At 39.4% G+C, this 57,671-nt stretch carries 53 protein-coding genes, 1 riboswitch and 1 other annotated feature (1 of these 55 running past the window's edge); of the genes, 45 read left to right on the top strand and 8 right to left on the bottom strand.

The genetic code is table 11. The annotated features are described in order from the left end of the window. Positions 1-288 precede the first annotated feature (288 nt). Entirely contained in the window at positions 289-780 is a 492-nt protein-coding gene (locus H0Z31_09760) for a hypothetical protein (GenBank protein ID MBO8177723.1), read from the bottom strand. Between the two features lie 184 nt (positions 781-964). Between H0Z31_09760 and H0Z31_09765 the strand changes: the two genes are divergently transcribed. The 23 genes from H0Z31_09765 to H0Z31_09875 all read left to right on the top strand — a co-directional run bounded on the left by H0Z31_09765 (position 965) and on the right by H0Z31_09875 (position 28,456). Then, the gene (locus tag H0Z31_09765; protein MBO8177724.1) at positions 965-2,164 is read left to right on the top strand and encodes an MFS transporter; all 1,200 of its coding nucleotides are present in this window, start codon (positions 965-967) and stop codon (positions 2,162-2,164) included. A 520-nt stretch (positions 2,165-2,684) separates the two neighbouring features. After that, a riboswitch (cyclic di-GMP riboswitch) is annotated at positions 2,685-2,775 on the top strand. 124 nt (positions 2,776-2,899) lie between these two features. Further along, entirely contained in the window at positions 2,900-3,469 is a 570-nt protein-coding gene (gene folE / locus H0Z31_09770; GenBank protein ID MBO8177725.1) for a GTP cyclohydrolase I FolE, read from the top strand. 14 nt (positions 3,470-3,483) lie between these two features. Then, positions 3,484-4,302: a 6-carboxytetrahydropterin synthase gene (locus tag H0Z31_09775; protein MBO8177726.1), complete on the top strand. Its 819-nt coding sequence runs from the start codon at positions 3,484-3,486 to the stop codon at positions 4,300-4,302. Between the two features lie 4 nt (positions 4,303-4,306). Further along, positions 4,307-5,008, top strand: a complete 702-nt coding sequence (locus H0Z31_09780; protein MBO8177727.1) for an SDR family oxidoreductase — start codon at positions 4,307-4,309, stop codon at positions 5,006-5,008. 12 nt (positions 5,009-5,020) lie between these two features. Then, positions 5,021-5,968, top strand: coding sequence for a sensor histidine kinase (locus H0Z31_09785; GenBank protein ID MBO8177728.1), 948 nt, complete (start codon positions 5,021-5,023; stop codon positions 5,966-5,968). Positions 5,969-6,046: 78 nt separating this feature from the next. Then, positions 6,047-7,132, top strand: a complete 1,086-nt coding sequence (locus H0Z31_09790; GenBank protein ID MBO8177729.1) for an alpha/beta hydrolase — start codon at positions 6,047-6,049, stop codon at positions 7,130-7,132. Then, entirely contained in the window at positions 7,129-8,703 is a 1,575-nt protein-coding gene (locus tag H0Z31_09795) for a methyl-accepting chemotaxis protein (GenBank protein ID MBO8177730.1), read from the top strand. The genes H0Z31_09790 and H0Z31_09795 overlap by 4 nt, the downstream gene beginning before the upstream one ends. A gap of 12 nt (positions 8,704-8,715) precedes the next feature. Continuing rightward, positions 8,716-9,033 (top strand): STAS domain-containing protein, encoded by a 318-nt coding sequence (locus H0Z31_09800; protein ID MBO8177731.1) that lies wholly within the window; start codon positions 8,716-8,718, stop codon positions 9,031-9,033. After that, the gene (locus H0Z31_09805) at positions 9,033-9,881 is read left to right on the top strand and encodes a serine/threonine-protein phosphatase (GenBank protein MBO8177732.1); all 849 of its coding nucleotides are present in this window, start codon (positions 9,033-9,035) and stop codon (positions 9,879-9,881) included. Before H0Z31_09800 ends, H0Z31_09805 begins: the two co-directional genes overlap by 1 nt. 15 nt (positions 9,882-9,896) lie before the next feature. Then, positions 9,897-11,984 (top strand): FapA family protein, encoded by a 2,088-nt coding sequence (locus tag H0Z31_09810; protein MBO8177733.1) that lies wholly within the window; start codon positions 9,897-9,899, stop codon positions 11,982-11,984. Between the two features lie 20 nt (positions 11,985-12,004). After that, positions 12,005-12,313 (top strand): STAS domain-containing protein, encoded by a 309-nt coding sequence (locus H0Z31_09815; GenBank protein MBO8177734.1) that lies wholly within the window; start codon positions 12,005-12,007, stop codon positions 12,311-12,313. Between the two features lie 465 nt (positions 12,314-12,778). Beyond that, a complete protein-coding gene (locus H0Z31_09820) occupies positions 12,779-13,669 on the top strand; it encodes an acyltransferase (protein ID MBO8177735.1) in 891 nt (296 codons plus the stop codon). Between the two features lie 74 nt (positions 13,670-13,743). After that, positions 13,744-15,105, top strand: coding sequence for an NAD(P)-dependent oxidoreductase (locus H0Z31_09825; protein ID MBO8177736.1), 1,362 nt, complete (start codon positions 13,744-13,746; stop codon positions 15,103-15,105). Between the two features lie 27 nt (positions 15,106-15,132). Beyond that, positions 15,133-16,416, top strand: a complete 1,284-nt coding sequence (gene preA, locus H0Z31_09830; GenBank protein ID MBO8177737.1) for an NAD-dependent dihydropyrimidine dehydrogenase subunit PreA — start codon at positions 15,133-15,135, stop codon at positions 16,414-16,416. A 23-nt stretch (positions 16,417-16,439) separates the two neighbouring features. Next, positions 16,440-17,852 (top strand): dihydropyrimidinase, encoded by a 1,413-nt coding sequence (hydA, locus tag H0Z31_09835; protein MBO8177738.1) that lies wholly within the window; start codon positions 16,440-16,442, stop codon positions 17,850-17,852. A gap of 81 nt (positions 17,853-17,933) precedes the next feature. Continuing rightward, positions 17,934-19,424 (top strand): cytosine permease, encoded by a 1,491-nt coding sequence (locus tag H0Z31_09840; GenBank protein ID MBO8177739.1) that lies wholly within the window; start codon positions 17,934-17,936, stop codon positions 19,422-19,424. A 13-nt stretch (positions 19,425-19,437) separates the two neighbouring features. Then, positions 19,438-19,665: a hypothetical protein gene (locus tag H0Z31_09845; GenBank protein MBO8177740.1), complete on the top strand. Its 228-nt coding sequence runs from the start codon at positions 19,438-19,440 to the stop codon at positions 19,663-19,665. A 399-nt stretch (positions 19,666-20,064) separates the two neighbouring features. Continuing rightward, positions 20,065-21,648: a PucR family transcriptional regulator ligand-binding domain-containing protein gene (locus tag H0Z31_09850; protein MBO8177741.1), complete on the top strand. Its 1,584-nt coding sequence runs from the start codon at positions 20,065-20,067 to the stop codon at positions 21,646-21,648. A gap of 123 nt (positions 21,649-21,771) precedes the next feature. Beyond that, positions 21,772-23,238 (top strand): CoA-acylating methylmalonate-semialdehyde dehydrogenase, encoded by a 1,467-nt coding sequence (locus tag H0Z31_09855; protein MBO8177742.1) that lies wholly within the window; start codon positions 21,772-21,774, stop codon positions 23,236-23,238. 37 nt (positions 23,239-23,275) lie between these two features. Continuing rightward, complete coding sequence (locus H0Z31_09860) at positions 23,276-24,628, top strand: aspartate aminotransferase family protein (protein MBO8177743.1); 1,353 nt, start codon at positions 23,276-23,278, stop codon at positions 24,626-24,628. Positions 24,629-24,767: 139 nt separating this feature from the next. Beyond that, positions 24,768-26,120 carry a sigma 54-interacting transcriptional regulator gene (locus tag H0Z31_09865; GenBank protein ID MBO8177744.1) on the top strand — a complete coding sequence of 451 codons (1,353 nt, stop codon included), beginning with the start codon at positions 24,768-24,770 and terminating at the stop codon, positions 26,118-26,120. A 218-nt stretch (positions 26,121-26,338) separates the two neighbouring features. Then, the gene (locus tag H0Z31_09870) at positions 26,339-27,658 is read left to right on the top strand and encodes a GntP family permease (GenBank protein MBO8177745.1); all 1,320 of its coding nucleotides are present in this window, start codon (positions 26,339-26,341) and stop codon (positions 27,656-27,658) included. Positions 27,659-27,679: 21 nt separating this feature from the next. Next, the gene (locus tag H0Z31_09875) at positions 27,680-28,456 is read left to right on the top strand and encodes a 3-hydroxybutyrate dehydrogenase (protein MBO8177746.1); all 777 of its coding nucleotides are present in this window, start codon (positions 27,680-27,682) and stop codon (positions 28,454-28,456) included. A gap of 105 nt (positions 28,457-28,561) precedes the next feature. Here H0Z31_09875 and H0Z31_09880 read toward each other — a convergent pair whose 3' ends face one another. Further along, complete coding sequence (locus H0Z31_09880; protein MBO8177747.1) at positions 28,562-29,467, bottom strand: MerR family transcriptional regulator; 906 nt, start codon at positions 29,465-29,467, stop codon at positions 28,562-28,564. Positions 29,468-29,834: 367 nt separating this feature from the next. Then, positions 29,835-30,056 (top strand) — a binding site (T-box leader). 67 nt (positions 30,057-30,123) lie between these two features. Between H0Z31_09880 and H0Z31_09885 the strand changes: the two genes are divergently transcribed. From H0Z31_09885 to H0Z31_09895, 3 genes are all read left to right on the top strand, one after another. Next, the gene (locus tag H0Z31_09885) at positions 30,124-32,538 is read left to right on the top strand and encodes a leucine--tRNA ligase (GenBank protein MBO8177748.1); all 2,415 of its coding nucleotides are present in this window, start codon (positions 30,124-30,126) and stop codon (positions 32,536-32,538) included. 18 nt (positions 32,539-32,556) lie between these two features. Further along, entirely contained in the window at positions 32,557-32,862 is a 306-nt protein-coding gene (locus H0Z31_09890; protein MBO8177749.1) for a rhodanese-like domain-containing protein, read from the top strand. Positions 32,863-32,994: 132 nt separating this feature from the next. Then, entirely contained in the window at positions 32,995-33,186 is a 192-nt protein-coding gene (locus H0Z31_09895; protein MBO8177750.1) for a sporulation protein Cse60, read from the top strand. Positions 33,187-33,411: 225 nt separating this feature from the next. On the opposite strand, the gene H0Z31_09900 is transcribed toward H0Z31_09895, so the two are convergent. Next, complete coding sequence (locus tag H0Z31_09900; protein ID MBO8177751.1) at positions 33,412-34,677, bottom strand: NAD(P)/FAD-dependent oxidoreductase; 1,266 nt, start codon at positions 34,675-34,677, stop codon at positions 33,412-33,414. Positions 34,678-34,855: 178 nt separating this feature from the next. Between H0Z31_09900 and H0Z31_09905 the strand changes: the two genes are divergently transcribed. Next, complete coding sequence (locus H0Z31_09905) at positions 34,856-36,478, top strand: polysaccharide biosynthesis protein (protein ID MBO8177752.1); 1,623 nt, start codon at positions 34,856-34,858, stop codon at positions 36,476-36,478. An 11-nt stretch (positions 36,479-36,489) separates the two neighbouring features. Continuing rightward, complete coding sequence (locus tag H0Z31_09910) at positions 36,490-37,212, top strand: rRNA pseudouridine synthase (protein MBO8177753.1); 723 nt, start codon at positions 36,490-36,492, stop codon at positions 37,210-37,212. Positions 37,213-37,337: 125 nt separating this feature from the next. Here H0Z31_09910 and H0Z31_09915 read toward each other — a convergent pair whose 3' ends face one another. Continuing rightward, positions 37,338-37,559: a DeoR/GlpR transcriptional regulator gene (locus H0Z31_09915; protein ID MBO8177754.1), complete on the bottom strand. Its 222-nt coding sequence runs from the start codon at positions 37,557-37,559 to the stop codon at positions 37,338-37,340. 363 nt (positions 37,560-37,922) lie between these two features. Between H0Z31_09915 and pepV the strand changes: the two genes are divergently transcribed. Then, complete coding sequence (gene pepV / locus H0Z31_09920; GenBank protein MBO8177755.1) at positions 37,923-39,344, top strand: dipeptidase PepV; 1,422 nt, start codon at positions 37,923-37,925, stop codon at positions 39,342-39,344. A gap of 31 nt (positions 39,345-39,375) precedes the next feature. Continuing rightward, positions 39,376-40,224, top strand: a complete 849-nt coding sequence (gene dat, locus H0Z31_09925; protein MBO8177756.1) for a D-amino-acid transaminase — start codon at positions 39,376-39,378, stop codon at positions 40,222-40,224. A 54-nt stretch (positions 40,225-40,278) separates the two neighbouring features. On the opposite strand, the gene cysK is transcribed toward dat, so the two are convergent. Further along, a complete protein-coding gene (gene cysK, locus H0Z31_09930; GenBank protein ID MBO8177757.1) occupies positions 40,279-41,214 on the bottom strand; it encodes a cysteine synthase A in 936 nt (311 codons plus the stop codon). 128 nt (positions 41,215-41,342) lie between these two features. On the opposite strand from cysK, the gene thpR reads away from it, so the two are divergent. From thpR to H0Z31_09955, 5 genes are all read left to right on the top strand, one after another. Next, entirely contained in the window at positions 41,343-41,912 is a 570-nt protein-coding gene (thpR, locus tag H0Z31_09935) for an RNA 2',3'-cyclic phosphodiesterase (GenBank protein MBO8177758.1), read from the top strand. Between the two features lie 58 nt (positions 41,913-41,970). Beyond that, positions 41,971-42,957 carry an NERD domain-containing protein gene (locus H0Z31_09940; protein MBO8177759.1) on the top strand — a complete coding sequence of 329 codons (987 nt, stop codon included), beginning with the start codon at positions 41,971-41,973 and terminating at the stop codon, positions 42,955-42,957. Then, complete coding sequence (locus H0Z31_09945; protein MBO8177760.1) at positions 42,954-43,883, top strand: diacylglycerol kinase family lipid kinase; 930 nt, start codon at positions 42,954-42,956, stop codon at positions 43,881-43,883. Before H0Z31_09940 ends, H0Z31_09945 begins: the two co-directional genes overlap by 4 nt. Before the next feature lie 18 nt (positions 43,884-43,901). Then, entirely contained in the window at positions 43,902-46,043 is a 2,142-nt protein-coding gene (pulA, locus tag H0Z31_09950; protein MBO8177761.1) for a type I pullulanase, read from the top strand. A 151-nt stretch (positions 46,044-46,194) separates the two neighbouring features. Beyond that, positions 46,195-46,968, top strand: a complete 774-nt coding sequence (locus H0Z31_09955) for a phosphotransferase family protein (protein ID MBO8177762.1) — start codon at positions 46,195-46,197, stop codon at positions 46,966-46,968. Here H0Z31_09955 and H0Z31_09960 read toward each other — a convergent pair. Then, positions 46,963-47,241, bottom strand: a complete 279-nt coding sequence (locus tag H0Z31_09960) for a YtzH-like family protein (protein ID MBO8177763.1) — start codon at positions 47,239-47,241, stop codon at positions 46,963-46,965. The genes H0Z31_09955 and H0Z31_09960 overlap by 6 nt on opposite strands. A 148-nt stretch (positions 47,242-47,389) precedes the next feature. Between H0Z31_09960 and trmB the strand changes: the two genes are divergently transcribed. Together trmB and H0Z31_09970 are read left to right on the top strand one after the other, a co-directional pair. Beyond that, the gene (gene trmB / locus H0Z31_09965; GenBank protein MBO8177764.1) at positions 47,390-48,034 is read left to right on the top strand and encodes a tRNA (guanosine(46)-N7)-methyltransferase TrmB; all 645 of its coding nucleotides are present in this window, start codon (positions 47,390-47,392) and stop codon (positions 48,032-48,034) included. Between the two features lie 100 nt (positions 48,035-48,134). Continuing rightward, a complete protein-coding gene (locus tag H0Z31_09970; protein ID MBO8177765.1) occupies positions 48,135-48,977 on the top strand; it encodes an MBL fold metallo-hydrolase in 843 nt (280 codons plus the stop codon). Between the two features lie 30 nt (positions 48,978-49,007). On the opposite strand, the gene H0Z31_09975 is transcribed toward H0Z31_09970, so the two are convergent. After that, the gene (locus H0Z31_09975) at positions 49,008-49,319 is read right to left on the bottom strand and encodes a hypothetical protein (protein ID MBO8177766.1); all 312 of its coding nucleotides are present in this window, start codon (positions 49,317-49,319) and stop codon (positions 49,008-49,010) included. 215 nt (positions 49,320-49,534) lie between these two features. Between H0Z31_09975 and H0Z31_09980 the strand changes: the two genes are divergently transcribed. Next, positions 49,535-50,599: a M42 family metallopeptidase gene (locus tag H0Z31_09980; GenBank protein MBO8177767.1), complete on the top strand. Its 1,065-nt coding sequence runs from the start codon at positions 49,535-49,537 to the stop codon at positions 50,597-50,599. A gap of 63 nt (positions 50,600-50,662) precedes the next feature. After that, positions 50,663-51,184 carry a DUF84 family protein gene (locus tag H0Z31_09985; protein MBO8177768.1) on the top strand — a complete coding sequence of 174 codons (522 nt, stop codon included), beginning with the start codon at positions 50,663-50,665 and terminating at the stop codon, positions 51,182-51,184. A gap of 23 nt (positions 51,185-51,207) precedes the next feature. On the opposite strand, the gene H0Z31_09990 is transcribed toward H0Z31_09985, so the two are convergent. Then, positions 51,208-51,651, bottom strand: a complete 444-nt coding sequence (locus H0Z31_09990) for a YtoQ family protein (GenBank protein MBO8177769.1) — start codon at positions 51,649-51,651, stop codon at positions 51,208-51,210. 142 nt (positions 51,652-51,793) lie between these two features. Here H0Z31_09990 and H0Z31_09995 point away from each other — a divergent pair, with 142 nt between their 5' ends. The 6 genes from H0Z31_09995 to H0Z31_10020 form a co-directional block, all read left to right on the top strand. Continuing rightward, positions 51,794-52,294: a hypothetical protein gene (locus tag H0Z31_09995; GenBank protein ID MBO8177770.1), complete on the top strand. Its 501-nt coding sequence runs from the start codon at positions 51,794-51,796 to the stop codon at positions 52,292-52,294. A 350-nt stretch (positions 52,295-52,644) separates the two neighbouring features. Further along, entirely contained in the window at positions 52,645-53,661 is a 1,017-nt protein-coding gene (locus H0Z31_10000) for a PTS sugar transporter subunit IIC (GenBank protein ID MBO8177771.1), read from the top strand. Between the two features lies 1 nt (position 53,662). Continuing rightward, positions 53,663-53,974, top strand: a complete 312-nt coding sequence (locus tag H0Z31_10005; protein ID MBO8177772.1) for a thioredoxin family protein — start codon at positions 53,663-53,665, stop codon at positions 53,972-53,974. A 110-nt stretch (positions 53,975-54,084) separates the two neighbouring features. Beyond that, on the top strand, positions 54,085-54,879 hold the full coding sequence (locus H0Z31_10010) for a DUF1444 domain-containing protein (GenBank protein ID MBO8177773.1): 795 nt from the start codon (positions 54,085-54,087) through the stop codon (positions 54,877-54,879). Positions 54,880-54,893: 14 nt separating this feature from the next. After that, complete coding sequence (locus tag H0Z31_10015) at positions 54,894-55,508, top strand: DUF4479 domain-containing protein (GenBank protein ID MBO8177774.1); 615 nt, start codon at positions 54,894-54,896, stop codon at positions 55,506-55,508. A 241-nt stretch (positions 55,509-55,749) separates the two neighbouring features. Beyond that, positions 55,750-57,671: the 5' portion of a DNA translocase FtsK gene (locus H0Z31_10020; protein MBO8177775.1), read on the top strand. It continues 397 nt past the right edge of the window; 1,922 of the gene's 2,319 nt are visible here — the first part of the coding sequence; the start codon lies at positions 55,750-55,752; its stop codon lies off the right edge, out of view.

The raw sequence follows: 57,671 nt of genomic DNA on the forward strand, positions 1-57,671 counted from the left end.
TTGACACCCTGTATCATACCAAGGGGACTTTTTTTGTTTCAAATCTCATTTTTCCTCATTACAGGAATGCTCCCTTTTGATTATTGTTATGAGAAATGATTTTTAAACCGTGCAAAGGTGATCCAACTTACTAGAACGATAATACCGCTTATCAAAGTGCTTCCGAGAAAAGGCTGCATTAAATGACCCAATGGGTAACAAGCCTGTAATAAGATCCAACAACCGCCTCCATTCTGCTAAGCTTATTATCTTTTAATATTCAACTGGTGGAGGCACTTCGATTCTTATTTAAATAGAATTGTTCCAATATTTTGATTCAGCAGTGACAGAGTACTTCGTTAATTCCGTGTGGATAATGATCCATACAGGAATGACCACAGCAGTAATAAGGGCTAAAATGGCAAAGGTAATTTGACTTTTTATGGCGATACCTTCTACGCCTTCATATTCATAGGTTTCTCGGAAGGTCGTCATATAAGGATGTTGATTAGCTTCTTCATTTGATAAAAATCGATTTTCGATAAGGTCGTAAGCTAAATAAGAATGACGGGTTAACTTTTTTAAGAATTGATCTCGTTCAATGATATATTCCACCGACAAAAAGACGATATCATCGACTGTTTCCATGTGTAAGATATTCGCAGAATTTTTTTCGTAGTTTGACACGGTTTTTGACAAATGCGTAGAGACAATTTCATCATAATATTCTTCGGACTTGGTAATAAAAGGTATCAACAACACAAATACCATGACGGAGTAGCTGATTAATTTTTTAAACATCGTGCCCCTCCTAGTTTTGAGATTATTTATACTTATTTTATTTTCCATTTGTACAAAAAGAACTGTCATCTTCTACAGTGCGTACTTCTCTTTCCAAAAGTTTTTTATGAGCATCCTCATTTACGATGAATCAAGAACCTCGTATAATTATTTCGGTTATCAAAATATTGAAAGGATGTTCGTCATGCCGAAACGGCTTTGGTATTTAATTATTGGAATGGTCGTTAACGTTACGGGCGCTTCATTTTTATGGCCATTAAATACAATTTATTTGCATGATTATTTAGGAAAATCGCTATCTGTCGCTGGTATGGTGTTAATGCTTAATTCGGCAGCGAGCGTTATTGGAAATTTAGTTGGAGGACATCTGTTTGATCGCTTAGGTGGTTACCGTGCTATATTGATTGGCATTATGATTACATTATCGGCACTCATCGGATTAACACATTGGCACGGTTGGCCGCACTATCTGTTTTTTCTTTTATTCATAGGATTAGGATCAGGTATTGTGTTTCCAGCGATGTATGCGATGGCTGGAACAACGTGGAAAGAAGGTGGCCGAAAAGCGTTTAACGCCATGTATGTTGCACAAAATATTGGCGTGGCTCTCGGCTCGGGGTTAGGTGGATTCATCGCTTCGATTTCGATTGACTATATTTTTATGGCAAACTTAAGTTTATATGTCGTGTTTTTGTTAGTAGCTGTTTTTTGTTATCGGGAAATAGGGAAAGCAGTGCAGTCTTCAACGAATGTCGTCAATGAAGCGAAGCCGATACGGAATCTTTCTCATATGTACGCGCTTCTCATTTTATGTGCCGGTTATTTACTATGTTGGGTCGGGTACGTTCAATGGCAAACGACGATCGCTACGTATACCCAACAGTTGCACATTTCGCTTCAAGAGTATAGCTTATTGTGGACCATTAACGGTGTGTTAATTGTCACACTGCAACCATTGTTATCGTATGTTTTAAAAAAATTAAGCCCATCGTTAAAAATGCAAATTATTGTAGGGATTTTCATTTTTATCGGCTCGTTTGTCATCACAGCTTATGCGAAAGAGTTTGCGATGTTTGCTTTAGCGATGGTCATCATTACGTTAGGAGAAATTTTAATTTGGCCAGCAGTACCTACCGTAGCAAACGGATTAGCTCCAGAAGGCCGAGAAGGATTTTATCAAGGTATTGTGAATAGTGCGGCTACAGGAGGGCGAATGCTCGGGCCGTTGTATGGAGGATTGATGGTAGACTTATTCGGCATGGCGGTTCTTTTTATTACCTTAATTGCCTTATGTATTTTCTCTATTGTTTTTACGTTGGTGTACGATCACCCGTTAAAACGAAGCCTACCTTCTCCTAGGAAAAAAAGTGTGATTTCTTCGTAAAGTTATAAGTATCCCTAATTAATGTGGGTTAAAGGATTGATTCATAATTAATACAAAGACAGCTAACTCTTCATTGTAGGGGAGCTTATTAAATTAAAAAAATCCCGTCCTTCATATTTTTAGAAGGAAGGATTTTTTTATAGAAAAAAACTTTTTAACAATCATCCTGTAATTGTTCTACAAGAATTTTGTCGAAAATAGGTGGATATTTAGGTAGATAAATAAAGAACAAATGTTATTATAGACTAGAAGGGATTAAGATTGGGTGTCTGTCACCTATAGAAAAATATGTTTCCAAGGGAATAAAGGATTTGAATTTTCTTGCTAAAAAAACAAGGGAGTTATAAGAATAACCTAAAATATCTGTTCAAAAAAAGGGGCGCCTCCTCTATTACTACAAAAAATTTCTTGACAGAATCCCAAATCGTATGGATAAATATAACTAGGACTTTTTGCTTAGTCGAAAAATCATACGTTTAAAAAAGGTTCTATAGTTTATCGATATGAGAAAGTGAAACATCCACGATAAAGGCAAACTCATCGAAAGATGGGGACGCAAAGCTACGGGCCTAAGGAGAAATAACATACTCTATGGTCGCCGGGTTGCCGAAAAGGATTGGTATTTCAGACATGTTTTTTACTTGTGTATTAGAACCTTTCTTTCAACATGTCCACCAATCTTTTTTGGTGGACTTTTTTTATTTTGTAAAAAAATAACATTTTGGAGGGATTATGATGACTGTTGAACTAAAAAAACAATTATTGGAAGAACATATTCGTGCGATTTTAGAATTGATTGGTGAAGATCCTAACCGGGAAGGGCTTCTAGACACACCTAAACGTGTAGCCAAAATGTATGAAGAAGTATTTTCAGGGGTTGGAATAAATCCCGAAACAGCTTTAACAACTACATTTGAAGAAAATTATGATGGTCTCGTTATCGTTAAGGATATTAATTATTACACATTCTGTGAACATCATTTGATTCCATTCTTTGGGAAAGCCCATATCGGCTATATTCCAAATAGACGAGTAGTTGGTTTAAGTAAGTTTGCACGTTTAGTAGAACTTGTCTCAAAAAGACCACAAGTACAAGAACGAATGACTCAACAAATTGCCGATGCTATCATGAATGTTCTTAAACCACAAGGCGTTATTGTTAGCGTGGAAGGTCAACACCTGTGTATGTGTGCAAGAGGAGTGAAAAAACCTGGTAGCTCCACAGTTACAACGGTAAAAAAAGGTATTTTTAACGAAAATGTTTCATTAGCAGAAGAATTTGAACGTGCTCTTTTAAGAGATTAAAAGGAGGGATTTCTATGTTGTACCTCTCTCGTAAAATGCGTTTTTCAGCTGCACATTTTTATCGTATCGATTCGTGGAGTGAGGAAAAAAACAAAAAAGTATTTGGCCCATGTAGTCACCCAAATGGGCATGGGCATGATTATACGTTAGAAGTCATGGTTAAAGGACAAGTAGACCATAAATCCGGAATCGTTGTAAATGTTACCGATATCGATAAGCTGGTTAAGTCTTTTGTCCAAAAGGAATTAGACGGGAAGTTTTTAAATATAGAAAATCCTTATTTTAAAGAAAAGATCCCTACAACTGAAAATATTGTAACGTATATTTGGGAATCGTTGGATGGGCGATTCGATAACTGTCAACTACATAAAATCCGTTTGCACGAAAATGATTTCTTGTATTCGGAGAAAGGGGAAAATTCGATGGTTCGATTAACTAGAAAATACCACTTTAGTACGGCACACCGTTTACATAGTGAACAACTAACGGATGAAGAAAATCTTGCTTTATTTGGAAAGTGCAACAATCCTTATGGCCATGGTCATAACTATTACTTAGAAGTAACAGTGAGCGGAAATCCTGACCCTATTACAGGAATGGTCGCAAATATTGCTGATATCGATCAAATTGTTGACCAAGAAGTGATACAAAAATTTGATCATAAACATTTAAATCTGGATACAGAGGAATTTAAATATTTAAACCCAACATCTGAAAATGTGGCGATTGTCATTTGGGATCTGTTATCCAAAAAACTCCCGAACCTCTACAAAATCGGATTATATGAGACAGAAAAGAATTACTTTGAATATTATGGGCCGGAAAAGGAGTAGAAGTATGGAAAAGCATTTGCCATTAGTAGGAAAAACGATAGCTATTACAGGTTCAAGTAAAGGAATTGGAAGAGCTACAGCATTATTACTTCAAAGCCTAGGAGCAAACCTAGTATTAGGAAGCCGTAGCAACAAAGAGCATCTGTCAGAAAATGTATTATCCTTACCTTTAGATGTAACGAATGAACAATCCGTAAAAAACTTTTATGAACGAGCGGTTCAACAGTTTGGCACGGTGGATGTATTAATTAATAGTGCAGGTGTCGGAACGTTTGAGTCAATTATTGATTCTTCTACAGATGACTTTGACCAAATGCTTTCCGTGAATTTGAAAGGAACTTATTTAACTTGTAAATATTTCGGAAAACATATGGCTGAGCAAGAGAAAGGGCAAATCATTAATGTTATCTCCATCGCTGGAACCATTGCGTTACCGGGATGTGGAGGTTATTCGGCGTCAAAATTTGGAGTATTGGGTTTAACGAAAGTGTTACAGGCAGAACTTCGTAAAAAAGGTGTTCAGGTAACAGCTATTCTACCCGGTGCAGTAAATAGCAGTTTTTGGGACCATATTGAGCCTAAACCGGACCTGTCCAATATGATCCCAACAGATACGGTTGCCAAACACTTACTTTATTTAATTACTCAACCACCAGGGGCATTTGTTGATGAAATTACCATCATGCCACCTCTAGGAATCTTATAGGGGGTTCTTTCGTTGAGGAGGCTATTCAATAAGATTTTCAAAGAAGAAACTAAACTTTTAGCCCCATCTCTTCCTTCCAACTTATCTTATTCAGATTTTAACTTTATGACAAAAAGAGGTTTTCTTGGGAAGAAACTAAGTCAATATCTCGGTTTACATAAAGAGGAAGCAGATTCATTATTTTATCTTTCGTTCTCAAAACGGTCGTTTACCAATCCAGAGAAAGAAAAAAGAAATGAATTGATTCTCTATTTGAGTGAACGAATGTTAAAGTGGAGTGAACAAAAACTAGATGTACCTTACCAAATTAAACGTTTAGATGTTCGACCTGATATACAGAATGCTATGTTAAAGGCCTATGATATATACAAAAATGACCTATTTTCTATACCTCATCTAGCTGAAAAACAACGATTGACTGGTTCATTTAATGATGAGAAATGGGAAGTATATCGGGATGTGATATTCGCTGCAACACAAGAGAAGTTTTTGCTTATTACAAAAGAAGAGGTGAACAAACATAAGGAAGGGATTGTGTTATGTGAAGGAACGATAAAAGAGCGTTCCGATATACCAATATGCCGTAATCTAGCCAAAGAGAGGCTGGAAGCAGAAGGGTTTAGCCATTCAACAATCATGAGTTGGTTATTAGTATTATCTGAAGCCATTACGAATACCATCAAGCATGCAGAAGAAGGAAAAATGACAATCATTAAAGATGAAAAGAACCATGAAATACGATTTATTATCGAGGACAAAGGACCTGGATTTGACTTGAAAGATTTACCTAAAAAGACTCTTTTGGCTGGATATTCAACCAAAAAATCTTTAGGCCAAGGCTTTACCCTTATGATGAAAATGGCGAAACGCGTGTTATTGTTTACTTCTTCAAAAGGTTCCATCATTATTTTGCTTTTTGATATTCGTAAGGAACATAAGGACAAATTGAACAATGGCTGAGAATTAAGCCTACCGTAAATTACATAAAGAGGTAGATTTTTAAACATCCTGAGATAAAACAAGAATGGGGATGAAAAAATGAAAACACTATTACAAGATTCTATTTCCAAAACGATTAGTAGAACACTAAAAACAGCCCACCTTATCGATGTTTTTTGGGAAAGATGGCTGGCTCATGGGCTTGATAAAGAGGATTTAGAGAAAGTTCGCGATGATATCAAATCCCTTGAGGGCTGGTTTCAATCTTGGGAAAGGTTAGCTGAAGAGAAACATAATAGAGCAAAAAAATTTGAAATCGAGGGACAATATAAGGAAGCGGAATATATGTACCGACAAACAGCCCTATATTATAACCTCAATTATTGGATCGATCCAACGTATTCAGAGAAAAAACAATATTGGTATAACAAGTGTTTACAGTTTTTCTTAAAAGCTGACTCTTTATCAGAAGTAAAAACAATATATAAAACCATTTCGATTGATGATTTTTCTGCTTCAGGAAGAATACGGATTCCTTCTGACGCAAAAGGGTGCATTGTGATTATTAACCCGATCGATTCATCAAAAGAAGAGTTATTCAAGTATGAAAAGGATTTCATTGAAGCGGGATTTGCAACAGTAAGTTTTGACGGACCTGGTCAAGGGGAGACGTTTATTTTAAACGGAGTAGTTGGAACACGAATAAGATGGGAAAAGTTCGTCAATCAGTTAATTAATGAAACTAGTGAAACCTTTTCAGAACTACCAATCTATTTATTTGGGACTAGTCTTGGTGCATCTTGGGTTTTATATGGAAATTCTCATCCAAAAGTAGCAAAGGCAGTTGCAGTAAGCCCTGCAGTAGAACTAGAAAAAATGAATCTACCAACCTATTTTATGGAACGTATTAAATGCTCATGTATTATAGAAGAAGGAGAAACACCAATTCCATTATTTAATAAGATAAAATATCGCTCTCCTGTTCTCGTTTTTCATGGAAAGAAAGATATGATGGTTCCAAATAATGAAATGTATCATTTATTTCGAAAATTACCGGTAGAAAAACAACTGATTGAATTCCAATATGAGGGTCATGTTTGTAATAACAGGCTTGATGAGATTAGAAAAATATCATTAATGTGGTTTTCTGGAAAATATGATTTTGAGAGAGGCTTATTGTTATGAAAATTAAAAATATAACATTACGCAGACAATTCCTAATAAGAATAGTTTCTGTGTTATTAATCATTGCTTTATTTTCTGGAGCGATTCAACTTTATTTTATGAAAGAACAAATTGTAAAACAGACAAATCAACAAGCTGAAGCTATAGCAAAAAATGTATTAAGAGGATTGGAACAAACAGATTTAGCTACACAAACTATTGAACATCAAATAGATTTAAAATTAATTTCATATGCAAAACATATTGCTACCTTATTACAAGGGAGATCAGTTAATCAAATTACTCAAGAAGAGTTATTAAAAATTCGTGATGATTTAGGTTTAGCTGGGATTACTATATTCCAAGAAACTAAATCAAAAGATGATATTGTAGGGGTAGTTGCAACAGAGCAACAAGAAATTGGCTTTAGTTTTAAGAAGTTTGGCTATTACGAAGTTGCAAAAGTCCTAATAAGTGGAGAAAAACCTTTCATGCCAAGTGCAAACTTTTCGGATAAAAACATAATAGTACTGCCCATTTCCCAGTCTGGTTCGAATACAGATGAACCTGCATTTTTTAAATATGCTTACTATCACCCCCCTTATACAGATTACTTTATTAATCCTTATATAGAAGCAAATGAAGTTTATAACTACACAGAGATCGTAGGACCAAAAGAAACAATAAATAAATTAGTTAAAGAAAACGATATTGTATTAGAAATTGCAGTTTTAAATCCTAAAGTCTTCGCTAATCCATCACTTGAAAAACAGTTATACCCTCCATTAAAAAAAATCGAAGCTGGAAGTTTTGATTTAGAATCTAGTAAAGATAGAGAGATTTTAACGAAACCTACTATTAAAAAAGAATCTTATGTTGAAAAGATTAATGGTAAAAAAGTATATAAAATGTTTCTTCCGCTCGATCAAAATAGGGTTATTTATCTGTCACTCGACTATGGAAAAATGAGTGCCCCGCTTTATCGTCATTCGATTATTTTAATTGTTTCAGGCTTACTTTCATTGGTCATCCTATTCTTATTGACTGCTCGTTTTTTTAATCGAATCTATGAAAATATACAAAAGATTAAAAGGCAGATTAAATTGCTAGAAGAAGGTGATTTAACGGCCAAAAGTGAGGTAAATGACGGGAGCGAGTTAGAACAATTATCTAAAAGCACCAACCGTATGGTAGATCAATTAAATAAACTTGTAAAGGATACACAAGACCAAGCAACTAAAACTCAACGACTATCCGTATTACTAGAAGCGGAAGCTTCCGAATCAGTGGAAAAAATGTATGAGTTATCAACGGAAGCTACGATGAAATCAAGGGAACAATTGTACGAAATCACAGAGCTTTTGGATGACATGGGAAATATTTTAAAACCATATAAGCAAAATGAAAATATAGGAAATATCATCGAAAAAATAGAATTGTTGAAACAAATTGTGAATGATCGTACAGCAGCAACCACAGACATGACCATCACTTTATCAGATTTACTTCAATCATTACATGGACAATCAAAAGAATTATCTGATATATCCAATACACTACTTGATTATATGGCCAAATTTAAACTTTCATGAGAGGGAGAGCATATGTCGTTAACAGTTGAAAAAGAAGTTCAAGAAAACACCTTAATCCTTCAAATTAAAGGAGTTTTAGATATTTCAACTGCACATGTCATTGAACCTTATTTAGAAGGGATTGATCGTATCGAAACTGTCATCTTAGATTTTTCGGATCTAGAATTGATCGATTCAACAGGCATTGGTGCGATTATAAATGCAATTTATTTATCTAAAGAAAAAAATTTTCAACTTAAACTTCAAGGAATGAACGAAATAACTCATCATGTCTTTGAAACAGTCGGTTTGTATCAGGTTTTAGATACTTTAAAAGGAGAGTTTGGTTGATGTATAAAGATTATCTCACTTTTATTAAAGGAGAAACAACCTCAGACAATCAAAAGATCGCGGATAAAACTTTAGAGCGGGAGATTAACTTAGCTAGAAAGATACAAACTCAGCTGTTAAATGGAAAAATTCCTACATTTGAAGGTGGGGAACTAGCCGGTTCCTCTCTTCCTGCCAGATTAATTGGAGGCGATTATTACGATTTTTATCCTTTAGTGAATGGGAAGATACGAATGGTAGTAGGGGATGTAATGGGAAAAGGAATTCCTGCAGCCATGCTTATGATCTTAACTCGAGGTGCTTTCAGAAGTGCAGCTGAAAGTACCAATTGTCCAGCTGAAACCCTTACATCTATGAACCAAGCATTATACGAAGATTTAAGAACATTAAAATCGTTTGTGACATTGTTTTGCGCAGATTACGATCCTAAAACTGGTATTTTTACGTATGCGAATGCAGGACATCTTCTTCCTCTTTATATGAACGGAAAAGATAAATCTATAGAAGAACTTCCAAAGGTAAGTGGAGTAATGTTAGGCGGAATTCCTAATCAAGTGTATAATGAGATTTCTATACAATTAAATGAACAAGATATCGTATTCTTTTATACAGATGGGATTGTGGAAGCACAAAATAAAAATGGGGAACAATATAAATTAGAACGGCTTATACAAACGTTATTAGAAAATCATGGAAATAGTGTGAATGAAATTGAAAAAAGTGTGATGGACTCGGTCCGTCAATTTACGCAAGGTGTCCCTCAAAAAGATGATATCACAATGGTCCTTTTAAAAGTGAGTAAACAAAAATCGGATATTAACATCAAAGATTCCCTTTTAATGAATTAAAGGGGGAGGGGTATCATGCAAAGTGTTGTTTCGAAAGGAAAAGATATTGAGGAAGCTATTGAATTGGGGTTAGAGTTATTAGAAACAAAAAAAGAAAATGTGAACATTGAAATCATTCAATTTCCGACAAAAGGTTTTCTAGGTATCGGTTCGAAACCAGCAATTGTAAAGCTTACGAAGTTAGAATCGGTTGATTCACTACAACAACCTAATAAAAAAGATTTTGAAAACCCTATTGGATTAATGGAACAAATGGTCTCTGAAATGAATGTTGATAAAATTGCCGAACAATCTGAATCGAATTTATTAGAGCAGGACAATCACATGGATACACTGGTATCGGACGTTCTTGTTGGTAAAGCATGGGTAAAAAATGGTATTTTATATTGTAAAGCATCTCCAACACATTTTCCAACCGTAACCATTGGCGAAGGAGTAAAATTATATCGAAATAATCAACTTGTGACAGAAAAAATGACGATTATTACAGACGATGATGTACTTGAAATAAAAGTTGAAAATGAAGAAAAGGAAACAAAATGGAAAATTTGGATAGATGAACCAAAATTAAAAGTTCTTTTATACGTTGAACCTGGTTATAAAATCACCCGAAAATTACCTGATATAGAACCCGACCAACATATTGAACTGGTTGTACAGGAAAATAAAGAGATTTATAATACACTAAGCTATTCTGATGTAATTCAAAAGTTAGAATCGCTACGAGTGAAACACGACTTAATTCATCAAGGTGAAATTTTGAAAGCTCTTGAAGCAAAAGAACCGAGTACTTATGAAATTGGAACTGGTATAAAGGCAAAAGAAGGTAAAGATGGTTGGATTGAACTGAAAATCGATATACAGGCTCACAATGGTGTCACAGTAAATGAAGATATGAAAGTCGATTATCGAGAAATCAAAACCATTCCAGCTGTCGAAAGAGGTCAAGTGATTGGACTCATTCATCCCCCTATTCCTGGTCAACCAGGGGTAACTGTAACAAATGAACCTCTTCCAGCTAAACAAACTTATCCAATAGTACTTCAGAAGGGAAAAGGGATCATGACAGTTGATAACAAGATTGTTGCAACGGAATCTGGCCGTCCTCAAATTGAGCAAAAGGGACGTTTGGTCAAAGCATCCATTATGCCAAAACTTACTCATAATGGGAATGTAGATTTATCATCTGGCAATATCCGCTTTAAGGGGGACGTTGAGATATTTGGTGACGTTGAGAAAAACATGATTGTTGAAGCGGAAGGAGATATTATTGTTCAGAAAACCGTAAATATGGCTTCTCTTATTGCTTCTGGAGCTATTATTACTTATGGTAATATCATCAGTTCTGAGCTTTCAGCAGGCAAAAACAATCTGTTGATAGCAGAATTAGGACATTTACTGGGAATCATCCATCAAAATGTAGAAAAAATGATAGCGGTCATTCAACAACTAACTCAATCTCCTGCTTTTAAATCTAGTGACTTTTCTAGGGGCGGATTACAACCATTAATTCAAATATTGTTAGAGAAAAAGTTTAAAAGTTTTCCGCCGTTAGTCAAAAAATACGTTGAGATTGTAGGTAAGGGAGAAGATTTTTTAGATGATAATGTGTGGAGGGAAATAGCCGTTTCCTTAACGAAACTTTTTTTATCTTTAACGAATGAAGTGATCTCTTTAGATTGGATTATTCAATTATCCCAAAAAATGAAAGAACTTCATGAAATTAGTAAATCTCCTGTTGAACCAAATTCTTATATCTTTATTCCAAGTGCTCTAAATAGCCGTATCTATAGTAGTGGCAATGTATTTGTTATAGGTCAGGGATGTATTAATACGAAGATTCATGCAGGTGGAGTGTTAAAAATTCATGGCATCATACGCGGTGGAGAAGTATACGGGAGATTAGGCGTTGAAATTAATGAAACAGGTTCGGAAAGAGGAATATCTACAGTCATTGCTGTTCCACATGATCAAAAAATTAAAATTAAGAAAGCGATGGAAGGTACCATCCTTAAAATCGGAAACGCGAAACATACATTAACAGATACTAAATATGATGTGATGGCGTATGTAGATAAGAATGATCGAATGGTTTTCAAATAAAAGAAGGAGAGGGAGAAATGATTGAATATTCTTTGTACGATAGTAATGATCATTTAGATGTTAAATTAATTGGAGATTTGGATATAGATGGAACAGAAGTAGTAGAAGAAGAAATTATTCCGAAGATGGAAAAATATAAAACTATCCATATTAACTTTGAAGGGATTCAGTTTGTGGATTCAACTGGAATGGGCTTACTAATGAATATGGTTCAAAACCTGCAAGAAAAGGGTGTAAAGGTAACCGTATCTAACGTTAGACAAGATATAATGGATGTTTTTAATATTCTTCAACTTCCAGAAATTTTAGGTGAAGAGATATTTGTATAAAAATAAGCATTGTCATTGTTATTGAAATTTACCGGAAAACCTCTGCAGCCGAAAGAAGGAGGGCTGTTGACAGATCAACAAAATCAGAGAACGATACCTTACCTACCTTTCCTAGTTAACCGTATCTAGTTATTTTTCCCAAAATTCCCACTTTTACCAAGAAGGGCTATATGTTTTAAAAACAAAAGCGTTGCGACAATGTCGTGACGCTATTTTATTGTGCAAAATGGTATTTATAATCGATGTGATACTCTAGGATATTAACAAAATGGTGAACCAAGAGGCTTAAACATTTGACACAATGTTAAATGATTCCCACAAAAAAAGGACGTAAAATATACTTAAGATTCAGAAAAAAAGAAGGGGAGTATCGCTGATTTCTACAGAAATATATTGAAAACGGTTACAATCAATAAGTTTCCTAGTTTATAAGCAATTATTCAAAATTTAAAGGGAGGTCTAAATATGGCGGACAAAGTGAAGATTGGGTTAATCCAAGCGTCCCATGATGTGGATGGGAACGAAGCAGTCGACGTTCACAAAAAGGCGGCAATTGAAAAACATGTGAAACTCGTGGAAGATGCAAAGAAAAAGGGTGCCCAAATTATTTGTCTTCAAGAAATTTTTTACGGTCCATACTTCTGTGCTGAACAAAATCCGAAGTGGTATGACTCTGCCGAAGAAATCCCAGATGGACCGACAACGAAGTTATTCCAGGAGCTAGCCCGAGATTTAGGTGTCGTTCTTGTCGTTCCAATGTATGAACGAGAAGGTATTGCTACTTACTATAACACAGCTGCTGTTATTGATGCGGATGGAACATATTTAGGGAAGTATCGAAAGCAGCATATTCCGCATGTCGGGGTAGGTAACGAAGGCTGTGGCTTTTGGGAAAAATATTACTTTAAACCTGGTAATCTAGGTTATCCGGTATTTGATACCGAGTATGCGAAAGTAGGGGTGTATATTTGCTACGATCGCCACTTCCCGGAAGGAGCGCGACTATTAGGATTAAAAGGAGCTGAAATCGTGCTGAATCCTTCCGCTACGGTGGCTGGTTTGTCCGAATACTTATGGAAATTGGAACAGCCGGCTCATGCAGTAGCGAATGGGTATTACGTTGGCGCCATTAATCGTGTTGGATATGAAAGCCCTTGGAACATGGGTGAATTTTACGGCCAATCTTATTTAGTCGATCCTCGTGGGAATTTTGTCGCCATGGGTAGTCGAGATAAGGATGAGGTTGTGATTGGTGAAATGGATAAAAAATTAATTCGAGAAGTGCGCGATACATGGCAATTTTATCGAGACAGACGTCCAGAAACGTACGGAGAAATGACGTCACTTGTTCCATAAAAATTGAAACGATCGATGGATGGTATATTCATCGGTCGTTTTAACTACTGAAAAGGGCGAAGGGGGTAAACGGAATGGCAAATGGGGTTGTAAAAGAAGATTTAAAGAAAAATTTTGAGGAAGTAAATCCGGGTTTAAACGACAGGGAAGCGTTAGAAGAAGCGTACCGATGTTTATATTGTTATGATGCCCCGTGCATTAAAGCATGTCCAACAGGAATCGATATTCCTGCATTTATTAAAAGAATAGCTACTGGAAACTTAAAAGGAGCCGCTAAAACGATTATGTCCGCCAATCCAGTCGGGGCGAGTTGTGCTCGCGTCTGTCCGACAGAAGAACTTTGTGAAGGTGCATGTGTGTTAAATCATTCCACGAAACCAATTATGATCGGTGACTTACAGCGATATGCGACCGATTGGGCGATAAAAAATGAGCAAGTTCTTTTCCAAGCTGGTAAGAAAAACGGTAAAAAAGTAGCCGTTGTTGGAGGGGGGCCAGCTGGCTTATCTGCTGCCAGAGAACTTGCTCTTTTTGGATATGAAGTCACCATTTTTGAAGCTGAAGCAGAGGCTGGGGGCTTAAATACGTATGGGATTGTATCGTTCCGCTTACCAAAGGCCATCTCCTATTGGGAAGTGCAACAAGTAAAAAGCTTAGATGTAAACATTCAAACAAACACGAAAGTTGGCGTAGACATCACAAAAGACGAGTTGCTTAACCAATTCGATGCCGTTGTTTTAGCCGTTGGGATGGGAAAAGTTCCTTCGTTACACATTGAAGGGGAACAATTAAAAGGGGTTTACGATGCTATCGAATTAGTGAAGGAAACAAAAACGAAAGAATTGACTGATGAGTTCATCGGAAAGCGGGTTGTGGTGATTGGTGCAGGGAACACCGCCATTGACGCTGCTACATGTTCCGTTCGATTAGGGGCTGAAAACGTCAAAATTTTATATCGCCGAACAAAGGAAGAAATGACAGCTTATGACTTTGAATATGAATTTGCGAAACAAGATGGTGTCGAGTTTCGTTGGCTGACCCAACCAAAACGAATCATTGGCGATGAGAACGGTCGAGTGGTGGCGATCGAATGTATCAAAATGAAGCTTGGCGAAAAAGGTGTAGATGGTAGAAGAAGACCAGTACCGATCGAAGGATCGGAATTCATCTTGCCTGTAGATGCCGTTATTAAGGCAATTGGTCAAATTAGACACATGCCACTTATTGAGCATTTTGGCTTAGCACATAATGACGGTGTCGTACAAGTCAATCCGAAAACATATGAAACATCGGTCCAAAACGTGTACGCCTGTGGGGACGTAATTTTTGGTAAAGGCCAAGGGGAAGCAATGGTAGTAACAGCGGCACAACAAGGGAAGGAAGCAGCGTATGCCTTGCATCAACAATTATCCGAGTCCGTAAATAAAAACGTGTAACTATTAGGCAAAAGGGGGAACAGTGAGATGGCCGATTTACGAACGAATTTAGCCGGAATTCAGTCGCCAAATCCATTTTGGCTCGCTTCAGCTCCGCCAACAAACTCTGGATATCAAGTCCAACGGGCGTTTGAAGCTGGGTGGGGCGGTGCGGTATGGAAAACGTTAGGAGATCCGATTTTAAACGTTTCTTCCCGCTTTGCTGCCTTAACGTTTAACGGGAACCGCGTCGCTGGTTTTAACAATATCGAACTCATTACTGATCGACCGCTTGATGTGAACTTACAAGAAATTTATGAGACGAAAAAGAAATTCCCGGACCGGGCGGTAGTCGCGTCGTTAATGGTGGAGCCGAAAAGAGAAAAATGGCATGAAATCGTCAAACGAGTGGAAGACGTAGGTGTGGATGGATTGGAACTAAACTTTGGCTGTCCGCACGGAATGGCAGAGCGAGGAATGGGGTCTGCTTCGGGACAAGTTCCGGAATTAGTTGAAAAGCAAACATATTGGGTAAAAGAAGTGGCTCAAACACCGGTGATTGTAAAGCTCACACCGAATATTACGGATATTACCGTTACAGCCGAGGCAGCGGTTCAAGGTGGAGCCGATGCCGTCAGTATGATCAATACTATTAATAGTTTAATGGGCGTTGATTTAGATACGTGGAACCCGATTCCACACGTAGGCGGGAGGGGAGCGCACGGGGGTTATTGTGGACCTGCTGTGAAACCGATCGCCCTCAACATGGTAGGCGAGTGTGCACGAAACCCACGTATTACCGTTCCGATTTCGGGAATGGGAGGGGTTTCTGATTGGCGAAATGCGGTGGAATTTATGTTAATGGGTGCTACCAACGTTCAAGTTTGTACCGCTGTTATGCACCACGGCTTCCGAATTGTCCAAGATTTGATTGATGGATTGAATAACTATTTAGATGAACGAGGAATTGCGTCAGTATCAGACATCGTCGGAAAATCCGTTGCAAAATATTCGGATTGGGGCGACTTAGACTTAAATTATAAAGTCGTAGCTCGCATTAACCCGGACGTTTGTATTAATTGCAATAAATGCCATATTGCTTGTGAAGATACCTCCCATCAATGTATTGACATCGTGACAGAAAACGGAAAAGAGATCTTAAAAGTTCGTGAAGAAGATTGTGTCGGCTGTAACTTATGTTCAATTGTTTGCCCAGTGGATGGAGCGATTGATATGGTCGAAATTCCGAGCGAATTTGAACCGATGACATGGAATGAACGTCAAGCGTTAATTGGATCAGGTGCTGATTGTAAACTCGACTTGACGAAATAAACGACAAAAGGGGAGGAGATTGGATGAAAAAATTAATTAAAAACGGAACCATTGTGACAGCTACGGATACTTTTGAAGCTGAAATCTTAATTGAAAATGGAAAAATTGTCGCCATGGGTCACCAATTAGATCCAGTAGGAGCCGAAGTCATCGATGCCAAAGGCTGCTACATTTTCCCTGGAGGAATTGATCCACACACTCATTTAGAAATGCCATTTGGGGGAACGGTATCAAAAGATGATTTTGAAACAGGGACAATTGCGGCTGCGTTTGGAGGGACGACGACGGTTATTGATTTTTGTTTAACTAACAAAGGGGAACCGTTAAAAAAAGCGATCAATACTTGGCATGCAAAATCAAAAGATAAAGCGGTTATCGATTATAGTTTCCATTTAATGATCGCTGAAATAAATGATGATGTGTTAAACGAATTACCGAAAGTGATAGACGAAGAAGGAATTACGTCGTTTAAAGTTTTTATGGCGTACAAAAATGTGTTCCAAGCGGATGATGAAACATTATTCCGGACATTGGTGGCTGCTAAAGAACTGGGCGCGCTCGTCATGGTTCATGCAGAAAACGGCGATGTTATTGATTATTTAACGAAGAAAGCATTAACTGAAGGAAAAACAGATCCGATTTACCATGCCCTCACTCGTCCACCAGAAGTAGAAGGAGAAGCGACAGGGAGAGCAGCTGAATTAACAGGATTAGCACAATCACAATTATATGTCGTTCATGTGTCGTGTGCTGAAGCAGTGGAAAAAATTACACAAGCTCGGAATCGTGGTTTTGATGTATGGGGCGAAACGTGTCCACAATATTTAGTACTGGATCGATCGTATTTAGAAAAGCCGAATTTTGAAGGAGCTAAATATGTGTGGTCACCTCCGTTAAGAGAAAAATGGCATCAAGACGTTCTGTGGAATGCGTTAAAGAACGGCCAACTCCAAACATTAGGATCTGACCAATGTTCCTTTGATTTTAAAGGTCAAAAAGAACTCGGTCGCGGCGACTTTACAAAAATTCCGAACGGTGGTCCGTTCATTGAAGATCGTGTCAGTGTGTTGTTCTCTGAAGGGGTGAAAAAAGGGCGTATTACCATTAATCAATTTGTGGATATTATGTCAACACGTATTGCAAAGTTGTTTGGTCTGTTCCCGAAAAAAGGCACAATTGCCGTTGGAGCTGATGCGGACCTCGTTATTTTTGACCCGAATGTGGAGCGTACGATTTCTGCTGCTACTCATCATATGGCAGTAGACTATAACGCCTTTGAAGGGTTGAAGGTGACAGGAGAGCCGGTTTCCGTATTGTGCCGTGGTGATTTTGTCGTCAGGGATAAGCAATTTGTTGGTAAGTTAGGATACGGAAAATATTTGAAACGTGCGAAATACGGTCAACTATTAAAAGAAGACGTTAAGCAAACGACATAAGGATATAAACTGTTGCTTGACCGAGCGACCGGTCAAGCAACGGTTTCGAAAAAAATGGGCATTCCAAAAGGGGAGATGCGTATGAAAAAAGAGATTAATTATTTAAAATCACCAGACTTGCTACCGATTCCACAGCATGAGCGAAAAATTACGACACTAGGTTTTGCTTTTATGTGGGTCGGAATGGTCGTTGTATTAGCGACATTTGCAATCGGTGGGGCTGGTGTTCAATCATTGCCACTACCTCTCGTTTTGTTAGGTACCATTATTGGTTCCCTTGCTATTGGCTTTTTTATTTCGCTGACCGCAGATATTGGGATTGAACATGGACTTTCGTTTCCTGTTTATATGCGTGCTCCATTTGGTACGATAGGCACGCACATTCCGTCTATCGTACGTGGATTAGCCGCTTCGATGTGGTTTGGGATTAACACGTATTTCGGGTCTACAGCGATGAACGGAATATTAAATTTGCTATGGGGATTTGACAATTGGTTTTTATGTTTTATTTTATTTGCTATCGTCCAATTACTCAATACAGCACTTGGAATTAAAGCTGTTGAACGATTCGCTGATTTAGCCGCACCGATTATTATCCTCATTTCTTGTTGGATGTATGTTTCATTATCTGACAAAGCGGCACTTCAAGGAAGAGATGTATGGAGCTGGGCCGAAAATCCAGTGACTGGCGCTGCCGCTTTCACCGCCTTTTTAGTCGTCATCTTCAGTAATATGGGCTTCTGGTCAACATTATCTGCCGATATTCCTTCCATTTCCCGTTACATTAAAGCACCGAAACACGAACGAAATTGGTTTAAACGAAACAAAGGAGCACTTATTGGAAGTTTAGTCGCTTTGCCATTAACGCAAGCCTTTATGGTGTTAATCGGTGGAGTGGCGTACGTTGCTGTAAAAAATTATGACCCTGTGATTGCGTTACAAGAAGCAGCTTCTGGATTAATTTTAGGAGTACTGCTACTCATGATTGTGTTAGCTCAATGGTCAACAAACATTTCTGCTAACATCGTACCGGCGGCAACCATTTTCTCCAACGTTGGTGGTCCGAAGTTTCCGTTTTGGGCAGGAGTCATTGCAGCAGGGATTGCGGGAACGATAGTCCAACCGTGGAACTTGTTTGGGGTCATTATTCCGATTCTTCTCTTTGTGGGAGGCATTCTTTCGGCCATTGTTGGCATCCTTGTCTCTGACTACTATTTCATTCGAAAGAGACGGGTAAACGTGCACGATTTGTATAAGCATAACGGGCAATTCCGCTATATGAACGGTATTAACTTAGCAGGTTTTATATCTTGGATTGTTGGAGGAGGCGTTTCTTATTTCTTCCCGAGTTATTCGTTCTTAGTCGGTTTTGTTGTCGGAGGTGGCTGTTATTATGTTCTAGGAAAGTACTGGTGGTTTAAAAAATATAAACAAGCTGAACTAGAAGATCCAAGTGATGAAAAATATTTAGGAATTACGGTTGGAAGAGATTGGGACATTCCTTTAGAGGATGAAGTCGTCATTGCAGGTTCTTCCGACGTATTTATTATCGATTCAAGTAAATCGACATAGGGAGGGATTTTCCATGAATGATTCTATTGTGTATGAAAAAGAACGTGCCGAAATGGATTATTTATTAAGTAAAGGTTATGTCATTACCAAAGTGAACGAACATTTAAACGGGGCGATTGTTGAGTTTGAAGACCCACAAGGTGAACTTCCGAAAGAAGTGTTAAACATCACAAATGCCGATGCCCGAAAGTACTTTTCGTGCATTATTCGGCGTCAAAAGTCCGTAAAAAACCAAACGTAAACCTAATAGAATGGGCTCTTCATAAGGGGTCCATTCTTTTTTGTGGTTCCGACATCTTAAATTTTGGCTATGTTATATGTGATTTGTTGATTTTTAGCAAGTTATTCACACGGCGGCGACTCCAGCGGGAACTAGAAGCCACAAGACCGTTCCTTGAGCGTAGCGAGGGAAGCGGCTTGCCCGCGGAAAGCGTCCGCCACAAGCGAAATGTATAAATTTCAACAGTATCGTTTATCAGAGCCTAAATTTTAAAAAATGTAAGTGGATATGAAATAGTGGTCCCTTCATGTCGAAAACTCCCACGTTTTCACTAGTATTGTATTGTTTTGTAGATTTCAAGACGCATGGACAAATCCACGATATAATGGAGTTAGACATTTTGTAAAAGGAGGCGACGCTATGCAAGATGTTGCCTGTCTCACTGTAAAGGATATATTAAAACGAAAGTATTTTGATAACGCAGAAGTGATTGCAGGAAAGTCGGGATTAATGCGAAAGGTTAAATGGGTTCATGTCGTAGAAGTTCCGAAAATTCAACAGTTGTTGAACGGCCAAGAGTTAATTTTATCAACAGGTGTGGGCTGGAAAGAAGACGAACAACTATTTCTCCACTTTTTAAACGACCTCATCCTTAGTCAAGCCTCTGGTTTATGCATTGAAATGGGGACCTATACAACTACTATTCCTTCGAGTGTGCTCTCCTTAGCTAATCAACATCATTTTCCTATCATTGTTTTCCGTGAAGAGGTCCCTTTTGTAAACATTACCCAAGATATTCATACTTACATAATCAATCAACAATATTCCATTTTACAAAAATTAGAAGCGTATTCCCAGCAATTAAATGCACGTCTTTTATCCGTTCATCATTTTAAAGAAATTCTCGGATTATTGCATTACTATACGGGTTACCACGTCGTTTTGACGCTAGCAAATAATGAAGTATATGTGTTGCCGGATGGACAAGAAGACATCATAAACGATCTTGAACAGAAATCCAGTCATATAGCGATGAAAGAAATTTATGTCATGAACAAGCCATACGGAACACTTTATATCATGGCTCAAAAGAAAGAAATAAGTGAAGTCGATGTGCTCATATTAAATCGTACAGCGACCGCATTAGCACAACATTTTTTACGAGAGATGTTTGTGGAAGAAAAAAAACGGGGCAAACAATCAGAGTGGATTCGTTCTTGGTTAGAAGGAGTCGATTCAATTAAAGGAGAACAATTGATCCATTCATATTTCAAGAAAGGGATTAAAGGTGGCGTGGTTTGTTTTGTACGGACGAAAGAAGTAGAAGGCTACCATGATGGAACGTATTTTCACCTTTTTGCCCGGTCTATTTTTGAACAATTAGGCTTTCATTTCCTTGCTGCCGAGCATGCAGGAGACCATATCTTTGTGTTGTTCAATCAAAGAGAACATCAACATTGGAAAGAGCGCGTTCAACGTGGATTAGAAAAAATCATGAAAATGCCAGAAACGTATAAAAGGAACATTCATATCTTGACAATCGGGATTGGTAAATATGCACATCAATTATCCGATTTCCCTACGAGCTTTCAAACTGCCAAAGAAGCCATTCGAATTCATAGAAACATTCGCCAAACAAGTGATCTATGCTTTTATGATGAGTTGCACATGTATCGCATTATCGGACTGTTGCAACAAAGTACGAATCTACAAGAAATCATAGCGGAATATTTGCAACCGCTTATTGACTATGACCGGAAACATCACGGGAAGCTGCTCGAAACATTGAAAGTATTTTTACAATGCAACTGTTCGAAAAAAGAAACAGCGAAAAAACTATATGTTGTTAGGCAGACACTGTATCATCGATTGTCAAAAATTGAACAATTGTTAGGCAAAGACTTTTTACATTCGGATAAACGGATAGCGATTGAATTAATGCTGTATGCCCATGACTTTTTACAACAAGAACAGACGACACAATCATCCATATCAATCGATTAAATAAGATATTCATAATGTGTAATAGGGTGTAAAGAACATTTGACATTATGTCTAATGAATGGATTTTAAACATAAGGGATAATGAACGTAGGAAAAGATTGCTAGAAAGGGAGGATGGGAGAAATGGAAACGACAAAGAAAAGTACGAAACTCGTTCAAAATTTTATTGGGGGAGAATGGGTGAAATCAAAAGGAACTACTGTCCTAGACGTTCCAAATCCAGCTACGGGGGAAGTGCTCGGTCAAGTACCACTATCCACTAAAGAAGATGTCGATCATGCGGTAAAGGTAGCGAAAGAAGCATTTCAAACGTGGAAAAAAACACCGGTACCGAAACGGGCACGTATTATGTTTAAATTTCATACATTACTTGTTGAGCATCACGAAGAACTAGCGAAGTTAGTCGTACAAGAAAACGGTAAAGCGTATAAAGAAGCGTACGGCGAAATTCAGCGAGGAATCGAATGTGTTGAATTTGCCGCAGGTGCTCCTACCTTATTAATGGGAGAATCGTTAAGTAATATTGCTGAGGATATCGATTCGGAAATGTTCCGTTATCCGCTCGGTGTCGTCGGTGGCATTACTCCATTTAACTTCCCGATGATGGTTCCACTATGGATGTTCCCGTTGGCGATTGTTTGTGGGAATACGTTTGTATTAAAACCTTCTGAGCGAACCCCGTTAATGGCCAATCGTCTGGCCGAACTGTTTACGGAAGCGGGGGCACCGAAAGGAGTTCTAAATGTCGTACACGGAGCACATGATGTAGTAAATGGTTTATTGGAACACCCAGATATTGCGGCTATCTCTTTCGTTGGTTCCCAACCGGTGGCTAAATACGTATATGAACGAGCAGCAGCGAATGGAAAGCGAGTACAAGCATTGTCTGGAGCGAAAAACCATCATATCGTTATGCCTGATGCTGATATGGATAAAGCGCTACAACATATCATGAGCTCGACGTTTGGTAGCGCAGGCCAACGTTGTATGGCGTGTAGCGCAGTCGTTTTAGTCGGGGATAACGACCAATTCATACGCGAATTGAAAAAACACGCCGACCAATTACCGATCGGAAATGGGATGGATGAAGAAGTTCTTTTAACCCCAGTTATTCGAGAGGCCCATCGGCAAAAAGTACTTGGCTATATTGAAAAAGGAATTGAAGAGGGGGCTGACCTTGTTCGAGATGGACGAAGAGAAATGGCGTTATTTGAAAAAGGAAATTTCTTAGGTCCAACGATTTTTGACCATGTGACCCCAGAGATGACGATCGCGAAAGAAGAAATTTTTGCCCCTGTGTTAAGTGTACTTCGTGCGAAAGATTTAGATGAAGCGCTTAACTATATTCGGAAATCACGCTATGGCAATGGGGCGACAATTTATACGAAAGATGCGAAAGCGATTCGAAAGTTCCGTGAAGAAGCTGATGCAGGCATGCTTGGTGTCAATGTCGGTGTGCCGGCGACGATGGCGTTTTTCCCGTTCTCGGGATGGAAAGATTCATTCTACGGTGATTTACACGTAAACGGAAAAGACGGGGTGAACTTTTATACGAAGAAGAAGATGATTACGTCGCGCTTTGATTTTTAATTCGTAGGGGAAATTTTTTGCGGAAGGGGAGTCAGTGATGCCAGTTAGTGAACGGCATGATTTATTGAAAAAAGACGATGCCTACATTTGGCATTCGATGAAGCCGTACAATCCGGATGCCACCATGGTGGTGGACCATGCAGAAGGTGTGTGGATTACAGATATTCACGGAAACAAATATTTAGATGCGATGTCTGGATTGTGGTGTGTAAACGTCGGATATGGTCGGAAAGAATTAGCGGAAGCGGCATATGAACAATTGAAACAACTCTCTTACGTTCCGTTAACGCAAAGTCATGTTCCAGCCATTGAGTTAGGAGAAAAATTAAACGAATGGCTCGGAGACGACTATGTCATCTTTTTCTCGAATAGTGGCTCCGAAGCGAACGAAACGGCTTTTAAAATCGCCCGCCAATATCATCAACAAAAAGGGGAACACAATCGATATAAAATCGTCTCCCGTTATCGTGCCTATCATGGAAACTCCATGGCGGCCTTAGCAGCAACCGGTCAAGCCCAACGAAAGTTTAAGTATGAACCACTAGCACCAGGGTTTATTCACGTATCTCCACCTGATACGTACCGGATGACGGATGCAGATGAAAAAGATCCACACAACATGGCGTGCGTGAAAGAAGTGGATCAAGTGATGACTTGGGAGTTAAGCGAAACGATTGCCGCGATGATTATGGAGCCCATTATTACAGGAGGAGGTATTCTCGTTCCTCCAGAAGGCTATATGAAAGCCGTAAAAGAGATTTGTGAAAAACACGGAGCGCTCTTAATCGTCGATGAAGTCATTTGTGGCTTTGGACGAACAGGAAAACCGTTTGGTTTTATGCATTATGGAGTAAAGCCGGATATTATCACGATGGCGAAAGGAATTACAAGCGCCTACTTACCGCTTTCAGCAACAGCGGTTCGAAAAGAAATTTATGAAGCGTTTAAAGGAAGCGAAGAATATGAATTCTTCCGCCATATCAATACGTTCGGTGGAAATCCAGCAGCCTGTGCACTCGCCTTAATAAATTTAGACATTATGGAAAACGAAAAGCTTTCGGATCGTTCAGCGGAAGTCGGCGAACGAATGATCAATGATTTACGAAATCTGTTACAAGACCATCCATATGTCGGGGATGTCCGTGGAAAAGGACTGTTAATCGGGATTGAACTTGTAAAAGACAAACAATCAAAAGATCCTCTTGAGAATGAAAAAGTGAATCAGGTGATTAGCAAGTGTAAAGAAGATGGAGTCATCATCGGGAAAAATGGATACACGGTAGCGGGGTATAACAATGTCCTCACATTAGCTCCACCGCTTATCATTGAAGATGAAGATGTTGCTCTATTAATTCAAACGTTGAAAAGAGCTTTATATTCTATCACATAAAAGGGTTTTGTGAGCTCGTAGTCAACCACGACTACGAGTTTTTTATAGTTGTAATTTTCGACTAAATGAGAATATTCTGATTATGATAAAATAATGGAAAAAGAAAGTAGGTGATGCAGTGAATACTTACTTATACCAAATGCCACTTTCTATGGTGGAATCGATATTAGAAAACGCCTTTGAATGGCTGGTCGTAGTCGATCGTGAAGGGCGAATTATTTACATTAACGAAAGTTATTGTAAATTTCTTGAAATTGATCGTGAAAAAGCGATTGGCAGACACGTCACCGAAGTGATTGAAAATACAAGAATGCATATTGTTACCCAAACCGGGAAAGAAGAACTAGCCGACTTACAATATATTAAAGGAAATTACATGATTGCCAACCGCATTCCGATTAAGTTAAACGGGGAAGTGATAGGTGCTATTGGTTCGGTCATTTTTCGGGACACGAGTGAATGGATGCAAATGAGTAGTCATGTAAAAAATATGATGACCAAGATTGAAAGCTATATTGAAGATATTAATAGTGGAGCGAAATATTCCTTAGAGCATATTTTAGCCACATCACCAAAAATGAAAGAATTAAAGGAACGGGTGAAATTAATTGCTTCCAGTGATATTTCGGTGCTTATTCGTGGTGAAAGTGGTACGGGAAAAGAATTGTTTGCCCATAGTATTCACCGATTGAGTCAACGAAGTGAACAACCCTTTATTAAAGTGAATTGTGCTGCCATTCCTGAGCATTTGTTAGAATCAGAGTTATTTGGATATGAAGAAGGAGCATTTACCGGTGCAAAAAAAGGAGGTAAAAAAGGAAAGTTTCAACTGGCCAACGGCGGAACCATTTTTCTAGACGAAATTGGGGACATGCCGCTTAATATGCAAGTAAAGCTACTAAGGGTTCTTCAAGACCAAGAGGTAGAACCAATTGGTGCCACGAAGCCTGTACAGCTAGATGTTCGCATCATCGCTGCCACGAATCGTCCGTTAGAAAAAATGATGGAAGAAAAACGTTTCCGAGAAGATTTGTATTATCGAATTAACGCGATTCCGTTTCATATTCCCCCATTAAGAGAACGGCCGGAAGATATTTTGGTACTTGCCAACCATTTTATCCAACAAGCAAGTAAAAAAGCAGGAAAACGGATTAAAGGAATGACAAGGGAAGTTGAACACTTGTTATGTACTTATTCATGGCCAGGAAACATTCGCGAGCTCCAAAATGCATTGGAGGCAGCCACTTATTTATCAAGTGGTGAGTGGATTATAAAAGAGGTATTACCCGATTACTTGCAAAAAGACGATTCCCTATATCCATTTGGGAACAAAACGTTAAAAGAAATGTTAGAAGAAACAGAGAAACGCATTATTCAACAAAGTTTACAAATGCACCAATACGACAAACTTCAAACAGCGAAAGCGCTCGGAATCAGTAAATCGAGCATGTATGAAAAGCTAAAAAAATATGAGATAGTCGACCGTCCATAAATCTGGAATTCATTCCATTTTTCTGGACGGTTATTTTTGTCATAAAATTGTCACAATTTTTAATATTTGTCCAGAAAATTGGAATCCAGCTTCGGAAAAGCGTTGTCCTTACGGAAGTAAAAATTGGCATGACTTTTGCATCTATTACATTTGGTAACGTTTTCATACGGTCTCAAGTGACCATCTATTTGTTTAAAAACAGGATAGGGGGAAATGGCATGTTAAGTATGATTGGTCTCATTGGGGGATTACTATTACTTATTTACTTAACGATGAGGGGAATGAACATTTTAGTCGTCGGTCCGTTAGCTGCCGTCTTTGTGGCAGTCCTTAGTGGAATGCCGCTTTTTCCACAGCTAGCAGCGGAAGGTGAGGCGAACCTTGTCACCAACTATATGGGAGGATTTGCTGGTTTTATTACGTCATGGTATCTCATGTTCTTACTTGGAGCGGTGTTTGGAAAAGTGATGGAAGATAGTGGGGCAGCAGATAGTGTTTCAAAGTTTGTGGTAGATAAATTTGGGATTAAGTATGCCGTGTTAGCTATTGTAGCCGCGTGTGCCATTTTAACGTACGGCGGGGTTAGTTTGTTTGTAGTGGCATTTTCCGTCTATCCGATGGCGGTAAGTTTATTTAAACAAGCCGATTTACCAAGACGATTTATTCCCGCTGCCTTAGCTTTTGGTTCCGTTACCTTTACGATGACTTCCGCTGGTTCACCGGAAATACAAAACTGGATTCCAATTGAGTACTTAAATACGGATCCGTATGCCGGATGGGAAGTGAGTTTAATCGTCGCGATTTTTATGGCGATATTCGGTTACTGGTGGTTAAAGCGCATGATTCAAAAAGCGGTGGAACGTGGCGAACGCTTTGAGGCGCGAGATGGAGATCCAGAAACATTAAATAAAGAACTACCCTCACCGATTCGAGGGTTAATTCCTCTGATAGTGGTGCTTGTCGTATCATATATTTTCCACGACTCTTTAAAACAATCCGCTTTAATTATCGCTTTATTAGGTGGTGTTATTGCCACGTATGTACTGAATCGAAAGTTTTTCCAATCTTTTTGGAATGCGGTGTCAGAAGGAACAGTCGGTGCCTTAATTGCGATTGGAAATACAGCAGCAGTCGTCGGCTTTGGTGGTGTTGCTAAAGCGGTACCAGCGTTTGAAACAGCGGTTGATTTTATGACGAGTATTCCAGGTTCACCGTTAATTGGAGGAGCTCTTGCGGTTAGTGTGATTGCTGGAATGACGGGTTCTGCTTCCGGTGGGCAAGCGATTGCTCTTCCTATTTTAGCTCCACATTACATGGAACTAGGTGTCAATCCTGAAGCGTTACATCGGGTCGTTTCGATTTCTTCAGGCGCATTAGATACGCTTCCGCATAACGGGTATGTAGTGACCACCATTCGATCAATTTGTGGTGAATCCCATCAAGATGCCTATGGTGCGGTCGGTGCTTTAACTGCTATTGTACCGCTATTAGGAGTCATATTAGCCATCATTTTATTCTCTTTAGGACTTGGAATTTAACGTTGAAGGAGCTGTTGGGACATGGTTCGTGAAAAAGTTGTCTTTATCACTGGTGCAGCACAAGGAATTGGGTACGAGATTGGTAAACGCTTTGCCGAACAAGGGGCAAAAGTTGTGTTAACCGATATTCAAGAAACACAAGTAAAAGAAGCTGCCGACCAACTGAAATCGGAAGGATACAAAGTCATCGGTCTTAAGTGTGATGTGACAAATGAAGAAGACATTCAACGAGCGATGGATGAGACGGTTGAGAAAATGGGATCGTTAGATGTTCTTATCAATAACGCCGGCATGCAATACATTTCCATGATTGAAGACTTTCCGACAGAAAAATTTGAACAACTCATTAAAGTGATGTTAATTAGCCCATTTATGGCTATCAAAAAAGCGTTGCCGATCATGAAAAAACAGCAGTTTGGCCGAATTATCAATATGGCGTCTATTAACGGTCTTGTCGGGTTCGCCGGTAAGTCGGCTTATAATAGCGCCAAACACGGGGTAATTGGGTTAACAAAAGTGGCAGCATTAGAAACGGCGACTGATGGTATTACCGTGAATGCCATTTGCCCAGGCTATGTGGATACTGAACTTGTTCGAAACCAATTACACGATTTAGCCAAAACGAGAAACGTTTCCGTTGAGAAAGTACTTGAGGAAGTGATCTATCCACTTGTTCCACAAAAACGTTTACTTTCCGTCGACGAAATTGCTCTCTATGCTTTGTTCCTCGCTAGCGAAGAAGCAAAAGGTATCACGGGGCAAACAGTTGTGATTGATGGAGGATATACGGTGCAGTAACCTTTATGGTAATTTCTAATATATTTCAACCGAAAAACAGGGTTGACTAGTAAACTGCTAGTTAACCCTTTTTCATAGCTTTCAAGCGGCCTCAAATCCTTCTGATTATTGGTGTAAAATAGCTGAAATTTGATCGGTTAATTTAATGTGTTGTAAGGTTGTTCCTTTTAAGTACATAAATGCACCAGGACCACCTAAGTAAAATTGAATATGCGGGTACTTTGAGGCAAATTCATCAAGCTCTTCAATCAACCGTTCGTTTCTTTCAAAAGGAAGTCTCGTTACCGCCGAGAGGACGACTTTTTTTGGATTTAACAGTTGGACGGTGGATTGAATAGCTGTAGGAGCAGGAGAAGGTCCGAGCATCACCGTTCGCCATCCTTGTAACATGAATTGGAGTAAAATCATGTGTAATGGAATTTCATGTCGTTCCTCCGGTAAACAAGCACCTAATACGAGGGGAGCTTTTTCACTAATAGGAAAATTCCGTCTTAGTTTTATTAGGAAATCACGAACTACTAAACTCGATAAAGCTTCTTGATATTCTCCCCACCGACCATCTTTCCAACGATTTCCCACTTCTTTTAAGAATGGGATTACAATAGAATCAAGAAATGATTGTAATCCAAATAAATGGTAGGCTTGGTCTAATAGACGGTTTAATTGTGCTTCATTACCGAGCGTTCCTTCCTGCAATAGAGAATGAACAAATTCATTGACGTTTCCCGTCGTTTCTTGATATTCCGCTGTTTGAAGTGTAAGGCGCGACGTTTCTATTTGTTGTTGTTTTATATACATGACCGCCTGCTTAGCAGTTTGACCCATTTCGATCAATGATTTCATCTTTAGTAAGATATTTAATTCATTCGCGCTATAGATGCGATAACCGTTGTCTAACCTTTGTGGTTGAATGACTTGGTAGCGTTCTTCCCATTTTCGGATCACTTGTTTGGAAAGACCGGTAATATTCGACACTTGTTGAATGTTATATATTTGGTTAGATTGATTCATCTTTATCCCCTCTCATCCAGCTGCGTATGAACCGGTAATCTTTTGATAAATGAAAGCGGAAATTAAAAAAGGCTATGTTAAATTTCATTGTTGATTTTTAGCTAGTTATTCACACGGCGGCGACTCCAGCGGGAACAAGAAGCCGCAAGACCCATACTTGAGCGTAGCGAGGGAAGCGGCTTACGGCTTGCCCACGGAAAGCGTCTGACTGGAGCGAAATGAATAAATATCAACAGTATCATTATACTAATGCAGCGTATAATATTCTTCAATCCATATCAGGATGTTTTTGTCTTACAAATTGTGTACGCAGGGGTTGAAAGGAAGTATAAATTTCTCTAAAATAGTGAATACAGTAAATAAAAATTGGAAAGCGAAGATAAGGAGTAGTAGTGGTTTACGGCTTGTTTTACAGAGAGTTGACGGTCGGTGCAAGTCAACCAAGCGAACCATGAACTCGCCTTGGAGCTACAAGCATGAACGGGAACCAAGTAATGCTTGTCGTGACTCTGCGTTAAGGAGCCTTAAGTGAGTGTATGTACACTAATTTGGGTGGTACCGCGGGAGAAAGATACCTCTCGTCCCATATCGGGATGAGAGGTTTTTTTATTTCCCAACTTATGGAAGAAAGATTGTAATTTAAAGGAGGTCTTGTGATGGCGTTTCCGCACAAAGAGATTGAGAAAAAGTGGCAAAAGTATTGGGAAGAGAACAAAACATTTAAAACAGTTGACGATGATTCCAAACCGAAATTTTATGCATTAGACATGTTCCCGTATCCGTCTGGTGCGGGCTTACACGTTGGTCACCCGGAAGGATACACGGCAACGGATATTCTTTCCCGCATGAAGCGCATGCAAGGGTACAACGTATTGCATCCAATGGGGTGGGATGCGTTCGGCCTTCCAGCTGAGCAGTATGCCCTTGATACAGGAAATGATCCAGCAGAATTTACAAAGAAAAACATCGATAACTTCCGTCGTCAAATTAAATCACTCGGATTTTCTTACGACTGGGACCGAGAAATAAATACGACAGATCCTAATTACTATAAATGGACACAATGGATTTTCTTAAAGCTTTATGAAAAAGGATTAGCCTACATTGATGAAGTACCGGTCAACTGGTGTCCTGCTCTTGGAACCGTATTAGCGAACGAAGAAGTCATTGATGGAAAAAGTGAACGAGGCGGTCACCCAGTTGAGCGTCGTCCAATGAAACAGTGGATGTTAAAAATTACAGAGTATGCAGACCGTTTACTAGAAGATTTAGAAGAACTTGACTGGCCAGAAAGCATTAAAGAAATGCAACGTAACTGGATTGGCCGTTCAGAAGGGGCAGAAGTAACATTCCAAATCGACGGTCACGACGAAACGTTTACTGTTTTTACTACTCGTCCAGATACGCTATTTGGGGCAACATACTGTGTACTTGCACCAGAGCATCCGTTAGTAAAGAAAATCACCACTCCAGAGCAACAAGTAGCGGTAGAATCTTACTTAGATCAAATTAAATCAAAAAGTGATTTAGAACGTACCGATTTAGCCAAAGAAAAAACGGGCGTCTTTACGGGTGCGTATGCAGTGAATCCAGCGAGCGGTAAAAAAATGCCGATTTGGATTGCTGATTACGTGTTAATGAGCTACGGTACAGGTGCGATTATGGCAGTTCCTGCTCATGATGAGCGCGACTATGAGTTTGCGAAAAAGTTTGACCTGCCAATGATTGAAGTTGTGGCGGGAGGTAACATCGAAAAAGAAGCTTATACTGGTGATGGCGAACATATTAATTCTGAGTTTTTAAATGGTTTGAACAAAGAAGAAGCGATTGAAAAAATGATTCAATGGCTTGAAGAAAAAGGAATCGGTGAGAAGAAAGTTACGTATCGCCTTCGTGACTGGCTGTTTAGCCGTCAGCGCTATTGGGGAGAGCCAATTCCTATTATTCATTGGGAAGATGGAACAATGTCGACAGTTCCTGAAGAAGAACTTCCGTTAACGTTACCAAAAACAGATGAAATTAAACCTTCTGGGACAGGCGAATCACCATTAGCGAATATTGACGAGTGGGTGAACGTAGTCGACCCGAAAACCGGTAAGAAAGGTCGTCGGGAAACAAATACGATGCCACAATGGGCAGGTAGTTGCTGGTACTACTTACGTTATATTGATCCGCATAACGACCAAGCATTAGCAGATCCAGAAAAATTAAAGAAATGGCTACCTGTTGATATTTACATCGGTGGTGCTGAACATGCGGTACTGCATTTACTATACGCTCGTTTCTGGCACAAAGTATTGTACGACCTCGGTGTGGTTCCGACAAAAGAACCGTTCCAAAAGCTATTTAACCAAGGAATGATTCTTGGGGAAAACAACGAAAAAATGAGTAAATCAAAAGGGAACGTTGTAAACCCAGATGAAATAGTAGAAAGCCATGGTGCAGATACGCTTCGCCTTTATGAAATGTTTATGGGTCCTCTAGAAGCGTCCGTAGCATGGTCTACAAAAGGACTTGACGGTGCTCGTCGTTTCCTTGACCGTGTATGGCGCCTCATTGTGAATGAAGATGGTTCACTATCTGAAAAAGTGGTTGATGGCGACAACAAAGCATTAGATAAAGTGTATCATCAAACAGTGAAAAAGGTATCGGAGGACTTCGAAAACCTTCGCTTCAACACAGCGATTTCCCAAATGATGGTATTCATTAACGAAGCCTATAAAGCAGACACGCTTCCAAAAGCATATGTGGAAGGATTTGTGAAATTACTATCACCAATTTGTCCACATATTGCCGAAGAGCTTTGGGAAAAACTTGGTCATAACGACACGATTACGTATGAACCATGGCCAACGTACGACGAGTCTAAACTTGTCGATAACGAAGTAGAAATCGTCCTACAAGTAAACGGAAAGGTTCGTTCGAAAATGATGGTGTCTCGCGATGCGACTCGCGAACAACTAGAAGAGCTTGCCCTTCAAGATGAAAAAATTAAAGAACTTATCGAAGGAAAAACGGTACGCAAAGTCATTGCTGTACCTGGTAAGTTAGTGAACATTGTCGCAAACTAAATGAAAGAGGGTAGGATGATGGAAGAAATCCAAATTATCACTCCGGAAGAGCTAAAAGAAAAATTAGCAGCTGGCGAAGAATTACATTTAGTAGATGTTCGTGAACATGAAGAAGTAGCGGAAGGAAAAATTCCACAAGCGAAGCACATCCCAATGGGGGAAATTCCTAATTCGTTAGACCAGTTTGACAAAGATAAAGAATATATCTTCATTTGTCGCTCTGGACGCCGTAGTGAAAACGTCTGCTATTATTTACAAGAGCTAGGCTACAAAGTCCGTAACATGGTGGGCGGCATGCTTGAATGGACAGGCGACGTGGAGTAATTCGCTGGAAGGAAAGAACCGGGGACGTTTACCCGGTTCTTTTTTATTATAAAATAATCGAAATATTTTGAAATGAAGGTATGTTATAACAGAAAAATGGAGAAGGTGATTTTAGAGGAGGTAGAGTGAGGAATGATTCAAGTCAAACTCTTTGACTATGAGCACGAAAAAGATTTGGAGCAGGAGATGAATGAGTTTTTGCAAGAATTAGATGAAAGACAAATTATTGATATTAAATACAATGTAGCAGCCCTTGTTGACCCTGATGAAGAACAGATCTATTGTTTTACAGGGATGATTATTTATAGGGAGAAAAAATCATGAGGAAGAACAGTAGTTTGATAGTATGTGTTCTTCCTACATTTTTTATCTTGAGAAAGTGGACAACGACCCAAGGGAAGAGGACACTTATCAGGGGAAAGAGGACCACCCCTAAGAGAAACTGGACACATTTCGTGAAAAAGCAGAGTATCTGTTCACATTCCCAATGAATGTGAACAGAACTCCGTAACATTTAGCATTTATCACTACTTTTTGCCCACAACGTAATCAATTGTTGCTATTCAACGCCGCATTCATTCCGGCTAAGCGACCGGTAACAAGGGCAGCGGTAATATTGTATCCTCCCGTGTAGCCATGAATGTCTAAAATTTCCCCGCAAAAATAAAGTCCTTTTATCAGTTTAGATGCCATCGTTTTTGGTTCGATTTCTTTAACGGATACACCACCACCCGTGACGAACGCTTTTTCAATCGGTAACGTACCGTTGACTTGGAAGTCGAACTGTTTACATAAAGAAACAAACTGCCGCAGCTTATCTTTCGGAATGGTTGCACCTTGGGCATCAGGGTCGATGTCACTTTTTTTAATTAAAAATAGTAAGTAACGTTCAGGTAACATTCCTTTTAACATGTTTTTCACACTTTTTCGTCCGTCTTCTTTCATGCGGCGAATAACGTCTTGGAAAAGCTGTTCTTCGTTACGATCTGGTAAGGCATCAATACGCATGGTTACGTGCGATAAATTCCACTTTTTCATCGCCTGGACGACAAATTGGCTGCATCGTAACACCGCCGGTCCGGAAATGCCAAAATGGGTAAAAATCATATCCATCCGATGGGTCACTAGAGGTTTTCCTTTCGGATTTAATACACTAAGTGCAATGTCTCTTAACGATAATCCTTGTAGCACTTTTTGTTGAATAAACTCCTCATCCGATGTGACAGGGACTTCGGTTGGAAACAGTTCCGTTACCGTATGGCCCGCTTTTTCTGCCCAGGCATAGCCATCGCCTGTTGAGCCAGTGTGTGGTACCGATTTTCCACCGACCGCGACAATTACCGATGAACAGGATAAAATTTTACCGCTTTGTAATTGAACTCCTACTGTTTGTCCATTGTCGTATAACACATCAGCGACCGGACAATTTGTTCGAATGTCCACCCCTAACTCTTGTAGTCTGCGCAGGAGGGCGTCAACAACAGACTGTGCTTTATCGGTGACAGGAAACATTCGACCGTGATCTTCTTCCTTCAATTGAATCCCTAAGTTTTCGAAAAAACGAATAATGTCTTCATTATTAAAAATAGAAAAGGCGCTGTACAAAAATCGCCCATTTCCTGGTATATGCTTAACAATATCTTCCACAGGGAGGCGGTTCGTCACATTGCATCTTCCCCCACCGGAAATGGCTAACTTTCGACCTAATTTATTTCCTTTATCAACAAGCAGCACTTTCGCTCCATGTTCTCCTGCAGCGATGGCGGCCATTAAACCAGATGGGCCACCGCCAATGACAATTACATCGTACTTCATATTGTTCACCATCTTTTGTAAAAATGTGTGTTCGAATTGATTACAAAAACCAACCTTAATTTTATAAGTCTTAGCCTAAAAGATGCAATCATTCATAAAAAAATTGTCTTTCTTATGTTGAAGATGTAAACTACTGATAGTGTTTTTTCTAAAAGACTCGCGTAGGATGTGGAGTAACATGTCATCAAAATTAGTACGGGGAACGTTTCTACTTACGTTAGGAAGTTTTATCTCCAAATTTCTCGGAATAATATATTTAATTCCGTTTTATCAAATCATCGGTGGGGCGGGACCTGCAGCATTATATATGTTCGGGTATACACCTTATACGATCTTTATAAGTATAGCAACCGCGGGAGTTCCGCTAGCTATTTCCAAATTTATTTCTAAATATAACGCTCTTGAGGAGTATGAAGTGAGCCGACAGTTATTTAAAACTGGCTTATTACTTATGAGTATAACGGGGCTTGTATCATTTTTATTGATGTATTCATTGGCACCGGTTTTCGCCTCGATAGTCTTACCGGAAAATAATAAAGTCTACACAGTAGCTGATGTTACCACTGTCATTCGGGCCGTTAGTTTTGCCCTTCTACTTGTACCAATCATGAGTGCGATTCGTGGTTTTTTTCAAGGACATCAATCGATGGGACCAACTGCTGTATCACAAGTAGTGGAGCAAATTGTGCGGATCGCATTCTTACTAGTCGGTACATACGTTGTTCTTCGCATCATGGACGGTGAGATGGTGACTGCAATTAGTGTGGCAACTTTTGCGGCCTTTGTGGGAGCGGCGGCAAGCTTAGCTGTTTTAGTTGTGTACTGGGTGAAACGAAAGCCTTATTTGGATGAATTACTCACGAAAAGCAAAGGACAACTAAACCCGTCGATTCCGAATTTGTTAAAAGAAATGATGATGTCTGCGATTCCTTTTATAGTCGTTGGGATTGCGATGTCTTTATATCAACTCGTAGACCAATCTACTTTTCTGCATGCGATGAGACTAAGTGATGTGAATGATGAAACGGCAAAAAACGCGCTTGGTGTAATGAACTTTACAACACATAAACTCGTTGTCCTTCCTGTCACGTTTGCGACTGCTTTCTCGCTTACACTAGTTCCTCTTATTACAGAATCATACGTTAATCAAGAGCGAGAAAAGTTAGTTCACAACTTGAATCAAGCGTTTCAGATGTTGCTATTTATTACGGTTCCTGCCGTAGTAAGTTTAGTCGTTCTAGCTGAGCCGATTTATGCCGTCTTTTATGAACAAAGTGAATTCGGTTCCCACATTTTAGCTGTGTATGCGCCAGTTGGCTTACTTTTTGGTGGGTTTTCCGTCACAGCGGCGATTTTACAAGGAATTAACCGACAACGATTTACACTGTTAAGCTTTCTTGTAGGTTTTATTACAAAAATTGTGTTAAACGTTCCGCTTATTTATTTGTTCCGAACTGAAGGAGCGATTTGGGCTACAGCCATTGGTTACGGAATAAGTGTTTCGTTGAATTTGTGGGCTATTAAACACTTTGCCCATTACTCGTTTACGTTAGTTATGCGCCGAGCCATCTTTATTTCGGCAATGAATGTCATCATGGGAATCGCAGCATTCGTCAGTTTAAAGCTCATCAGTCCGCTCTTCCATTTTTCGAGTAAATTTCAGTCGTTGATTGTTGTTTGTATCGCTGGAACCATCGCAGTTCTCGTCTACGTATATATCGGGTTAAGGTCCAAACTTATGGATCGATTGTTCGGGCAGAAAGTTACGAAATTACGAAATAAATTAAAAGCTTTTGGTTAATGGAGGAACATATGAGAATTGATAAAATATTAGCCAATATGGGTTATGGCAGCCGAAAAGAAGTAAAAAAAATGTTAAAGGATGGGGCAGTCAAAGTAAATGGCACTGCTATCACGGATGCCAAAACGCATGTTAATCCAGAAGAAGATACAATTGAAATATTTGGGGAAGAAATTCGTTATCGTAAATTTATTTACTTAATGATGAATAAACCGGCAGGCGTCATTTCGGCCACAGAAGACTTCTCCGAACAAACGGTAGTGGACTTGTTAGAAGTGGAAGATGCAGTTTTTGATCCATTTCCGGTTGGTAGATTAGATAAAGATACGGAAGGCTTATTACTGTTGACGAATGATGGGCAACTGGCTCATCAACTTTTGTCTCCGAAAAAACATGTCCCCAAAACGTATTTTGCTATTATTGAAGGGGAAGTCACTGACGAAGATGTTGTGGCATTCAAACAAGGGGTCATGCTTGATGATGGGTATGTTACGAAACCAGCCGAACTAAAAATTCTATCCTCAGGTCTCCGTTCCACGATTGAACTAACGATTACGGAAGGAAAATTCCATCAAGTTAAACGAATGTTCCAAGCGGTTGGGAAACGGGTAAAGTATTTGAAAAGGATTCAAATGGGACCGCTTCCTTTGGACGAATCGTTACAATTAGGAGAGTATCGGGAGTTAACGGATGAAGAGGTCCAAATGCTGAAGGAATATAAACGTGAGGGTTAATAGCCCTTTTATCTTAAAGAAAATGTCATTTATAGCTATTGAAAAAACAAAGAAGGCTGACGAATCATCAAGTGATCATTCGTCAGCCTATTTTATATGTTAAGCATCTAGCTAGTTTATTGATCTTAAGAAGACATTTTAACTTTTCTGTTTGTTGTTGTCCATTTGCCACGACTTGGGCTTTTCACCAAGTTGTTGTATGCTAACACATTCAAATCTCTTTGAATGGTGCGAGGAGTGATACCAAATTCATCTACAAGTTCCTGAGTTGTCACCGTACCATTTTCTTTAATAAACATGTAGACGGCTTTGATACGAGTAAGCATACGGTTTGTTGAAGGTTTCAAAAAACCACTCCCTCATCTTTATTCCATAGGCAAGGACGACGGACGACACCTCTCGTTGAATTAATCTTCAACAAACTATATGTAATTTTTGTTAGGCAGACAACTCCTTTACATAACAATATTGTCATTAGATGTCTGACAATTCTTATTTTACCGTTCTCCATGAAAAAATTCTAGTAAAAAGCGAAAATTTACAAAAATTTTATTCAGTGTACAGATTTTAACTATTTTAGGAAAACTTTCTTCACGTTCAGTATATGTATTTTTTAGGTAATTATGTTTGACTTGACGTTGACATTTATTTTATTCGAGAGGATGATAAGGGTACAATAATGACATATGAAAAAGAGGGAGGGTGTACATATGACTATTCATTGGATGGAAGAAGTGGAGAAACGAAAAGACGATTTAATACACGATTTACAACGACTGTTACAAATCCGTAGCGTTCGAAATGAAGAAACCGCTTCTCTGGATGCTCCGCTAGGAAAAGAGGTAAAACAAGCACTACAATTTATGTTAGACTTAGGGGAAAAAGATGGTTTCCAAACGAAAAATGTTGATCATTTAGCGGGACATATAGAGTTTGGGGAAGGGGGAGACTTACTAGGAATTTTATGCCATGTAGACGTTGTCCCTGAAGGAGATGGCTGGAGCGTTGATCCGTTCAAAGGGGAAATAAAGGACGGAAAAATTTTTGCTCGCGGTGCCATTGATGACAAAGGACCAACGATAGCTGCGTATTATGCTATGAAAATTGTGAAAGAGTTAGGACTCCCGTTGGAAAAACGGGTGCGGATGATTATAGGTACGGATGAAGAAAGTGACTGGCGATGTGTAAAGCATTATTTCCAAAAAGAAGAAATGCCGACGATCGGTTTTGCGCCTGATGCCGATTTTCCGATCATTCATGCGGAAAAAGGGATTTGTGACTTCGATTTTATTCAAGCGAAAGAATGGACAGACGATGAAGGGGCATCCGTTCAACTCCTGTCCTTCCACTCCGGAAGAAGATATAATATGGTGCCTGATTTTGCTGAAGCGAAGTTAGTCGTACAAGAAGGTTCTACCGAACTTATCCAACAGTTTCAATTGTATATGAAAGATCACAAACTAGTAGGAAAAGCCTTTATCGATAATGGGGAATTAACATTGCAATTAGAAGGGGTCTCTGCCCATGGTATGGAACCGAATAACGGAAGAAATGCGGGCATATATTTAGCTAACTTTTTATCTTCGTTTTCACTTGATCGTTATGGTGCTCATTACGTGCAATGGATTACCGACTACTTTTACGAAGATTCCCGTGGGAAGAAGCTTGGGATTTCTTACGCTGATGACATAACTGGCGATGTAACGTTAAATGTAGGAAAAATGGAATACAAAAAAGGAGAACGAGGGCGGATTGGGGTAAATATGCGCTATCCAGTTACGTTTTCTTACGAGGAAGGAATGAAAACCATTCACCAAAAAGCGCAGGAAGAAGACTTTATTGTAGAAGTTATCGATCATTCTCCACCGCATCATGTGGCCAAAGACCATGAGCTCATTCAAACATTACGACACGTGTACGAACAACATACCGGTGATCGGTCCGAGCCATTAGCCATTGGTGGTGCGACGTATGCTCGTTCACTGAAGTCTGGGGTGGCGTTTGGAGCGTTGTTCCCGGGAAGAGAAGATGTTGCCCACCAAAAAGACGAGTACATGTTTATTGAAGACTTATTAAAAGCGACCGGAATTTATGCACACGCTATTTATGAACTTGCTGGGAAAAAATCATAATTGTTTTTACACTTTAAAAGGGGAGAGGAACATGGAGAAAGTGATTGTGAATGGACAATGGGTCGACCGACAAGCGGCAGTCGTCGATGTGGAAGACCGTGGATATCAATTTGGTGATGGCATTTATGAAGTGATTCGAGTGTATAACGGTAAATTATTTCAAGCCGCTCCCCATTTGCAGCGACTTGTAGAAAGTGCGAAAAAAATTGGTATTGAACTTCCGTTTCAACTAGATGACCTATTACAAAAAATGAACCAGTTAATAAAAGAGAACAGTTTAGAACTTGGAATTGTGTATTTGCAAGTAACAAGAGGAGTTTCTCTTCGTCAGCACGCTTTTCCGAAAGAAAAAGTGAAACCTAGCCTTGTCATGTATACACGGAGTTATCCTCGGCCGGAAAAAGAAATGGAGCAAGGGGTCAAAGCTCATTTAGTGGACGATATTCGTTGGCTGCGTTGCGATATTAAAAGCTTAAACCTACTTGGCAGCGTCTTAGCGAAACAGCAAGCAAGTGAACGTGGGTGTATGGAAGCGATTATGCATAGGGATAACGTGGTTACGGAAGGTTCGTCGTCCAATGTTTTTATTGTTAAAGAAGGAACCATTATCACCCATCCAGCTACCAACCTCATTTTAAATGGCATTACTCGACAAACAGTGCTGCAAATTTGTGAAGCGAAACAATGGGCGGTGGAAGAACGAGCGTTTACAACGGAAGAGTTGCTCACCGCTGACGAGGTGTTCATCACAAGTACGACCTCTGAAGTTATGCCGGTGATTGCCATTGATGAACATCCTATTGGGGAAGGAACACCTGGTCCGATTACCCAGATGTTACAAGCGATTATCGATGAAGAAATACAGCGAGAATGCAAGTAATTTAAGCCCTGTTTGGTACAACCAAACGGGGCTTTTCTATCGCTCATAAAAATTTTACGATTCGAACTGGAATAAATCGCTAGATAAATACCTTTCACCCGTATCGCACGCAATACAAACAACAACATCATCCGGAGTTAACGTTTTCGCTACTTGAATAGCAGCGAAACAAGCGGCGCCTGAAGATGGTCCGACTAAAATTCCTTCTTGGGACGCCATTTGCCGTGCAGTCTCATACGCTTCTTCATCTTGAATGCGATGAATGTGATCATACACGTTTTGGTTTAAAATCGGTGGGATAAACCCTGGGCTTGTCCCAACTAGTTTGTGTTTTCCTGGCTTTCCTCCTGATAACACCGGTGAACCTGCCGGCTCTACAACATGAATTTGTAAGTCCGGATAATGTTCTTTTAACACTTCTCCCGTCCCGGTAATCGTCCCCCCCGTACCAGCAGTGGCCACAAATGCTGTTAAATCTTTTCCAATAATATTCATGGCTTCAATAATTTCTAGAGCCGTTGATTTTCGATGGGCGTTTGGGTTCGCTTCGTTTTCAAATTGCATTGGCATAAAACTATTTGGGATGCTTGCTGCTAATTCTTGAGCTTTCAGAATCGCTCCCGGCATTTTTTCGTCACCTGGCGTTAAGACCACTTCTGCTCCGTACGCTTTCAATAAATTAATTCTCTCCTGGGTCATGGTATCAGGCATGACTAAAATCGCTTTATACCCACGTGCCGCGGCATTCATTGCTAGACCAATACCGGTATTTCCACTCGTTGGTTCAATGATTGTTGCTCCTGGTTTTAGTTTGCCAGCCTTTTCAGCTTCCACAATCATGTTAAAGGCAGCACGGTCCTTTACACTTTTACTTGGATTATAAAATTCTAATTTTACATATATCGTCGCACCATTTTTTGGTGCGATGCGGTTCAATTTCACGAGTGGTGTATCGCCGATTAATTCTGCGATATTATTTACAACCTTCATCCAACAGCCTCCTTATTTTCACAATATATTCATAATGATACCTGTTGGACGACATCCAATCAAATATACGTACTTCCGATAATATTTGGTAAAATAGAAAGTAAGATTTGGTAAAGTAGGAGGAGCGTATGAATCACTCATTTCATTATTTTTTCGCTTTGTCACTACCATCGAATATAAAAGAACAAATCCGTGAATGGATGAATTCATATAAAACAGAGTTATCCTTCTATAAATGGGTTCATCAGGAAGACTATCATTTAACATTAGCCTTTTTAGGTGCGGCTACGGACGATCAGCTATATAATGTGACTTCCAAAATGGAAGAAGCACTTGCCATGATTCCGTCATTTCCGCTCACCATTTCTCATCTTGGCACGTTTGGAAATCAACCATCGCCACGTATTTTTTGGATTGGAGTAAACGAAGACGAACGGTTACATCAAATACGTGAAAAAGTGTATCAAGTGTGTGAACAGGTCGGTTTTCCATTGGACAAACGACCGTTCCGCCCACATATCACAGTGGCACGAAAGTGGATAGGCAATCACCCGTTTTCAATCAAACTTGTTCAACAAACTCCTTCCAAAACAATGGATTGGACGTTTCAGGCTGACACGGTCACGTTGTATCGAACCCATATGAACCGGCTGCCTAAATACGAAGCCGTTTGGCAGAAGAAACTATCATTTTCATGACAAGAAATTTTTACGTTCATACAGGATTGTTGCTCGTAGAAAGGAAAGGGATGAATGGATGGCACAATTAATTAAACTACAAGACTATGTTTCCCGTTACGAGATTGATATTTTCAAGTATCCCATTCAATTCGTTCGTTTGAAAAAACAGCATTGGACAAAAGTGTTCGACCTATGGAAAAATGGGTATCTTCATGAGCCAGTCGAATCGTGTGAATGGGAAGAACAAGAAAACGATGAAAAAAAAACGTGGAAGAATCGATTGTTTCATTTGTTCAAACGGGAAAAAGAAGAGGAAGAACGTGATCATGCAGTTGATATGAGGAGAGAAGAGGAGTTTGCCTTTGATTCTAGCCGTGCGGAAGCCATTACTTCTGAACAAGAGTTAAAACAACATTTTCTCGATCAGCTATTTCATTTTCAACTCAAATGGGCGAGTTCGACCTTCTCAGAAAAATCGTACGTTGATTTAAGCTATTACAGTGATGAAACGTTACGATTTTTATTACAGCGTTTTCCGGATACGGTGTTACTGATGTATCATCCAGTATTTAAATTAAAAAAAGCACCGGTCGATTTGGAAGTTTTACTAATTACTCCGACGCATTTATGGTGTATCACGTTTTTAGAAGAAGAGAACGAAGCTACATTTGTTGGCTCAAAAGATCGATTTTGGGTGAAAAAATGGACGGATACGGAGAAAAAAGTATTGAATCCACTCATTTCACTTAATCGGATGGAGCATATTGTTACCTCTATCTTTAAAAAAGCTAGTGTAGAATTACCGATTCAAAAAGCTGTTATTTGTCGAAATGGTTATATTGATTACCCAACGACACCTTATGATGTAAAACTGATTGATAAACGAGTATTTGACGAATGGTTTCAGCATATGCGAACCGTTCGTTCCCCGTTAAAACATATGCAATTAAAAGGGGCAAAAAGCTTACTCGACTATTGTCATACCACTTCTTTCAAAAGAAATTCAGCTGTATTAGATATGGATATTGTAGAACATTGGGATGAAGAGGAACTAGAACAATGAAGAAGCTCATATTTATCGTGAATCCGAAAGCAAAAAACGGGAAAGCCCTTGGTACGTGGCGGAAGGTAAAAGCTCGATTAGATGCTCGAAACGTTCCGTACGAAGCGTATTTTACCAAGTATCCAAACCATAGCCCACGTTTAGTAAAAGAGATTTTAGCCCATCATAAATTGCAGCAAACAGTCATTGTCGCCATCGGAGGAGACGGGACGGTCCATGAAGCCATCAATGGCTTAGTCGGTTCGGAAAATGTCGCATTTACTACTATTCCTGCAGGGTCAGGAAACGATTTTGCCAGAGGGTTTCATCTCTCATTTGATGTAAAACAAGCAACTGATCAGATTTTGCAACTGCTACATACCGACGGTCAACCTGTTGATATTGGGGAATATAAATGTTCTCAGTACCAAAAAGGGTATTTTGTGAATAATATAGGAGCAGGACTCGACGCGCTTATTGCCAAAAAGGCCAATGAGTCTCGCTTAAAAAAATGGTTAAATAAGTTAAATGTTGGAAATCTTATATATGTATTTTATTTTTTAAAAGAAATTATGACATATCGCCCGGTTCATGTACGAATTACTGTTGATGAAACCGAATACGAATTTTCAAATACTTGGCTCGTAGCGGTATGTAATCAACCATACTATGGGGGAGGAATGAAAATATCCCCTCAATCCAACTATAACGATGGATTGTTAGATTTAGTCGTCATCAGTAATATTCCCCGTTATCAACTGATTACCCTTTTTGCGAGCGTTTTCTGGGGCGGACATACGGGGTTAGACGGTGTGACCGTACTGAGGGGAAAAGAGTTTCATATTGAGAGTGAACGACCACTATTCATCCAGGCTGATGGAGAAACGGTAGGGAATACCCCTTTTCATGTTCGCTGTCGATCGAAGGCGTGGACGTTATTACGATAAAAAAAGTAGGTGTGAGGAATGAGTGGTGTGAACCGTTTTTTTCAAGCATATTTAGACGACATCTCGACCATTACGATTTTATTGCCATTTGATTATTTTGGCGGTCATTCTTCCACCTTTACCTTAAAGCAAGATCACCAAACAGTTCCGCTATCAATTGAACAAATTCATCATTTACACGATGCTATCAAATATGTTTGTAAATGTCCGATCACTCCATCATTTTGGAAAACGGTATATGTCATGGATGAAAGAGGCATTAAAACCGATTTACAAATCGGTGCTGTCATTCGAACAGCTATATTTGATGAAATGTTTTATTACGATGGAGATGATTTAGGGGCAAATTATCATCCGGAAGAAACCACTTTTAAAGTATGGGCGCCGACGGCTACGGAGGCGACCCTTATTATAAAAAAAGACGTATTCAGTGAAGAAGAACTGGTACCAATGACACGTAAGGAGCGGGGGGTTTGGCAAGCGATCGTTTCAGGAGATGTAGAAACATATCTATATCAATACGAGGTGTGCGTAAATCAAGTTCGAAATCGCGTGGTAGACCCATACGCCAAATCGGTTTCGTTAAATAGCGAATGGGGCTATGTCGTGGATATGAAAAAAACGAAAAGGCCTGTAGTTTCACTTCCACCTTTATCCTCCCCATTAGACTCCATCATTTATGAGATGCACGTCCGTGATTTCACGAAACATCCGAATAGCGGTATTTTAAAAAAAGGAAAATATTTAGGAGTAATTGAAAAAGATCGACAAGGAAAAGGCGGTTCGAAAACTGGTCTCGATTATTTAAAAGAATTAGGAGTCACACATGTGGAGTTGTTACCAGTAAATGATTTTGCTGGAGTGAGTGATGATCAACCTGACAAGCAGTATAATTGGGGATATAATCCGCTCTTTTTTAATTGTCCGGAAGGAAGTTATGCTACAAATCCATCCCATCCGTACAATCGAATTGTGGAATTAAAGGAAATGATTCATACGTTACAACAAGAAGGTATCCGCATCATTCTCGATGTCGTGTATAACCACGTTTATTTGCGTGAAGAGTCTTCTTTTGAGAAGCTTGTACCAGGGTATTATTTTCGCCATGATGCGTACGGTCATCCAGCTAACGGCACTGGTGTAGGCAATGATTTTGCTTCCGAACGGTTAATGGCACGTAAATTTATTTTAGACTCGGTTTCTTTTTGGTTAAATGAATATCATGTGAATGGCTTTCGGTTTGATTTAATGGGCATTTTAGATGTAGAAACGATGCAGGAAATAAGAAAACTAGCCGATCAATATGATTCGTCCATCCTTTTAATAGGGGAAGGATGGGATTTACCAACCCCGCTTCCATCGGAACAAAAAGCATCAATGAACAACCATGAAAAGTTACCAGGCATCGGATTTTTTAATGATCGTTTTCGAGATGTGGTAAAAGGAAGCTCTTTTGATTTAAATCATCGCGGTGTAGCGCTTGGAAATACCTCTAGTTTAGATGATGCGATTGAAGTGTTTACAGGAAGTGTAGGATATAAGCAAAACGGTCTTTTTTCATCCCCAACACAAACGGTCAATTATGTTGAGTGTCATGATAACCATACATTATGGGACAAATTGATTCATATTTTTTCGGAAAATGATAAATGGCTAGAACAACGCCACCGACTAGCAACATCGTTTGTACTTCTTGCTCAAGGTATCCCGTTTTTGCATAGCGGACAAGAATTTTTTCGGACAAAATACGGAGACGGAAATAGCTATAAAAGTCCAGATGAGGTGAACTGGTTAGATTGGGACCGTATGGAACAAAAGAAAGAGAATGTAGAATATGTAAAAGGGCTCATTCGTTTACGAAAAAGTCACGGAGCTTTTCGGTTATCAACTAAAGAATTGATTCAATATCATTTAGATGTAGAGGCGATTGATGGTACGTTGACCGCTTATTTTAAACAAGTAGGTGCGTACGGAAAGTGGGAATATTTGTATTTGATTATTCATCCCCTTGAATGGGAGCGGGAGTTCGTCTTGCCAAATCAACGCAAATGGTATTTAATTAGTGACGGAACAACGTTTTTTTCCACACCGGTTCCATGGACAAAAGAGGTATATCAAGTACCTCCTGTACGATGTGTCATTTTCGGTGGAAATAAATAAGATTGTCGAAAATTGAACCTACTTGACGAGGAGAGTCTATTAGAGATAAAATTTATTGAGATAGCTATTGTCGTGTTTGTCGAAAAGTATCAATAGCTGTCTTTTTTATTTCAGCTAGATTTTATAGCGAAACAATTGAAGGTGAAGGAAGTTGGAACATTTATTTGGTCAAGGGTGGGAAATCAGGCCAGCAGGAGGAGCAACTGGAGAAGCTTTTTTTGCCCAATATCAAGAGCAAAAATTGTTTTTAAAACGAAATTCCTCACCATTTTTAGCTGTACTCTCCGCTGAAGGCATTGTCCCTAAATTAATTTGGACAAAGCGACTTGAAAATGGAGATGTGATTACAGCTCAAGAATGGTTAAATGGCCGGGAATTAGAACCCAATGAAATGAAGCATGAACGAGTGGCAAGGCTACTTAAAAAAATACACAGCTCAAGTCCCTTGTTGACGATGTTGAAACGGCTAGGGAAGACACCTTTTGAACCAGAAATGATGCTAGCTGAAGTGGAAACGAGATTAGATCGAGAAACGTATCAAATCTCGATTGTTCAGCAAGCCATTCAATTTTTACAAAAGGAGTTACCTTGCATTAAGCCGGATGAATACGTCGTTTGTCACGGGGATGTGAATCATAACAATTGGTTATTGTCTGAACGTGATGAGCTTTATTTAATTGATTGGGATGGAGCGATGATTGCTGATCCAGCCATCGATATCGGCCTGTTGCTTTATTGGTATATTAATGAAGAGCAATGGGAAGAATGGCTTTCCCAGTATGGCTTGCCGTTAACGAAGGAGTTAAAGGTTCGGATGAAATGGTACGTCATCTCCCAAACGCTATTATCAATCCAATGGCATAAAGATAAAGGGCGCGTTCGGGAAATGCACTATTGGATTGATTATTTGCATTCCATTTTATAAAAGTTGATTCATTCCATCGATCCATTGCGATAACTGATTTTGGTTTGAATGAATATGCACTTTTAAATCTGAGGAATTCTTCCCATCTTGACTGTATCGATAAATTTCTTGCAATATTGGCTTTATATTTTCATGGATATTTGTATTTACCATTAGAGATTTAATTAATCGTTCCAACTGTTCGCATTCGGCTATCGATCCACAACAATCCATTTGTTGGTTCGTTAATATATCGAGTAACAACTCTATTTGGTTGTTATGTGTTAATGGCATTTGGCCACAACCTTTCATGAAAGATTCGGAATTCACATTTAGCTTGTGAATTCCGTTTTTAATTATTCATGTAAAATCGAATTTCGGCTTGCGCCATAAAAAAAGGCGTGGTATGGTTTGAACGATAAAACGAAAATGAGGTGTCACTATGCGTTTACGGAACAAGCCTTGGGCAAAAGATAAAATCAAACAGTATCCGCAATACATTATTCCTACTCCAGAACAATATAAAGGAAAATGGAACGAACTATTTGGGAATACCAATCCATTGCACATTGAAATTGGGACTGGTAAAGGTCGCTTTATTACCGAAATGGCGAAAGCAAATCCCCATATTAACTATATCGGAATTGAACTGTACGAAAGCGTGATTGTTTCCGCATTGGATCGCTTAATTGAAGCAGAATTACCAAACGTAAAGCTGTTAAATGTAAATGCAAAAGACTTAAAAGAGTATTTTGCAAAAGGCGATGTCGAGCGGATTTACTTAAACTTTTCGGACCCGTGGCCGAAAAAACGACATGCTAAACGTCGGTTAACTTATAAATCTTTCTTAGAAATTTACGAAGATATTCTCGTTGATGAAGGCGAAATTCATTTTAAGACCGACAATCAAGGGTTGTTTGAGTATTCATTGATCAGCTTTTCTGAATATGGGCTCTTATTAAAATTTATTAGTTTAGACTTACACAACAGCGACTTTGAAGGTAATATTATGACCGAATACGAAGAAAAGTTTTCGTCGAAAGGACAACGGATTTATCGCTGTGAAGTGAAATATGTAAAGCGGTAACCGATGGGTCAGCGCCCGTCGGTTTTTTACATTAAAAAATCGGCCCTTCTATCTGAATTTGCTGAATGTTACAATTATAATAGAAAAGGAGGATAGGATAATGGACAAACTCACACACGGTTCATTAACTTTTACATGGTTAAACGGTGGGGTCACTCATTTAGATGGCGGTGCTATGTTTGGGGTTGTTCCAAAACCGCTATGGTCGAAAAAATATCCTTGTAACGAGAACAATCAAATTGAGTTACGGACCGATCCGATTTTTTTTGAATGGAATGGCAAAAAAGTGATGATTGAGTCAAGTATCGGTGTAGGGAAATTAACTGATAAACAAAAACGGAATTATGGAGTTACCGAAGAATCGTCTGTTGATCAAAGTTTGGAACAACTAGGCTTTACACGAGAAGACATTGATATTATTTTAATGACGCATTTGCATTTTGATCATGCATGTGGATTAACGATGTGGGAAGGCGACAAACTTGTTTCGGCTTTTCCAAATGCAAAAATTTATACATCCCGAGTGGAATGGGATGAAATGAGAGATCCGAACATTCGCTCCAGAAATACGTATTGGAAAGAAAACTGGGAGCCCATTGCCGACCAAGTGATTACTTTTGAAGAGGAAATGGAAATTGATGTAGGTTTAAGAATGGTGCATACGGGCGGTCATAGTGATGGGCATGCTATCATTCTCTTGGAGCATGAAGGTGAAACCTTTGTTCATTTAGGAGATTTGTTACCAACCCATGCGCATCGAAATCCGTTATGGGTGTTGGCATTCGATGATTATCCGATGGATTCGATTCACCAAAAGCAAAAATGGATTCCTTATACGATTGAAAAAGATGCATGGATTTTGTTTTATCATGACGCATTTTATCGTGCCATTAAATGGGATGAAGAGGGAAATATCACACAATCCATTCCACGCACAAAATAACCCCCTAGTCTTTCGGGGGTTTTTTGTTTGTTAAATTTTATAAACATCCATAATAGCGCCGGTATAAGCATCCGCTATAAACTCGTATTGCTCCACACCATCAGACACCGTACGGGAGATCCCTCCGCGGTACACTTTCGTTTGTAAAGCCGATTTCGTATACGGTTCCGGTGTTGTCATAATCCAAGAGCCATGTACAGGTCCTTGCGCCTTAAACATTTTTTTAACTTTATTTAGGACGAGTTCAGAAGAAACATACGTTTTTTCATTGATGGCTCGTTTAACGAAATACGTAGCGGCTAATCCTAGAGTGAGACCGTAAATAAATGATTTCCACTTCAATGAATCGTTCCTCCCATCCCTATATTTTGATGAGGATGTATATCCGCACCGAGTTCTCCCATTTATTTTACCATACATATCCTCTCTTATCCTTTACTATAATAAGGATTCATATTTTTCTGATGTTTAACCTTTGTTATGGTTTCGAAAGTTCTGTAAAATAGAACATGTACATAAAAGATAATCGGGAAACTAATGAAAAAAGGAGATTAAACATGAATCACGAACTGTTTAAAACATTAACTGAATTGCCTGGAGCTCCAGGAAATGAACATGCTGTTCGAAAATTTATGCGTGAACAGTTGGAAAAATATGCGGATGAAGTGGTACAAGATCGTCTAGGTAGTATTTTCGGTGTGAAACGAGGTAATGAAGAAGGACCAACGATCATGGTCGCCGGCCATATGGACGAAGTTGGTTTTATGGTGACCTCTATTACGGATAACGGGATGATTCGCTTTCAACCGTTAGGCGGATGGTGGAGCCAAGTATTATTAGCTCAGCGCGTGCAAATTATAACAGACAACGGACCAGTCATTGGTGTCATCGGTTCGATTCCTCCGCATTTGTTGAATGAGGAACAACGAAAAAAACCGATGGAAATGAAAAATATGTTGATTGATATTGGAGCCGATGACCGTGAAGATGCTGAAAAAATTGGTATTAAACCAGGTCAACAAATTGTTCCAATTTGTCCATTTACACCAATGGCTAATAAGAAAAAAATTTTAGCAAAAGCGTGGGACAACCGATACGGATGTGGTTTGTCCATTGAATTGTTAAAAGAATTGAAAGATGAGACATTGCCAAATATTCTTTATTCAGGTGCAACGGTGCAAGAAGAAGTCGGTCTTCGCGGAGCACAAACGGCGGCAAATATGATTAAGCCAGACTTGTTCTTTGCTTTAGATGCAAGTCCAGCGAACGATATGACAGGCGATAAAAAAGAATTCGGTCATTTAGGAAAAGGAGCACTTATTCGTATTTTAGACCGCACGATGGTTACACATAAAGGCTTGCGAGAATTTGTCCTCGATATGGCAGAAACGCACGATATTCCATACCAATATTTCGTGTCTGCGGGTGGCACGGATGCTGGACGCGTTCATACGTCTAACGACGGGGTACCTAGTGCGGTCATTGGTATTTGCTCACGCTATATTCATACACATGCGTCCATTATTCATGTAGACGATTATATAGCGGCGAAAGAGTTGCTCATTCGTCTTGTGAAAGCGTGTGATGCATCGACCGTTGAGACCATTAAACAAAACGGTTAATGAAAAGGGAGATACCGGGGTAACCCGGTTTCTTTTATCCTGATAGAAAGCAGGGATGTCATTATGCTGATTGCCATTGGTTCAACAAATCGAACGAAAGTACAGGCAGTGAAAAAAATTTGCTCGCATCATTGGAAGGACGTCACATTCCTAGAAGTGAAGGCACCTTCTCAAGTAAACGACCAACCATTTTCCGATGAAGAGACAATTAAAGGAGCCATTCATCGAGCCCAATATTGTCTAGAACATACGGATGCCTCCCTTGCCTTTGGATTAGAAGGTGGAGTAGCGGAAACACCGTTTGGCCTGTTTCTTTGTAATTGGGGGGTACTTTTAACAAGAGAAGGAAAAGAGTATATTGCCGGGGGAGCTCGGATACGTTTACCGGAAGCGATTGCTGAGAGGTTAAGAAAAGGGGAAGAATTAGGTCCAGTGATGGATGATTATAGCCAACAAACTGGAGTGAGATTTAAAGAAGGGGCGGTTGGCATTTTAACTGGGGGACTTATTACCCGTGATGTGATGTACGAACATATCGTGCAATTATTAGTAGGTCAGTGGAAACAAAAACGTGGAGGGTGTTAATTGGCCCTCCACGTATTAAATTTTTATTCTTCAAACACATAGGAAAGGACGTCTAAGGCTTGGTCAATCGTTTCGACGGTAACATTTGCTTTTCGAGAAAGTTCTTTTAACGGATGATGAAGGGATGCTGGACGAATTAATATGAGCGGTTTTCCAAGGGTAGCTGCTGCACTCGCATCCATGGCCGTATTCCATTGCTTATATTTTTCACCAAATAGCGCAATGACAACATCCGCTTTTTGCATTAAAATTTGAGTCCGTAAATTGTTGATGCTAGATGCGGCTTCGTCACGATAAATCGGATTCGGTTGTGGACCTAAAATCTCTTCACCGATGAGATCCGAACGGTCGTGATTTTCCATCGGACCGACAAAGCGTAGTGGGAGGTTTTTCGCTTCTGCTTTTTCTTTTAATTGTTTTCGCCAATCACTATGAATTTCTCCAGCTAAATAGACGGTTAATTCCACGGGAATCCCTCCATATGTTGAATTTTTCATAATATTGTATCATATAAGCTCGGATGGTTCATGGATTCTTTTATGCTAGTTGTCAAATTATCCAGAACAGTTGTATGATTAAAAAAGTGAATGTGTACGAGGAGGCAAATCGATGAAGAAGCTGTTTTTATTTTTCCTCATCCTGTCAATGATGTTAGCCGGTTGCAGTATGAGCGAGGCTGATGTAAAAAGTAAGGCTCCTTTAAAGGTTCAAAGTGAACTTGCGAAGGAAGGAATGGAGCCAAATGAAAAAATCGGTTCGTATCAACTATTTTTACCGTTTGGCATGAAAGTGAAAGAGAACACAAAAAATAATATATTTTTAAAAAAAGGCTCTCAAACATATCTGTTGTTTATCAATAAAAACGAAGGGCTCGATAGCCAAGTATTGTATCAACAATCCACAATGCAAGATGATAATGTAATCGTCAATGAAACTTTTGAAAAAGAAGGAAAGTTCGGCTACTTGCTTGTTACAAAGGTTCAAGAAAAAGAATATGAAGTGATCGTGGGAATTGGCGGAATAAAGATGACAACTGTAACAACATTAAACGATGTTGTAGAACAAGCAGAACTTATGATGCGTGTCGTGGATTCCATTCAATGGTCGTAAATGATGAAGGAGGTTCGTTTTAAGGGCCTCTTTTTTATTTTGCTCTGTTAAACGATACTGTTTATATTTATACATTTCGCTTGTGGCGGACGCTTTCCGCGGGCAAGCCGCAAGCCGCTTCCCTCGCTACGCTCAAGTAACGGTCTTGCGGCTTCTTGTTCCCGCTGAAGTCGCCGCTTTTCGCTTCAGTGCTAAAAATCAACAATGAAATATAACATAGCCTTTATTTTAAAAATTGGAGAAATTCTTAAGGGAAACTGGACAAATTTGTATAAAATCAAAAAAGATGATAGACAAATTAAACAGGTGTCTTTACACTAGTAATGTATCAAAAAGAAGGAGGAATGTCGATGAAAGCATTTTTACAGAAAAAATGTGTGCATTTATCGGCAAAAGTGTATTTTGTCGATGCGCTTAGTTATATGGCACTCGGTTTATTTGGTTCTTTAATTATCGGACTTATTATAAAAACGATTGGTGTTCAATTAGGATTGCCTTTTTTTACTGAAATGGGTACGCTGGCGATGAGCTTATTGGGTCCTGCTATCGGGGCTGCGGTAGCGTACGGGCTTGGTGCACCGCCGCTTGTGTTATTTGCAGCTGTCGTGACAGGGGCGGCGGGAGCGACACTTGGAGGACCTGCAGGAAGCTTTGTTGCTGCATTAATTTCGACGGAAATCGGTAAGTTAGTCAGTAAAGAAACAAAAATTGATATTATTTTAACTCCGTTTGTAACGATTTTTGTTGGATATGCCGTCGCCTCTTTTATTGGCCCTGAAATTGATGCATTTATGAAAATGTTTGGTAGTTGGATTAGCTGGGCGACAGAACAACGACCGATTGTGATGGGAATGCTTGTGGCGATATTAATGGGCTGGGCGTTAACCGCTCCGATTTCGAGTGCGGCCATTGCGATCATGCTTGATTTAAGCGGAATTGCTGCCGGGGCAGCGACCATTGGATGTAGTGCACAAATGATTGGTTTTGCCGTAAGTAGCTATCGTGAAAACAAATTCGGTGGCTTCCTTGCCCAAGGATTAGGGACATCGATGCTGCAAGTACCAAACATTGTTCGTAATCCGTTGATTTTAATCCCACCTACCGTAGCCGGACTTGTTCTTGCCCCAATCGGAACAACGGTTTGGGTGATGGAAAATGTGGCGGCAGGCGCTGGAATGGGAACGAGCGGCTTAGTTGGTCAAATTATGACCCTTGAGACGATGGGCTTCTCTGTTGATGTCTTAATGAAAGTTCTTCTGTTGCATTTTGTTGGACCTGCCGTCATTAGCCTGTTAATATCAGAATATATGAGAAAGAAAGGCTGGATTAAACCAGGTCAAATGACCATTCAAACAGGAGGAAATTAACATGGAAAAATTAATATCGATTGAACAATTCCAACAAATAAAAGAAGAAGGAAAGACGATTTTCCTCTTTTCAGCAGATTGGTGTCCAGATTGTCGCTTTATTGAACCAGTATTACCTGAAATTGAAAATAAGTATACGGACTACCAATTTGTTTACGTTGACCGTGATCAATTCATTGACTTATGTGCTGAACTAGATGTGTTTGGCATTCCAAGCTTTATTGCCTATGAAAACGGCAAAGAAATCGGTCGATTCGTCAGCAAAGATCGGAAAACGAAAGAAGAGATTGAACAATTTATCGAAAGCTTATAATTATTCGCCGTGATTTTATATCACGGCTTTTTTTATTTTGTTCGAACAAAAAATTAGTGTAAAATGGATGGGGTAGTACATCGCCTATCTCCTAAGAGGAGGTTTTTTTCTTGAATGTGAGAACATTAAAAAATAAACTACAAAAACGGTTGGAACATCCAGAGCGGACCTTCCATTTTGATTCCAAAAAAGATACGTTGCGAATTGAAAATACGGAAACTCAAAAAGGAATTACGATTTCGTTACCACCCATTGTAGCAAAATGGGAAGATGTTGGGGACAAAGCCATCGATGAAGTGGTCTATTATGTGGAAGAAGCACTTAGCGTCATGGGAAAAGAGCAAACAGTGAATGATGAGGAAAAAAAGATTTTCCCTGTCATTCGCTCGACCTCATTTCCTAAAGAGGCGAAGGAAGGGGTTTCATTCGTATACGATGACCATACAGCTGAAACCCGGATTTATTATGCGCTCGATTTAGGTTCGACGTATCGACTGATCGATGTTGAATGGCTCGAAAAGAAGGGATGGAGTCATGAACATGTGCGTCAAACCGCCTTGTTCAATGTCCGATCTTTACCGACACCGGTGAAAAAAGATGAAGTAGCCGGAAACGTGTTTTACTTTTTAAATACAAATGATGGGTACGATGCAAGCCGTATTTTAAACCAATCCTTTTTAAAAGAAATGGAACGGAAAATCAAGGGTACGATGGCGATTGCCGTTCCACATCAAGATGTTCTCATTTTTGCGGATATTCAAAATGACCAAGGATATGACGTCCTCGCCCAATTAACAATGAGTTTCTTTACAAATGGGCATGTTCCAATTACGGCACTTTCCTTCTTATACGAAGAAGGGGAACTTGAACCGATTTTTATTTTAGGTAAAAATCGTAAACGATGAAAGGAGATACTGAAATGAACGTTTTTTATAACAAAGAAGGAATTGGGGATACGCTCATTATTACGTTAAAAGATGTGGCTAAAGACGATTATGCTTACGAAAAGAAAGGAAATGTTGTACGCATTTATAAAGAAGAGACGAACGAAACAACTGGGTTCAACATTTTCTCGATTTCTGAGTATATGACCATCGAAGCTAATGGAACGGTCGAATTGAACGAAGAAATGTTACATAAAATCAATGACATAATTAAAGAAGCTGGCTTTGATGAAACGCTCAATACGGACTTGTCTCCTAAATTTGTTGTTGGCTATGTGAAAGAAAAAGTGAAGCATCCGAATGCCGATAAATTAAGCATCTGCCAAGTGGATGTTGGCAATGAAGTACTACAAATTGTCTGCGGCGCACCAAACGTGGATACTGGTCAAAAAGTTGTTGTCGCTAAAATTGGTGCGGTTATGCCGAGTGGAATGGTCATTAAACATGCAGAACTGCGAGGCGTTCCTTCTAGCGGGATGATTTGTTCTGCACGCGAATTAAATTTACCAAATGCTCCACAAGAAAAAGGCATTCTTGTATTATCAGATGAATATGAGGTTGGTCAACGTTTCAATTTTAATCTCGCTTGACATACATCGGGGGACATGTCTCCCGATTTTTTTATTTCATTCGAGTATGCTGGTTGATCCATAGGAAAACGAACATCATGGTGAAAAAAATGGACAATGAACGCCATTCAATCAAAATCGGTCTAATGTCTTAAAAATATAGGTGGAAAGGCATTTTTTTCACCTATTATTGGATTCCTTTCCCACAAAAGGCGTGAAATTGTTAAAATAGTAGTGAATACAACAGAAAGAGTGATTACATATGAATTGGTTAAAGAAAATGATCGCCTTTTTCAAAGCGGAAGATATATATGAATCAATTGAAGAAGTTGCTCCGGCGAAAGAACAACCAATCCAAATAACGCAACAGATTGAAAAGAAAAAAGATATAGAAGCCCGAGTGGCTTACCACTATCCGAAAGGGCAATTTCGGTTTCCGCTCATTCCAGATGAGGAACCAAAGCGAAAGCGTCCACCGCGAAAGGCATCACATGTAAAAGAAGAAAGAAACACTCGTCCTGTGTCAAGTTCAGAATTATCATCAACATCGGAACGAAAGGAATCAATCTCCGTTCAACGTAAGCCGTTTCAGCCGACGGAAATTCCTTCACCGATCTATGGATTTCAGCGTCCAAAACAATTGCAAACGGTGGAGCCGATGTTTAGAAAAGCTCAAGAGGTAGAACCGGCATCTAAGCCGATTTTGGAGGAAGTGGTCACCCAAACTAAAAATGAAAATGAACATGTAATGCCGGTGACCGAATCAATTTCACACCAATATGAACAAGAAACGACCGTTTATCAAGAAAAACCATTTGAACATCCTGTCGCCAAGGAAGCTGGACGACAAGCTACCAAAATCGTGAAGAACGACGTAGAACAGCGTGAACAACCGGTTGAACAACTGCAACCAAAGGCAATAGAACTAAAAGACGAAACCGAGGTAACAGTCCAAGAACCCCAAATTGCAGCTGAAAAGCTAGAAAAAGAACGGCCACGACGAAAAACGATTCCGTTTAACGTTATCATGTTAAAGCAAGATAAAGAACGGTTACAAAAACAGTCACCTATCCAACAAACTAAACGTCCAATAGAAAAACAAGATGAAAGACAACCAGCGCCGTCTTCTCAGCCGACCCATACGAAGGTAAGTAACGAAGGAGATTACCACTTACCGTCGATTCACTACTTAACCCCACCTGTTCAAACGACCGTTGATAAAGAATGGGTAAACAAGCAAGCCCATCTTCTAAATGATACGTTAAAAAACTTTAACGTACGGGCGAAAGTCGTTCACGTTACTCAAGGTCCATCGGTAACAAGATTTGAAGTACAGCCGGAACCTGGGGTGAAAGTCAATAAAATTACAAATTTAGCAGATGATATTAAATTAAGTTTAGCTGCTAAAGATATTCGAATTGAAGCACCGATACCTGGAAAGCATACGATCGGAATTGAAGTACCCAATCGGCAAAGTCGTCCGGTATTTTTAAGTGAAATCATCGGTAAGCCCATGTTCCAAGAAAACGAATCCCCGTTAACGGTAGCACTTGGATTAGATATCGCCGGTCAGCCGGTTATTGCTGATTTGCAAAAAATGCCTCACGGGTTAATTGCTGGAGCGACCGGTTCAGGGAAAAGTGTATGTATTAACACAATGTTAGTTAGTCTATTATTTAAAGCTACACCAGAACAGCTCCGGTTATTGTTAATTGATCCGAAAATGGTGGAACTCGCTCCGTATAACCGAATTCCACACTTGATTAGTCCAGTCATTACCGATGTGAAAGCAGCGACAGCAGCTTTAAGATGGGCGGTTGAAGAAATGGAACGTCGCTATGAACTATTTGCCCAGATCGGAGCTCGTGATTTAAAACGCTATAATCAGCTAGCTGAGAGGGAAGGTCGTGAACATCTCCCATACATTGTGATCGTCATTGATGAATTAGCAGATTTAATGATGGTTTCACCAGCAGATGTCGAAGAAGCGATTTGTCGAATTGCTCAAAAAGCTCGGGCGTGCGGCATTCACTTAATTGTTGCAACACAGCGACCTTCCGTTGATGTCATTACCGGTTTAATTAAAGCGAATATCCCGACACGAATTGCTTTTTCCGTTTCCTCACAAGCAGATTCACGAACCATTATTGATATGGGCGGAGCAGAAAAATTATTAGGAAAAGG

The sequence above is a fragment of the Bacillus sp. (in: firmicutes) genome (genome assembly GCA_017656295.1).
In the GTDB taxonomy this organism is placed as follows: Bacteria; Bacillota; Bacilli; order Bacillales; family JACDOC01; genus JACDOC01.

Excerpts from the sequence above, each read along its gene's own strand:
- H0Z31_09760 (MBO8177723.1), bottom strand. The coding sequence starts at position 780 with ATGTTTAAAAAATTAATCAGCTACTCCGTCATGGTATTTGTGTTGTTG.
- H0Z31_09765 (MBO8177724.1), top strand. The coding sequence starts at position 965 with ATGCCGAAACGGCTTTGGTATTTAATTATTGGAATGGTCGTTAACGTT.
- folE (MBO8177725.1), top strand. The coding sequence starts at position 2,900 with ATGACTGTTGAACTAAAAAAACAATTATTGGAAGAACATATTCGTGCG.
- H0Z31_09775 (MBO8177726.1), top strand. The coding sequence starts at position 3,484 with ATGTTGTACCTCTCTCGTAAAATGCGTTTTTCAGCTGCACATTTTTAT.
- H0Z31_09780 (MBO8177727.1), top strand. The coding sequence starts at position 4,307 with ATGGAAAAGCATTTGCCATTAGTAGGAAAAACGATAGCTATTACAGGT.
- H0Z31_09790 (MBO8177729.1), top strand. The coding sequence starts at position 6,047 with ATGAAAACACTATTACAAGATTCTATTTCCAAAACGATTAGTAGAACA.
- H0Z31_09795 (MBO8177730.1), top strand. The coding sequence starts at position 7,129 with ATGAAAATTAAAAATATAACATTACGCAGACAATTCCTAATAAGAATA.
- H0Z31_09800 (MBO8177731.1), top strand. The coding sequence starts at position 8,716 with ATGTCGTTAACAGTTGAAAAAGAAGTTCAAGAAAACACCTTAATCCTT.
- H0Z31_09805 (MBO8177732.1), top strand. The coding sequence starts at position 9,033 with ATGTATAAAGATTATCTCACTTTTATTAAAGGAGAAACAACCTCAGAC.
- H0Z31_09810 (MBO8177733.1), top strand. The coding sequence starts at position 9,897 with ATGCAAAGTGTTGTTTCGAAAGGAAAAGATATTGAGGAAGCTATTGAA.
- H0Z31_09820 (MBO8177735.1), top strand. The coding sequence starts at position 12,779 with ATGGCGGACAAAGTGAAGATTGGGTTAATCCAAGCGTCCCATGATGTG.
- H0Z31_09825 (MBO8177736.1), top strand. The coding sequence starts at position 13,744 with ATGGCAAATGGGGTTGTAAAAGAAGATTTAAAGAAAAATTTTGAGGAA.
- preA (MBO8177737.1), top strand. The coding sequence starts at position 15,133 with ATGGCCGATTTACGAACGAATTTAGCCGGAATTCAGTCGCCAAATCCA.
- hydA (MBO8177738.1), top strand. The coding sequence starts at position 16,440 with ATGAAAAAATTAATTAAAAACGGAACCATTGTGACAGCTACGGATACT.
- H0Z31_09840 (MBO8177739.1), top strand. The coding sequence starts at position 17,934 with ATGAAAAAAGAGATTAATTATTTAAAATCACCAGACTTGCTACCGATT.
- H0Z31_09845 (MBO8177740.1), top strand. The coding sequence starts at position 19,438 with ATGAATGATTCTATTGTGTATGAAAAAGAACGTGCCGAAATGGATTAT.
- H0Z31_09850 (MBO8177741.1), top strand. The coding sequence starts at position 20,065 with ATGCAAGATGTTGCCTGTCTCACTGTAAAGGATATATTAAAACGAAAG.
- H0Z31_09855 (MBO8177742.1), top strand. The coding sequence starts at position 21,772 with ATGGAAACGACAAAGAAAAGTACGAAACTCGTTCAAAATTTTATTGGG.
- H0Z31_09860 (MBO8177743.1), top strand. The coding sequence starts at position 23,276 with ATGCCAGTTAGTGAACGGCATGATTTATTGAAAAAAGACGATGCCTAC.
- H0Z31_09865 (MBO8177744.1), top strand. The coding sequence starts at position 24,768 with ATGCCACTTTCTATGGTGGAATCGATATTAGAAAACGCCTTTGAATGG.
- H0Z31_09870 (MBO8177745.1), top strand. The coding sequence starts at position 26,339 with ATGTTAAGTATGATTGGTCTCATTGGGGGATTACTATTACTTATTTAC.
- H0Z31_09875 (MBO8177746.1), top strand. The coding sequence starts at position 27,680 with ATGGTTCGTGAAAAAGTTGTCTTTATCACTGGTGCAGCACAAGGAATT.
- H0Z31_09880 (MBO8177747.1), bottom strand. The coding sequence starts at position 29,467 with ATGAATCAATCTAACCAAATATATAACATTCAACAAGTGTCGAATATT.
- H0Z31_09885 (MBO8177748.1), top strand. The coding sequence starts at position 30,124 with ATGGCGTTTCCGCACAAAGAGATTGAGAAAAAGTGGCAAAAGTATTGG.
- H0Z31_09890 (MBO8177749.1), top strand. The coding sequence starts at position 32,557 with ATGGAAGAAATCCAAATTATCACTCCGGAAGAGCTAAAAGAAAAATTA.
- H0Z31_09895 (MBO8177750.1), top strand. The coding sequence starts at position 32,995 with ATGATTCAAGTCAAACTCTTTGACTATGAGCACGAAAAAGATTTGGAG.
- H0Z31_09900 (MBO8177751.1), bottom strand. The coding sequence starts at position 34,677 with ATGAAGTACGATGTAATTGTCATTGGCGGTGGCCCATCTGGTTTAATG.
- H0Z31_09905 (MBO8177752.1), top strand. The coding sequence starts at position 34,856 with ATGTCATCAAAATTAGTACGGGGAACGTTTCTACTTACGTTAGGAAGT.
- H0Z31_09910 (MBO8177753.1), top strand. The coding sequence starts at position 36,490 with ATGAGAATTGATAAAATATTAGCCAATATGGGTTATGGCAGCCGAAAA.
- pepV (MBO8177755.1), top strand. The coding sequence starts at position 37,923 with ATGACTATTCATTGGATGGAAGAAGTGGAGAAACGAAAAGACGATTTA.
- dat (MBO8177756.1), top strand. The coding sequence starts at position 39,376 with ATGGAGAAAGTGATTGTGAATGGACAATGGGTCGACCGACAAGCGGCA.
- cysK (MBO8177757.1), bottom strand. The coding sequence starts at position 41,214 with ATGAAGGTTGTAAATAATATCGCAGAATTAATCGGCGATACACCACTC.
- thpR (MBO8177758.1), top strand. The coding sequence starts at position 41,343 with ATGAATCACTCATTTCATTATTTTTTCGCTTTGTCACTACCATCGAAT.
- H0Z31_09940 (MBO8177759.1), top strand. The coding sequence starts at position 41,971 with ATGGCACAATTAATTAAACTACAAGACTATGTTTCCCGTTACGAGATT.
- H0Z31_09945 (MBO8177760.1), top strand. The coding sequence starts at position 42,954 with ATGAAGAAGCTCATATTTATCGTGAATCCGAAAGCAAAAAACGGGAAA.
- pulA (MBO8177761.1), top strand. The coding sequence starts at position 43,902 with ATGAGTGGTGTGAACCGTTTTTTTCAAGCATATTTAGACGACATCTCG.
- H0Z31_09960 (MBO8177763.1), bottom strand. The coding sequence starts at position 47,241 with ATGCCATTAACACATAACAACCAAATAGAGTTGTTACTCGATATATTA.
- trmB (MBO8177764.1), top strand. The coding sequence starts at position 47,390 with ATGCGTTTACGGAACAAGCCTTGGGCAAAAGATAAAATCAAACAGTAT.
- H0Z31_09970 (MBO8177765.1), top strand. The coding sequence starts at position 48,135 with ATGGACAAACTCACACACGGTTCATTAACTTTTACATGGTTAAACGGT.
- H0Z31_09980 (MBO8177767.1), top strand. The coding sequence starts at position 49,535 with ATGAATCACGAACTGTTTAAAACATTAACTGAATTGCCTGGAGCTCCA.
- H0Z31_09985 (MBO8177768.1), top strand. The coding sequence starts at position 50,663 with ATGCTGATTGCCATTGGTTCAACAAATCGAACGAAAGTACAGGCAGTG.
- H0Z31_09995 (MBO8177770.1), top strand. The coding sequence starts at position 51,794 with ATGAAGAAGCTGTTTTTATTTTTCCTCATCCTGTCAATGATGTTAGCC.
- H0Z31_10000 (MBO8177771.1), top strand. The coding sequence starts at position 52,645 with ATGAAAGCATTTTTACAGAAAAAATGTGTGCATTTATCGGCAAAAGTG.
- H0Z31_10005 (MBO8177772.1), top strand. The coding sequence starts at position 53,663 with ATGGAAAAATTAATATCGATTGAACAATTCCAACAAATAAAAGAAGAA.
- H0Z31_10015 (MBO8177774.1), top strand. The coding sequence starts at position 54,894 with ATGAACGTTTTTTATAACAAAGAAGGAATTGGGGATACGCTCATTATT.